The sequence below is a fragment of the Leptolyngbya sp. BC1307 genome (assembly GCF_002286735.1).
Classification (GTDB): Bacteria; Cyanobacteriota; Cyanobacteriia; order Phormidesmidales; family Phormidesmidaceae; genus Phormidesmis.
The window spans coordinates 1-56,629 of sequence record NZ_NRTA01000014.1 but is presented as its reverse complement, the minus strand read 5'-3'; the positions used below and the strand labels follow the sequence as shown (position 1 = coordinate 56,629).

General features: G+C 53.8%; 53 protein-coding genes, 1 tRNA gene and 1 pseudogene (1 of these 55 cut by a window edge). 30 read left to right on the top strand and 25 right to left on the bottom strand.

What is annotated here, in order from left to right:
- Together CKL79_RS10290 and CKL79_RS10285 are read right to left on the bottom strand one after the other, a co-directional pair.
- Window positions 1-748, bottom strand: partial view of an alpha/beta hydrolase gene (locus CKL79_RS10290; RefSeq protein ID WP_121969494.1) — the 5' portion only. It extends 218 nt beyond the left edge of the window; only the first 748 of its 966 coding nucleotides appear in the window; it begins with the start codon at window positions 746-748; its stop codon lies off the left edge, out of view.
- Window positions 749-811: 63 nt separating this feature from the next.
- Entirely contained in the window at window positions 812-1,768 is a 957-nt protein-coding gene (locus tag CKL79_RS10285; protein WP_121969493.1) for an RluA family pseudouridine synthase, read from the bottom strand.
- 93 nt (window positions 1,769-1,861) lie between these two features.
- Between CKL79_RS10285 and CKL79_RS10280 the strand changes: the two genes are divergently transcribed.
- From CKL79_RS10280 to CKL79_RS10270, 3 genes are all read left to right on the top strand, one after another.
- Complete coding sequence (locus CKL79_RS10280; protein ID WP_121969492.1) at window positions 1,862-3,136, top strand: esterase-like activity of phytase family protein; 1,275 nt, start codon at window positions 1,862-1,864, stop codon at window positions 3,134-3,136.
- 344 nt (window positions 3,137-3,480) lie between these two features.
- Window positions 3,481-4,632, top strand: a complete 1,152-nt coding sequence (locus tag CKL79_RS10275; protein WP_121969491.1) for an NAD-dependent epimerase/dehydratase family protein — start codon at window positions 3,481-3,483, stop codon at window positions 4,630-4,632.
- Window positions 4,633-4,918: 286 nt separating this feature from the next.
- Window positions 4,919-6,052, top strand: a complete 1,134-nt coding sequence (locus CKL79_RS10270; protein WP_121969490.1) for a glycosyltransferase family 1 protein — start codon at window positions 4,919-4,921, stop codon at window positions 6,050-6,052.
- An 80-nt stretch (window positions 6,053-6,132) separates the two neighbouring features.
- Here the strand turns inward: CKL79_RS10270 and CKL79_RS10265 are convergent, their stop codons facing one another.
- Window positions 6,133-7,548 (bottom strand): ATP-binding protein, encoded by a 1,416-nt coding sequence (locus tag CKL79_RS10265; protein WP_121969489.1) that lies wholly within the window; start codon window positions 7,546-7,548, stop codon window positions 6,133-6,135.
- Window positions 7,549-7,685: 137 nt separating this feature from the next.
- On the opposite strand from CKL79_RS10265, the gene CKL79_RS10260 reads away from it, so the two are divergent.
- Window positions 7,686-8,633 (top strand): cobalamin-binding protein, encoded by a 948-nt coding sequence (locus CKL79_RS10260; RefSeq protein WP_121969488.1) that lies wholly within the window; start codon window positions 7,686-7,688, stop codon window positions 8,631-8,633.
- Window positions 8,634-8,738: 105 nt separating this feature from the next.
- Here CKL79_RS10260 and CKL79_RS10255 read toward each other — a convergent pair whose 3' ends face one another.
- A complete protein-coding gene (locus tag CKL79_RS10255) occupies window positions 8,739-9,689 on the bottom strand; it encodes a DNA topoisomerase IB (RefSeq protein WP_240518786.1) in 951 nt (316 codons plus the stop codon).
- An 87-nt stretch (window positions 9,690-9,776) separates the two neighbouring features.
- Between CKL79_RS10255 and CKL79_RS10250 the strand changes: the two genes are divergently transcribed.
- Entirely contained in the window at window positions 9,777-9,965 is a 189-nt protein-coding gene (locus CKL79_RS10250; protein WP_121969487.1) for a hypothetical protein, read from the top strand.
- On the opposite strand, the gene CKL79_RS10245 is transcribed toward CKL79_RS10250, so the two are convergent.
- Window positions 9,962-10,837 (bottom strand): SDR family oxidoreductase, encoded by an 876-nt coding sequence (locus tag CKL79_RS10245; RefSeq protein WP_121969486.1) that lies wholly within the window; start codon window positions 10,835-10,837, stop codon window positions 9,962-9,964. The genes CKL79_RS10250 and CKL79_RS10245 overlap by 4 nt on opposite strands.
- 164 nt (window positions 10,838-11,001) lie before the next feature.
- Entirely contained in the window at window positions 11,002-11,193 is a 192-nt protein-coding gene (locus CKL79_RS10240) for a hypothetical protein (RefSeq protein ID WP_121969485.1), read from the bottom strand.
- Window positions 11,194-11,560: 367 nt separating this feature from the next.
- Here CKL79_RS10240 and CKL79_RS10235 point away from each other — a divergent pair, with 367 nt between their 5' ends.
- The gene (locus CKL79_RS10235; protein WP_121969484.1) at window positions 11,561-13,201 is read left to right on the top strand and encodes a metallophosphoesterase; all 1,641 of its coding nucleotides are present in this window, start codon (window positions 11,561-11,563) and stop codon (window positions 13,199-13,201) included.
- Between the two features lie 57 nt (window positions 13,202-13,258).
- Here CKL79_RS10235 and CKL79_RS10230 read toward each other — a convergent pair whose 3' ends face one another.
- The gene (locus CKL79_RS10230) at window positions 13,259-13,711 is read right to left on the bottom strand and encodes a tryptophan-rich sensory protein (RefSeq protein ID WP_121969483.1); all 453 of its coding nucleotides are present in this window, start codon (window positions 13,709-13,711) and stop codon (window positions 13,259-13,261) included.
- A gap of 109 nt (window positions 13,712-13,820) precedes the next feature.
- On the bottom strand, window positions 13,821-14,624 hold the full coding sequence (locus tag CKL79_RS10225) for a glucose 1-dehydrogenase (RefSeq protein WP_121969482.1): 804 nt from the start codon (window positions 14,622-14,624) through the stop codon (window positions 13,821-13,823).
- Window positions 14,625-14,968: 344 nt separating this feature from the next.
- Here CKL79_RS10225 and CKL79_RS10220 point away from each other — a divergent pair, with 344 nt between their 5' ends.
- From CKL79_RS10220 to CKL79_RS10205, 4 genes are all read left to right on the top strand, one after another.
- Window positions 14,969-15,295, top strand: coding sequence for a DUF6335 family protein (locus tag CKL79_RS10220; RefSeq protein ID WP_121969481.1), 327 nt, complete (start codon window positions 14,969-14,971; stop codon window positions 15,293-15,295).
- Window positions 15,296-15,398: 103 nt separating this feature from the next.
- Window positions 15,399-15,884, top strand: coding sequence for a rhodanese-like domain-containing protein (locus CKL79_RS10215; protein WP_121969480.1), 486 nt, complete (start codon window positions 15,399-15,401; stop codon window positions 15,882-15,884).
- Window positions 15,885-16,225: 341 nt separating this feature from the next.
- A complete protein-coding gene (gene groL, locus CKL79_RS10210) occupies window positions 16,226-17,896 on the top strand; it encodes a chaperonin GroEL (protein WP_121969479.1) in 1,671 nt (556 codons plus the stop codon).
- Between the two features lie 204 nt (window positions 17,897-18,100).
- A complete protein-coding gene (locus tag CKL79_RS10205) occupies window positions 18,101-18,595 on the top strand; it encodes a hypothetical protein (protein ID WP_240518785.1) in 495 nt (164 codons plus the stop codon).
- 53 nt (window positions 18,596-18,648) lie between these two features.
- On the opposite strand, the gene CKL79_RS10200 is transcribed toward CKL79_RS10205, so the two are convergent.
- A complete protein-coding gene (locus CKL79_RS10200; protein WP_121969478.1) occupies window positions 18,649-18,984 on the bottom strand; it encodes a hypothetical protein in 336 nt (111 codons plus the stop codon).
- Between the two features lie 135 nt (window positions 18,985-19,119).
- On the opposite strand from CKL79_RS10200, the gene CKL79_RS10195 reads away from it, so the two are divergent.
- Entirely contained in the window at window positions 19,120-20,046 is a 927-nt protein-coding gene (locus tag CKL79_RS10195) for a mechanosensitive ion channel family protein (RefSeq protein ID WP_121969477.1), read from the top strand.
- 189 nt (window positions 20,047-20,235) lie between these two features.
- Here the strand turns inward: CKL79_RS10195 and CKL79_RS10190 are convergent, their stop codons facing one another.
- Together CKL79_RS10190 and CKL79_RS10185 are read right to left on the bottom strand one after the other, a co-directional pair.
- On the bottom strand, window positions 20,236-21,027 hold the full coding sequence (locus CKL79_RS10190) for an SDR family oxidoreductase (RefSeq protein ID WP_121969476.1): 792 nt from the start codon (window positions 21,025-21,027) through the stop codon (window positions 20,236-20,238).
- A gap of 23 nt (window positions 21,028-21,050) precedes the next feature.
- Window positions 21,051-21,122, bottom strand: a tRNA-Thr gene (locus tag CKL79_RS10185).
- A gap of 224 nt (window positions 21,123-21,346) precedes the next feature.
- Between CKL79_RS10185 and CKL79_RS10180 the strand changes: the two genes are divergently transcribed.
- Together CKL79_RS10180 and CKL79_RS10175 are read left to right on the top strand one after the other, a co-directional pair.
- The gene (locus CKL79_RS10180) at window positions 21,347-21,628 is read left to right on the top strand and encodes a DUF3493 domain-containing protein (protein ID WP_121969534.1); all 282 of its coding nucleotides are present in this window, start codon (window positions 21,347-21,349) and stop codon (window positions 21,626-21,628) included.
- Window positions 21,629-21,645: 17 nt separating this feature from the next.
- A complete protein-coding gene (locus CKL79_RS10175) occupies window positions 21,646-22,239 on the top strand; it encodes a triacylglycerol lipase (protein WP_121969533.1) in 594 nt (197 codons plus the stop codon).
- Window positions 22,240-22,264: 25 nt separating this feature from the next.
- On the opposite strand, the gene CKL79_RS10170 is transcribed toward CKL79_RS10175, so the two are convergent.
- Window positions 22,265-22,693: a VOC family protein gene (locus tag CKL79_RS10170; RefSeq protein ID WP_121969475.1), complete on the bottom strand. Its 429-nt coding sequence runs from the start codon at window positions 22,691-22,693 to the stop codon at window positions 22,265-22,267.
- A gap of 371 nt (window positions 22,694-23,064) precedes the next feature.
- Here CKL79_RS10170 and CKL79_RS10165 point away from each other — a divergent pair, with 371 nt between their 5' ends.
- The gene (locus CKL79_RS10165) at window positions 23,065-23,310 is read left to right on the top strand and encodes an RNA-binding protein (RefSeq protein WP_121969474.1); all 246 of its coding nucleotides are present in this window, start codon (window positions 23,065-23,067) and stop codon (window positions 23,308-23,310) included.
- Between the two features lie 291 nt (window positions 23,311-23,601).
- Complete coding sequence (locus CKL79_RS10160) at window positions 23,602-24,930, top strand: hypothetical protein (RefSeq protein ID WP_121969473.1); 1,329 nt, start codon at window positions 23,602-23,604, stop codon at window positions 24,928-24,930.
- 94 nt (window positions 24,931-25,024) lie between these two features.
- Here CKL79_RS10160 and CKL79_RS10155 read toward each other — a convergent pair whose 3' ends face one another.
- Complete coding sequence (locus tag CKL79_RS10155) at window positions 25,025-25,756, bottom strand: hypothetical protein (protein ID WP_121969472.1); 732 nt, start codon at window positions 25,754-25,756, stop codon at window positions 25,025-25,027.
- 494 nt (window positions 25,757-26,250) lie between these two features.
- A complete protein-coding gene (locus tag CKL79_RS10145; RefSeq protein ID WP_121969470.1) occupies window positions 26,251-26,823 on the bottom strand; it encodes a hypothetical protein in 573 nt (190 codons plus the stop codon).
- A 124-nt stretch (window positions 26,824-26,947) separates the two neighbouring features.
- Between CKL79_RS10145 and purU the strand changes: the two are divergent.
- The 4 genes and pseudogenes from purU to CKL79_RS10125 all read left to right on the top strand — a co-directional run bounded on the left by purU (window position 26,948) and on the right by CKL79_RS10125 (window position 30,263).
- Window positions 26,948-27,807: pseudogene (purU, locus tag CKL79_RS10140) on the top strand (formyltetrahydrofolate deformylase).
- A gap of 220 nt (window positions 27,808-28,027) precedes the next feature.
- Complete coding sequence (locus CKL79_RS10135) at window positions 28,028-28,651, top strand: hypothetical protein (RefSeq protein WP_121969469.1); 624 nt, start codon at window positions 28,028-28,030, stop codon at window positions 28,649-28,651.
- 158 nt (window positions 28,652-28,809) lie between these two features.
- The gene (locus tag CKL79_RS10130; protein WP_121969468.1) at window positions 28,810-29,568 is read left to right on the top strand and encodes a TIGR00297 family protein; all 759 of its coding nucleotides are present in this window, start codon (window positions 28,810-28,812) and stop codon (window positions 29,566-29,568) included.
- 329 nt (window positions 29,569-29,897) lie between these two features.
- Window positions 29,898-30,263, top strand: a complete 366-nt coding sequence (locus CKL79_RS10125; RefSeq protein ID WP_121969467.1) for a thioredoxin domain-containing protein — start codon at window positions 29,898-29,900, stop codon at window positions 30,261-30,263.
- A 5-nt stretch (window positions 30,264-30,268) separates the two neighbouring features.
- Here the strand turns inward: CKL79_RS10125 and ribD are convergent, their stop codons facing one another.
- Window positions 30,269-31,375: a bifunctional diaminohydroxyphosphoribosylaminopyrimidine deaminase/5-amino-6-(5-phosphoribosylamino)uracil reductase RibD gene (gene ribD, locus CKL79_RS10120; protein WP_121969466.1), complete on the bottom strand. Its 1,107-nt coding sequence runs from the start codon at window positions 31,373-31,375 to the stop codon at window positions 30,269-30,271.
- 85 nt (window positions 31,376-31,460) lie between these two features.
- Here ribD and CKL79_RS10115 point away from each other — a divergent pair, with 85 nt between their 5' ends.
- The gene (locus tag CKL79_RS10115) at window positions 31,461-33,278 is read left to right on the top strand and encodes a mechanosensitive ion channel family protein (protein WP_121969465.1); all 1,818 of its coding nucleotides are present in this window, start codon (window positions 31,461-31,463) and stop codon (window positions 33,276-33,278) included.
- On the opposite strand, the gene CKL79_RS10110 is transcribed toward CKL79_RS10115, so the two are convergent.
- Both CKL79_RS10110 and bioF read right to left on the bottom strand, forming a co-directional pair.
- Window positions 33,272-33,487 (bottom strand): hypothetical protein, encoded by a 216-nt coding sequence (locus CKL79_RS10110; RefSeq protein ID WP_121969464.1) that lies wholly within the window; start codon window positions 33,485-33,487, stop codon window positions 33,272-33,274. The two genes, CKL79_RS10115 and CKL79_RS10110, sit on opposite strands and share 7 nt — an antisense overlap.
- 98 nt (window positions 33,488-33,585) lie before the next feature.
- On the bottom strand, window positions 33,586-34,785 hold the full coding sequence (gene bioF, locus CKL79_RS10105) for an 8-amino-7-oxononanoate synthase (protein WP_121969463.1): 1,200 nt from the start codon (window positions 34,783-34,785) through the stop codon (window positions 33,586-33,588).
- A gap of 160 nt (window positions 34,786-34,945) precedes the next feature.
- Between bioF and CKL79_RS24175 the strand changes: the two genes are divergently transcribed.
- Window positions 34,946-35,080 (top strand): hypothetical protein, encoded by a 135-nt coding sequence (locus CKL79_RS24175; protein WP_276299797.1) that lies wholly within the window; start codon window positions 34,946-34,948, stop codon window positions 35,078-35,080.
- A 186-nt stretch (window positions 35,081-35,266) separates the two neighbouring features.
- Here the strand turns inward: CKL79_RS24175 and CKL79_RS10100 are convergent, their stop codons facing one another.
- On the bottom strand, window positions 35,267-38,008 hold the full coding sequence (locus CKL79_RS10100; RefSeq protein ID WP_121969462.1) for a GAF domain-containing protein: 2,742 nt from the start codon (window positions 38,006-38,008) through the stop codon (window positions 35,267-35,269).
- Between the two features lie 231 nt (window positions 38,009-38,239).
- On the opposite strand from CKL79_RS10100, the gene CKL79_RS10095 reads away from it, so the two are divergent.
- Window positions 38,240-39,394 (top strand): quinone-dependent dihydroorotate dehydrogenase, encoded by a 1,155-nt coding sequence (locus CKL79_RS10095; RefSeq protein WP_121969461.1) that lies wholly within the window; start codon window positions 38,240-38,242, stop codon window positions 39,392-39,394.
- Between the two features lie 10 nt (window positions 39,395-39,404).
- Here CKL79_RS10095 and CKL79_RS10090 read toward each other — a convergent pair whose 3' ends face one another.
- The 5 genes from CKL79_RS10090 to CKL79_RS10070 all read right to left on the bottom strand — a co-directional run bounded on the left by CKL79_RS10090 (window position 39,405) and on the right by CKL79_RS10070 (window position 47,431).
- The gene (locus CKL79_RS10090) at window positions 39,405-41,786 is read right to left on the bottom strand and encodes a prolyl oligopeptidase family serine peptidase (protein WP_121969460.1); all 2,382 of its coding nucleotides are present in this window, start codon (window positions 41,784-41,786) and stop codon (window positions 39,405-39,407) included.
- Window positions 41,787-41,815: 29 nt separating this feature from the next.
- Window positions 41,816-44,815: an aminomethyl-transferring glycine dehydrogenase gene (gcvP, locus tag CKL79_RS10085; RefSeq protein WP_121969532.1), complete on the bottom strand. Its 3,000-nt coding sequence runs from the start codon at window positions 44,813-44,815 to the stop codon at window positions 41,816-41,818.
- 121 nt (window positions 44,816-44,936) lie between these two features.
- Entirely contained in the window at window positions 44,937-45,332 is a 396-nt protein-coding gene (gcvH, locus tag CKL79_RS10080; RefSeq protein ID WP_121969459.1) for a glycine cleavage system protein GcvH, read from the bottom strand.
- A gap of 166 nt (window positions 45,333-45,498) precedes the next feature.
- The gene (gene gcvT / locus CKL79_RS10075; RefSeq protein ID WP_121969458.1) at window positions 45,499-46,599 is read right to left on the bottom strand and encodes a glycine cleavage system aminomethyltransferase GcvT; all 1,101 of its coding nucleotides are present in this window, start codon (window positions 46,597-46,599) and stop codon (window positions 45,499-45,501) included.
- A gap of 229 nt (window positions 46,600-46,828) precedes the next feature.
- The gene (locus CKL79_RS10070) at window positions 46,829-47,431 is read right to left on the bottom strand and encodes a fasciclin domain-containing protein (RefSeq protein ID WP_121969457.1); all 603 of its coding nucleotides are present in this window, start codon (window positions 47,429-47,431) and stop codon (window positions 46,829-46,831) included.
- A 252-nt stretch (window positions 47,432-47,683) separates the two neighbouring features.
- Here CKL79_RS10070 and CKL79_RS10065 point away from each other — a divergent pair, with 252 nt between their 5' ends.
- The 6 genes from CKL79_RS10065 (at window position 47,684) to CKL79_RS23845 (ending at window position 53,747) form a co-directional block, all read left to right on the top strand.
- On the top strand, window positions 47,684-48,364 hold the full coding sequence (locus CKL79_RS10065; protein ID WP_121969456.1) for a response regulator transcription factor: 681 nt from the start codon (window positions 47,684-47,686) through the stop codon (window positions 48,362-48,364).
- Window positions 48,365-48,729: 365 nt separating this feature from the next.
- A complete protein-coding gene (locus CKL79_RS10060) occupies window positions 48,730-49,335 on the top strand; it encodes a Uma2 family endonuclease (RefSeq protein ID WP_170944026.1) in 606 nt (201 codons plus the stop codon).
- Between the two features lie 29 nt (window positions 49,336-49,364).
- Complete coding sequence (locus CKL79_RS10055; RefSeq protein ID WP_121969454.1) at window positions 49,365-50,810, top strand: ATP-binding protein; 1,446 nt, start codon at window positions 49,365-49,367, stop codon at window positions 50,808-50,810.
- A gap of 76 nt (window positions 50,811-50,886) precedes the next feature.
- On the top strand, window positions 50,887-52,374 hold the full coding sequence (locus CKL79_RS10050; RefSeq protein WP_121969453.1) for a carotenoid oxygenase family protein: 1,488 nt from the start codon (window positions 50,887-50,889) through the stop codon (window positions 52,372-52,374).
- A gap of 24 nt (window positions 52,375-52,398) precedes the next feature.
- Entirely contained in the window at window positions 52,399-53,160 is a 762-nt protein-coding gene (locus CKL79_RS23850) for a TAXI family TRAP transporter solute-binding subunit (RefSeq protein WP_240518780.1), read from the top strand.
- 11 nt (window positions 53,161-53,171) lie between these two features.
- Window positions 53,172-53,747: a TAXI family TRAP transporter solute-binding subunit gene (locus tag CKL79_RS23845; RefSeq protein ID WP_240518779.1), complete on the top strand. Its 576-nt coding sequence runs from the start codon at window positions 53,172-53,174 to the stop codon at window positions 53,745-53,747.
- A gap of 179 nt (window positions 53,748-53,926) precedes the next feature.
- Here the strand turns inward: CKL79_RS23845 and CKL79_RS10040 are convergent, their stop codons facing one another.
- Both CKL79_RS10040 and CKL79_RS10035 read right to left on the bottom strand, forming a co-directional pair.
- Window positions 53,927-54,568, bottom strand: coding sequence for a peroxiredoxin (locus CKL79_RS10040; RefSeq protein WP_121969452.1), 642 nt, complete (start codon window positions 54,566-54,568; stop codon window positions 53,927-53,929).
- A gap of 140 nt (window positions 54,569-54,708) precedes the next feature.
- Window positions 54,709-55,299, bottom strand: a complete 591-nt coding sequence (locus CKL79_RS10035; RefSeq protein WP_240518778.1) for an NUDIX hydrolase — start codon at window positions 55,297-55,299, stop codon at window positions 54,709-54,711.
- 73 nt (window positions 55,300-55,372) lie between these two features.
- On the opposite strand from CKL79_RS10035, the gene CKL79_RS10030 reads away from it, so the two are divergent.
- Both CKL79_RS10030 and CKL79_RS10025 read left to right on the top strand, forming a co-directional pair.
- Window positions 55,373-56,077: a response regulator transcription factor gene (locus tag CKL79_RS10030; protein WP_121969451.1), complete on the top strand. Its 705-nt coding sequence runs from the start codon at window positions 55,373-55,375 to the stop codon at window positions 56,075-56,077.
- A 67-nt stretch (window positions 56,078-56,144) separates the two neighbouring features.
- Window positions 56,145-56,417 (top strand): hypothetical protein, encoded by a 273-nt coding sequence (locus CKL79_RS10025; RefSeq protein WP_121969450.1) that lies wholly within the window; start codon window positions 56,145-56,147, stop codon window positions 56,415-56,417.
- Window positions 56,418-56,629 lie beyond the last annotated feature (212 nt).

The window sequence follows — 56,629 nt, the reverse complement described above, 5'->3', positions numbered from 1 at the left end:
TCAGTCCGTCGGGCAAATGCGCCCACAGCTCAGACTTATCAAAGCCCTGATAGTGAGCATCTGTCATGCCGGGCACCGCCTGTAGCTGACGAATCAGGCGATCGCAATAGCTCCCAATCGGACTGGGCACACACAGATGAGCCGAGCTTTGCCAAAACTGCTGAATCACGTTAGCTACTGCCGAATGCTGTTTGAGCCGGTGATGGCTGATGCCGCTGATCGCCACATAGCTAGCCCGGTGAAACTTAGTACATTCCAACGGCACAATGCCATCGCCGCCCCGGTAGAAATCTCCGGCAATCACCAGGGTTGGCACTTCAGCCGCAATCCGCTCAGCGAGCGATCGCCGATTTTGCCCCAGGTCTTTGGCGATGCCTACTCCCCAAGCAAACGGATCGACCATTCGGCTCAAGTCCGCTCCACCGACCGGCGAACCCACCAACACCAGAGACTCCACCAGCGGCCACCACTCCGGATGCCGGGCCAGCACTTCTAGCCAGATCAGCCCGCCCATCGAGTGACCAATCACGCGGATCGGCGTCTCAGGATGGTCAGCTTGGGTTTGCAGGGCGATCGCCTCTACCTGATCAATCAGTGGCGCAATCCGAATCCAGGTATTGACAAACCCTAAATTAGGCACGACTACCCGCGCATTAGGGCTAGCAATTTGCCGTGCCAGAGTGCCAATCCCCCGGTCGATATCAGCCCAACCGTGCTGAGCGTAGAGAATGTAGTCAGGCTGAGCCATAGGAAAAGCAATAAAAAGCCGTCAAAAAGCACCGAAAGCGGAAATGAACCAGTCTGTGCCACTCTACGCCAACAAAGCAGCCGATGAAAAGTGAGGATAGCCATTCCTTACAGCTGTCCATCTCAAGCCGTCCGGCAGCTCGGCGACAACGCACAGAGTTTTCCCCAGGCGAGGATGGGTAAATCGCACCCGATGGGCGTGCAGGCAATAGCCGCAGTCGCCCGGCATCACCGAGCCATTCAGATCAGGCACACCGCCCACCGGATAAAGCGGATCGCCCAACAGCGGATAGCCTGCCGCTGCCAGATGAATCCGAATCTGGTGAGGTCTGCCCGTCAAAATAGAGACTTCGACCAGCGTTGACTGCGGACCGCGCTGCAGTATCTGGCATTCACTGTGAGAGGCCAGCCCGGTAGGTGAGTGACCATAGATATAGCCAATTTGCGAATGGGGCAGTTTGCCAATTGGCGTGGTGCAGGTAAAGCGATCGCTCCTTTCAGCCAATTCTGCCGGGTCAGTCGGGCCAATCAGCGCCCGATAGATTTTACTGATCGTCCGTTCTCTAAACTGTCGCGATAGCCTTTCTCTCGCCAGCTCAGACCGGGCAAATAGCATCACTCCCGAGGTTCCTCGCCCTAACCGATGCACAGGAACGGGGGTATCGTCCGGGTAGTGCCGCCGCATTTGGTGGAGCAACGTATGCTCTAAATAGCCGCCGCCAGGGAGAACGGGCAAGCCAGAGGGTTTGGCGATCGCCCACAAATCTTCATCCTCATACAGCACCTCAAAATCTAGCGGCGCGTCTGGCTCTTGCCAGGGCAGACGATAGTAGGTGAGCGTTTGTCCGCGCCCTAACACTGCCTGAGCGGTTACTGGCAAGCCATCTCGTAAAATTTGCCCCTGCTCAATTCGCGCCTGCCATTGCTCGCGGGTAGAGTGCTGGTAGCGCTGAGTGTAATAGTCCAGCACAGTTTGTCCGCCGGTCCGCACTCGGTCGGCATACGTCCAGCCCTGATTCATCGCGGGTCTATCTGGCAAATTGGCGAGGCTGCTCCTCTTCACTTCAAATAACCTATCGTTAATCATATAGATATCTATAACTGTGACGGCTTCATGTCTTGCGATCGATTCCCCTGGCTCCGTAGGGCTAGCCAATGCCTTAAAACGCTAAGCCTCAAAACGCTAAGCCTCAAAACGCTGAGCCTCAAAACACTGGTAAGTAGCCTGCTGGCGATCGCCCTCCTCGGCGGCTGCGCACTACCGCAGGTAAGCGCCCAAGAACGTCTATTTCTCGATGTTTCTGTAGACCTAGTCGGCAGCACAATACTCCCTAAGCAAAGCTTTGAAGGTGAGCCAGTAGGCGGCATTTCGGCGATCGCCTACGACATACCGCGTGATCGCCTTTATGCCCTTTCAGATAGCCGCGATCGCCCCCGCTTTTACACCCTCACCCTAAAGAATCTGACCGATCCTAGACTCACAGTCGAATCGGTCACCTACCTCAAAGACGCTCAGGGCAACCCTTACGCCCCCGGTAGCCTCGATCCCGAAGGCATGGCCCTCACCCCCAGCAACACGCTCCTGATCGCCAGCGAAGGCTCTCCCAAACGGCAAATCGCCGCCGCCGTAGGCGAATACGACCTGGCTACTGGCCAGTTAAAAACAGCAATACCCATACCCGAGCGCTATCTCTCAGACAATCTGCTCAATCAGACCACCGCCACAGCCGGCTCAGAGAACGCCGCAGAAGAGGCGGTAGAAGACATGCTAGAGCAGACTCAGGGCGTTCAAGAAAACCTCAGCTTTGAAGCGCTGGCGATCAACGTTTCCTCTGGGACAGGTGGCATTTACGAACCCTACCGGCTGTTTGTCGCGACTGAAGGCCCGCTGCTGCAAGACCTGGACTTTGCCCCCGAAATCCCCTACAAAAATCGCCTGCTGCACTACACCCTTGACCAGTATCAGACGACGTTTATTTCTGAGCACCTTTACGAAATGGATCTGGCACCTTCGGGCGCTGTCCTACACGGCCTGTCTGAAATTGCCGTGCTCGACCAGGGCGGTCACTTCTTAGGACTGGAGCGCTCCTATGGCTTTCAAGGGTTTGCGCTAAAGCTCTATCAGCTGGCCTCTGGTGGCGCGACCGATATTAGTGCGATCGCCTCCCTCCGTAACGATAGCGGCATTGACCCCAGTGGCATTCAGCCCATCCGCAAACAGCTCGTGCTCGACTTTACCAGCCTGCCTACCCCCCTACAAAACTACGAAGCGATGACCTTTGGCCCCACTCTCCCAGGTGGCCACGAAAGTTTGCTTGTCATGAGTGACGATAATTTTATCGACGAGCAAGAGACCAGCCTGCTCGTCTTTCAGCTCAACCGCCCCTAGTGCCCTTCCACAGATCTTGCTAGCGACAGAGGCATTGGTTATAGATACGCGATCACTTTTTACCAGCCTTAAACGAGTCTTAAGCTGCTCTTATTCTGTCAGCAAGTTTTCGCCTGATTAAAGAATATTGTTTGCGACCCTGCCGCTCAACTGACTCTAATATCTCAGAAGCCTTTCAGGAAAACTCTTTGAGAGCATCGGCCCGAGCTGAGCTTTGGCTATTTTTCGCAGCATTGGGTTCCAGGCGACGCGCCCTTTGGCAAGAAACTGCGCACCCATGCCCCCAAACCTGATAAATTGGGCATCAGCAAAGGTCATTATTGAAGGTTTCATAAAGAAGCAGCATGCGAGTCTTAGTAATCGGTGGTGATGGATACTGTGGCTGGGCAACAGCCCTTTATCTCTCCAGCAAAGGTCATGATGTCGCGATCCTAGACAGCCTTGTTAGGCGGCTCTGGGACATGGAACTCCAGTCCGAAACGCTTACCCCCATTGCCCCTATTCAGTCCCGGCTACAGCGGTGGAAAGATCTGACCGGTAAAGACATCGAGCTCTTTATTGGCGATGTCAATAACTATCCGTTCCTAGAGAAGTCGATGCTCCAGTTTCGGCCAGACGCGGTCGTTCACTTCGGCGAACAGCGCTCTGCCCCCTTCTCCATGATTGACCGTGAACATGCGGTCATGACCCAGGCCAATAACGTACTGGGCAACCTCAACTTGCTCTACGTGCTGCGCGACCACTTCCCCGAGTGTCATCTGATCAAGCTCGGCACCATGGGCGAATACGGCACGCCCAATATCGACATCGAAGAAGGCTACATCACCATTGAGCACAACGGTCGCAAAGACACCCTGCCCTACCCCAAGAGCCCAGGGTCTTTCTACCATCTCAGTAAAGTCCACGACACGCACAATATTCACTTTGCCTGCAAAATCTGGGGATTGCGCGCCACCGATCTCAACCAGGGCATTGTCTACGGTGTGCTCACTGAAGAAACCGGTATGGATGAGCTGCTCATCAACCGGCTCGACTACGATGGCGTCTTTGGTACAGCGCTAAACCGGTTTTGCATTCAGGCCGCTGTCGGTCACCCGCTGACGGTTTACGGCACAGGTAGCCAGACCCGCGCCCTGCTAGATATTCGCGATACCGTGCGCTGCGTTGAGATTGCCTGCGAAAACCCAGCCGACGCCGGTCAGTTCCGCGTCTTTAACCAGTTTACTGAGATGTTTAGCATCAACGACCTGGCCCTGATGGTGAAGAAAGCCGGAACAACGCTGGGGCTAGATGTCGAAGTGAAAAATCTAGAAAATCCTCGGGTAGAGGCAGAAGAACACTACTTCAATGCCAAAAACACCAAGCTGATTGACCTCGGTCTAGATCCGCATTTTCTCTCAGATTCGCTGTTAGATTCGCTGCTGAATATGGCAATCAAGTACAAGCACCGCGTTGACCACAAGCAGATTTTGCCTACGGTTAGCTGGCGACGCTAGCCTGCTTGCAAGATAAGCGGCCTATCCGCCGATTGACGAAGGTCAGTTTGTTACTAAGAACCAAATGTTCTGGGTGCGACCTGGCCTTTTTGCCGAGCTAAGTTTTTGGGCAGGTCTCCATCTATAGTCTGATTTGAATAGGTGCTAGGTGCCCCTGTATCAAGTGTCCTAAGAGGGTTGCAAACGGCTGTTCTCTCAGGGTAAAAACCTGATATCCCCTGCTTATTTACAGCAGAGTGATCGGCCTACTGATTTCTTTCACTTCACTCCTGACCTTGCTGTACCTATGCGAATTGCCATTTTTACAGAGACCTTTCTCCCTAAAGTTGACGGCATTGTCACCCGTTTGAAGCACACCGTCGAACATTTGCAAAACTTCGGCAACGAGGTCTGCGTGTTTTGCCCCGAAGGTGGTCTGACCGAGTATAAAGGAGCCAGAGTGGAAGGGGTCTCAGGGTTTCCGCTGCCGCTTTATCCGGAGCTAAAACTGGCCTTCCCGCGCCCGTCTATCCGAGAGGCGATAGAGGCGTTCAAGCCTGAGCTAATTCATGTGGTCAACCCGGCTGTGCTGGGGCTAGCGGGCATTTACTACAGCAAGTCTCTAAATGTGCCGCTGGTGGCCTCTTATCACACGCATTTGCCTAAGTATCTGGAGCACTACAACCTTGGCATGTTAGAAGGGGTGCTGTGGGAGTTGCTGAAAGCCATGCACAACAAAGCGGCGATCAATCTGTGTACCTCAACGGCGATGCAGCAGGAACTCACTGAGCATGATATTGAGCGGGTAGAAGTATGGCAGCGCGGGGTAGATACCGATCTGTTTCGGCCTGATTTGCGCAGTGAAAAGATGCGATCGCACCTCACGCAAGGCCACCCTGACGCCCCTATTCTGATCTATATTGGTCGCCTCTCTGCCGAAAAAGAAATCGACCGGATCAAACCTGTTCTAGACTCTATTCCCGGCGCTCGTTTAGCGCTGGTGGGCGATGGCCCTAACCGCGAAGAGCTAGAGAGACACTTTGCCGGGACGCCCACCCATTTTGTGGGTTATCTGGGCGGCGAAGAACTGGGCGCAGCCTACGCCTCTGCCGATGCCTTTATCTTCCCGTCTCGCACCGAAACCTTAGGTCTGGTGTTGCTAGAGGCCATGGCTGCTGGTTGCCCGGTCATTGCCGCCAACGCCGGGGGCATTCCCGATATTGTCACCGATGGCATTAATGGCTTTATGTTTGACCCGGCAGATGAGCAAGGGGCCATTGCCGCCACTCAAAAGCTGTTGGGCATGAAAGCTGAGCGCGAACTGCTCAGGCAAAACGCCCGCGTCGAGGCTGAGCGCTGGGGCTGGGAGGCATCTACCCGGCAGCTAGAGCGGTTTTATATAGATGTGGTGAATGCAGGGGCAATGGCGATCGCCGCTTAGCCATACCCATTTGAGCAAAAACCTTGAGGGGTTGCTGCCAAAAATGATCTTTCCAGATGTAGGCGAGGGGACAAGAAAAGCTATTTTGTCTCATCTGAAGTCAGTGGCAACAGAATTTCGAATTCGGTACCGGTTGGCGTGCGATCGCCGGGTGGCAAGGTCTCTTCAGAAGCGTGAAAAGAGCGCATCCAAAATCTGCCGCCGTGTTTGGCCGTGATGATTTGGTAGCTCAGCGCCAGGCCAGTTTCTTTGCGAGAGCGGCTCTGCGTAGAGAAAGAGTCAGTCACTTGCGCTTTGGTCTCTGGTAGCAGGCCGGGGCCATTGTCAGTGATGATAATTGAAACCCAGCGGGCGTCGTCAGGGTTAGCCGTCGGTGTCTCCTGATCTGAAAGAACGCAGGTTGTGACCGTGATCTGGGGCGCTTCGGCGACAAGCTCAGAGGCAGTCGCGCCTTGAAGGGTTCGAAGATGGGTCTGAGAGAGCAGGGAATCGACAGCGTTGACCAGTAGGTTCATAAAGACCTGACTGAGCTGACCTGGAAAGCAGGATACTGGCGGCAGTTTGCCATAGCAGCACTCCAGTGTAATCGAGGTGATCAGGCGGCTTTTCAGCAGGCGTAAAGTGCTGTCTAGCAGCGTATTGAGGTCAGTCGGACGAGGGTGAACTTCATCAATATGGCAGAAGTTTTGCAGGCTGGTAGCGAGCTGTCGCAGTCTGGAGGCACCGCTGCGGGCACTGGCGATCGCCGCTGGCAGATCCTCGCGCAAATACTCAATTTCAACCTCATCTCGGAGCTGCGCGACTTCAGGCGGCGGATCGGGTAGAGCGGCTTCGTAAGCCATCAGCAGTTCGCGCTGCTGTTGAGCGTAGCCCGCAATGTAGCTCAAATTGCCCCAGATAAAGCTCACCGGGTCTAAGATTTCGTGAGCAACGCCATCGACCAGACGCCCCAGCGCCGCCATCTTCTCGCTCTGCAAAAGCTGCATCTGTAGCCGCTCGTAGCGAATCTGAGTTTCGATGCCGCGAATTTGCCAATGGGCTACGTTGAGAACGCGGGCATCCAGCAGGTGCGGGCCGTCAGCGTGTTGCACCAAAATAGGTGCGCTCTGCTGTTCTAACGGGCGTCTGAGAGCATGCCGTGCGCCTGTCAAGATGGCAGTATGGCCAGCGAGCGTCAGGGCTCTGCGGTCGGCCTGATTGAGCACCAGACGCAGCGAGCCCGATTGAAAACAAGCGGTATGTCCCATATACAGCAAGCATTCTGAAAACTGCTGTCGCGACATGACGCTGAGATGACCGACATCAGTGATGATGACCCCAGGCAGATCGGGAAATTGAGTGAAATGCTCTACAAGCGACTGAATGGCGCAGTCGGCAGTGACCGAGAAGGCATGTAGCGGCAGGTCACTGAGCGTAGAGTGGATGCTGAGTGATTGCTGAGTGCCCGCAACTAAGGCAGGCGTAGGCGAAGGGAGTTGGCGGGCGGTGGAGTGCATAGAGTAGCTGGCTACGATTCACTAGGGCTTGGGGGAGAGAAGGGAAAAGGGGAATTGGAAAAAGGGGAATTGGGGTTAGTGTGCCCCAGTCGGTTAGAGAGTCCGTATGAGGCGTTAGTTTTTATGAAGGTATCGCTATGAGTTCGAGTGATTTACGGATTGTGTCTTTGATTCCGAGTGCGACTGAGATAGTCGCGGCGCTGGGCTATGGCGAGTATTTGGTGGGGCGATCGCACGAATGTGATTTTCCTGAATCCGTTCGCGATCTGCCTATTTGCACTGAGCCCAAGTTTGACCCGGTAGGTACCAGTTCGGAAATTCACGAGCGGGTAAGTAACCTGTTGAGAGAGGCGCTGAGCGTGTATCGGGTAAAGACAGCAGTACTGGCCGATCTGAAGCCGACTCATATCATCACCCAGGCGCAGTGCGAAGTGTGCGCCGTCAGCCTGAGTGACGTTGAGCAGGCGGTGAAGCAGCTAGTTTCCTCAGCAGACTCGGCGGCTGATATACAGGTAATCTCTTTGCAGCCTGAGCGCCTAGCCGATGTATGGACTGATATGGAGAGAGTCGCAGCGGCTTTAGACGCTTCAGCGGTAGGGCAGTCTACTGCAAAGTCTGTGATTGAACGGCTGCAAGCACGATTGCAAACAGTAGAAACTAAATCGCACCCTACGATTGCCTGTATAGAGTGGACCGAACCGCTGATGGCGGCGGGTAACTGGGTACCAGAGTTGGTGACGCTGGCTGGCGGTAAGAGCTGTTTTGGCAAAGCGGGAGCGCACTCTGACTGGATGAGCTGGGCAGAGCTGACAGCGGCTGACCCAGATATCATCATTGTGATGCCCTGTGGCTATGACCTGGAGCAAACCCGACAGGCAACTGCGGAGATGGCGGCGCACGCAGAATGGCCGCAGCTCAAAGCCGCGCAAACCAGTCGCGTATATGTCACAGATGGCAATCAATACTTCAATCGACCGGGGCCTAGACTGGTGGAATCTGGCGAGATCTTAGCTGAAATTATTCAGGGGAAACCGGTTGCGAAAGACCGTCAGCCCGCAGGCTGGGAGCTTTTTAAGCAGCGCTAATTAGACAGCGCTAAATAGATTTGAGCAAAGTGAGGACAGCGCTTTCACGGGTGTCCAGCCAGTCGGCATGGACAGGGTCAGCCCGAGCCTGCTTCTGAGCTTCGATCAGCTGCTCAAGCAGGAGTCCTGCCAGGTAGTTTTCTGGAACGGTAGGGTGTACGTAGTATTTGCGGCAGGTGGCCGGTCGGTTGCCGAGCTGAGCGGGGCGGCTTTAATAGCGGCGACGACGTTGCGTTTGGCTTCGGTCTCTTGCGTCCATTCACCGAGCTGCTGAAGGGTATCGGTAGCAACGGTTGTTCCGGCCCAGGTGCGAAAATCTTTAGCGGTAAAATCTTCGCCAGTGACGCTTTTGAGATAGCTGTTGACATCGCCAGAATCGACCGTTTGGCGATCGCCTTCGTCATCATAATACTGAAACAGCTCATAGCCAGGAATATCGCGGCAGCGACGCACTACCTTAGCTAGCGTTGGGTCTTCAACTTTCACCTCATGCTCAACACCGCTTTTGCCCTTAAAGTGAAAGCTGACCTCTCCCTTGCCAAAATCGACGTGGCGATCGCGCAGCGTCGTCAGGCCATAAGACTTGTTTTGCTTGGCATATTCCACATTACCCACCCGGATTAGCGTGCGATCTAACAGCTGCACAATCGCGGCTGTCACCTTTTGGCGAGAGAGCTTCGGCAGCGCCAGATCAGCCTGAGTTTGCTCCCGCAGAGCGGGCAAGGCTAAGCCAAAGGGCACCATGCGATCAAACTTTTGCAGATTGCGAAACTTATTCCAATCAGGGTGATAGCGATACTGCTTGCGGACTTTGGCGTCGCGTCCGGTTGCCTGCAGGTGACCGTTCGGATCCTGGCAAATCCACACCTCTTCCCAGTTAGGCGGAATTGCTAGGGATTCAATTCGGTCGCGCTCTGAGGAGGGTGGGAGGCGATCGCCGCTTGGCAAAATGTAGCTAAAGCCCCTACCCCAGCGCTGACGGCGGATACCCGGCAGCCCGTCGTGAACGTACCGCAAACCAGCGGCAACAGCGGCTTTTTCCGGATTAACTGGCATACTTTACTGTTTGCTTTTGACGACACCGGGGGAAACTCACCTGGTATGGTAGAAGTTATTGTTTCTTCGCTCTGAGGAGTTGGAACCATGGTATTTATGCAGGCAGCCGGTGCAGACACACTCCCCTACTCTCTGGTTTTGACAGTTGTCGGCTTAGTGGGTTTTGCCGCTGCGGTAGGTATCGGTTCTGTGGCCTGGTACAACTCTAAGCGTCCGGTCGGCTGGGAAGACAAAGCTCGCCCCGATGTCGTGCCTGAAATTGATAAGGACAGTTAGCTAGAGAGCTGACCACCGGTCACATCAACGAGCGCGCCAGTCATAAAGCTGCTGTCTTCAGCCGCTAAGAAAACGTAGGCCGGGGCCAGCTCTTCAGGCTGTCCGGCACGGCCCATAGCGTTGTCCGTATCGTACTGATCGACCTTTTCAATCGGCATGGTAGCCGGAATATTAGGCGTCCAGACTGGCCCTGGAACGACGGCGTTAACCCGGATTTTCTGGTCAGCCAGGTTTTGCGCTAGAGATTTGGTCAGCGCGTGAATTGCGCCTTTGCTGGTGGCGTAGTCTACCAGCATGCCTTTGCCCATCTTGCCGACAATAGATCCGGTGTTGATAATGACATCGCCTTCCTTCAGGTGAGGCAGCGCTGCCTTGAACATATGAAAGTAGCCGAATACGTTGGTTTCGATGGTCTCGCGAAACTGCTTAATCGTCAGGTCGGCTAGATCCTTTTGCACCATTTGAAAGGCGGCGTTGTTCACCAAAATATTAAGCTGGCCAAATTTATCGATGGTTTTTGTGACAGCGGCTTCACACTCTTCGGGCTTGCGCACGTCCATTTTGATCGGCAGACACTGACCGCCGCGCTCTTCTACCATTGACTTGGTTTTATCGGCGTCTTTGTCGTTGACGTTGTACAAGATGGCGACGTTGGCACCTTCCATAGCGTAGGCGATCGCCACCGCGCGGCCAATACCAGAGTCGCCCCCAGTGATAATGGCTACTTTACCGGTCAGCTTACCAGCGGCCTTGTAGTTAGAGAGATCGCTATCAGGAGCAGGCGTCATATCTTCCTGGCTAGCTGGGTAGGGCAGCTTCTGACCGGGAATTTCGTCGGGAGTGGGGTGTCTTTCCGATTGAGTACTTGTCATGGTGAAGTGCAGTAGAGTTTAGCAGCGTTTGCAGATTTTGAAGCGATATCAAAACAAACTTCGAGTTGCAGTTTGAGGCCAGATAACTCGCCTTGAGACTAGCTATCTGGCCTTTCTTAAATCAGCCTTGTGTGACTACTTGTGTGACTATCAGGGCTGATGCTCTATCGAGCTTCGGTGCCTTGGTTGGGCGCACCCGCAACACCAGTGTCGTTGCCGGGCGCTTCTGCCTCAGCGCCGGGGCGGGTATCTGTATTAGATCCTTGCCCCGTTTTTCGAGTTTTGCCCTCTACGGTTGACTGCTTACCACTGGTCTCAAGCTCGACATCTTTGTTCTTTTTGTCTTCGGTTGCCATTGCTGGGCTCCTTTTACTTTAATTAAGCTATTAAGCGTGATCTGCATTCCGAAGCTAATAACAGCTTTGCTGGTACAGCCTAGCCTTGAGCACTCCTAAGTATATAGACGTCAAGAGAGTCAGTTAGCTTTAATGAAATGACTACCTCTTAGAGTAGTAAAGGTAGATGAATGAGAGACTCTACCAAGGGATACAAACTGCCTCACCGCTGAGCATGACGAAAGACTGATCATCGCCTGCACTATCTGACTAGAAAATTTGCTGACCTGAACTGAGCGCTGACGCGATCGCCCATTAAGATAGTGGAGAGATAACGTTTACTGTTAGGTGTGCGATCGCGCACTGCTGTATTGATAGCAAGGTATCTATGAGGTTTGTATCCGACTCGACCATCGCCACCAAGATCGCTCAAATGAATCAGCGAGTACGCTGGCAGCATCCCCTCATAGCAGAGCACAACATTGACCAGACACGGCTAGAAATTGCTACCCGTGATGAGGCCCATAGTGATGAAGCCCTTGAGCGCGATGGATTCTCTTTTTTAGTGATTGGCGACAGCGGCACCAGTCGGCATGTGCGCGATCAGCCCCAGCGCCGCATCACTGAGCGGTTGTTAAAGCACCTGCCAGCGTGCGAGTTTATCCTGCACACAGGCGATGTCGTGTATTTAGCCGGATCTAGCGAGCAGTACCCTGACAACTTCATCAAGCCCTACCGCGAATTTATCGTCGGCGGAGAAAAGCCCCACAAAGTCCGGTTTGATAAAATGACGTTTAAGCTGCCCTTTTTACCGACGCTGGGCAACCACGACTATTACGACCTGCCGCTGTTAACGGGGATACTGAGCCAAGTCTTTTCTCCTGTTCGGCGACTGTTGCGCCGCCGAATCAATCTAGATGTGGGCTGGCACGGCTCTTTTCAAGGAGAGGGATTTGCTAAAGCTTTTCTAGACTGTTTGCAGCCGCTTAGCAAAGAGCACCTAGCAGATCATCTGCAGCAGCGCTATACCGCCAAAACCGAGACAGGTCGCTGCTTGCGCTATGTGCCCGGAGAGTTTACCCGGTTGCCCAATCGCTACTATACGTTTCGCCGGGGGGGAATCGATTTTTTTGCCCTCGATAGCAATACTTTTAATGCGCCTCAGCCGCTGCCTAAAACTAACGAAGGCCGAGAGCAAAGAGAAAAGATCGAGGCTTATCGTAGCCAGCTAGAAGAGCAAATGCAGTCACTGCTAGCAGAGTCTGACGATCTCAATGTAGACATTCCTGAGCAAGCTGAGCGCGCTACTCACATCTATGGCAAAGCTGAGCAGATTGAAGAGCAGCTGTGGGATATTGACAAGCAGCTCACTATTTCTCAGACAGAAGATACCCTCGACACCGAACAGCTAGACTGGCTGCGAGACCGGCTGATTGCCTCCTGGCAAGACAAAAGCGCTAAGGGCCGGGTGCTCTATTTTCACCATCCGCCCTATGTGACAGAGAGCACTAAATGGTTTCAGGGCCAGACGATCGCCGTGAGGACTCATCTGCGTCAGGTGCTCGACGATGTACAGGCGGCGATCGCGCCCCTACCCAAGCCATCTGACCGGCCCCTGGTAGACCTGGTGCTGAGCGGCCATGCGCACTGTTTTGAATATTTGCGAACTGAAGATACCGGGCACGGCGATCGCCTGATTCCCTGGGTAGTCTGCGGCGGCAGCGGCTTTAGCCTCAGGCGGCAGCGCAAAGAAGGCGCAGTCTTAGAAGAACATGGTAAGCCCGTGGCAAAGTGTCACCTCTTTATCGGTCGCGCCGGACACGGCAGCAAAACCCGCAGGCCCTACTCAGCCCTGCGGGTTAATATCAAAATGGAAGGAGAAACGCCTCAATTTGCTCTGGTTCCCCTCGTCGCCGAGCGCTATCAGGGCGAATGGAGCACCTATGACCTCGGCCCAATCGCGCTGAGTCCGGACGCCGCCCCAGACGCCACCCCAGACGCCGCCACCGATCTCTCCCCTCAGGTTTAACCTGGCAGCGCTATAGAAACGGAGACGCTACGATGGGTCGCCCCTTGGCTGGAGTACTCAGGGGTTCAGCTGATCCATCCGCCAGGTCGTATAGGTACCAATTGGGCTCCACAGCAGGTAGGGAATTAGCAGTATCCCCGCCCACACTGAAATCTGAAAAGTGCCCAGCGCCAGCAGCAAACCAATCACAAATCCGAGTCCGCCGATAAAGGTGGCGGCTTTCAGGCTATGAGACCATAGCAAAACGGGGGTAAAGCTAGCAGTGACCACCTCTAGCAGCAGGTAGGCGGCCATCCATGACCAAGACTGCGTCTGCTCCCAAACGATATAGGCAGACCAGGCACCGCAGATAAAAACGGTCGTCCAGATTACCGGAATCAGCTTTTCAAACGTCAGCCAGTCAGGACGCTGCAGCCGCCTGAACCATTTGATATCTTTCGGTCTGATGATATTTGACAGCAGGGCAACGGCTAGGGTTACCCCACCGATCACCATCCATGATTTCAGCATAGGTCTGCCGAGGTAGTGGAAACTCTTCCAGTGTGGAGAATCGCGTCTTTTTGTCTATCTTCCCTGGAGTGTATATATCAGCGATGACCCGACAATTCGCTGAACTGAATCAGCCGGTCCAGGGCGTGCGGAAAGAAGGAAAGAGGGTCAGACCGCCATCGACAAAGAGGGTTTGGCCGGTGATATAGGCAGCGTCATCAGAGGCTAAAAAGGCGGCAACAGCGGCCATTTCCTCAGGCGTACCCGAGCGGCCCATAGGAATACGACTTTCAATATCTGCCTTTTTTTGCGGATCGTCTTTCCAGGGGTTAATCGGCGTCAGGGTCGCGCCGGGAGCGAATGAGTTGATGCGAATATTGTCGCGGGCGTACTCTAACGCCAAGGTGCGGGTCATGCCTCGCATTCCTGACTTGCTCATGGTGTAGCCCACATACTGCGGTCGCGGAATCAGCTCATGCACGCTGGAGTCGTTGATGATTACACCGGCTTGGCTATGGGAGAGGAAGTGAGCGATCGCCTGCCGCGCACACAAAAAAGCTCCCCGCATGTTGATATCGATCATCTTGTCAAACTTCTCTATCGGGATTTCGTGAGAAGCGCCCTGAATTTGCATCCCGGCGTTGTTGATCAAAATATCTAGCCCGCCAAACGTAGATATTACCTGCTCAAACATGGCAGTAACGTCTTCTTCTTTAGAGACATCAGCCTGCACTGTCATATCTTTGAGACCGCTAATACCCGCAGTCGCACTAGCCGCTCTCATTTGCTCAATCGTCTTAGCGGCTTCTTCTTCACCTTTGTAGTAGTTCACCGCCACATGAGCCCCTTCTGCCGCAAATCGCACGGCGATCGCCTGGCCAATGCCGCTACTGGCTCCAGTAACTAATACGTTTTTGTTCTTCAGCCCGCGCATACACATGTGATCCTTAAATTGAGAAAATGAAAAGTTGAGAAAATGAAAATGAGAAGAGGGTCTCTAGATTGAGAGAGTGCCTTATGCAGTATAAAGGGTCAGCCTCCCGCTTGAGCCTTAGTCAAGGCGTCAACTTCAGCTAGCGATCGCAAGGTTGCCTCTTAAGAGGGAGAACAGTTCTGTCTCTCTGTAGAGGCTATTTATCCAGTTATTTTTTAGTTTGTAAACAAATGCAAACACTGCTGTCGAAATTAATGGCAGAGGTGAATGCCTTTTGCTGCCGCCGTCCAACCAGACATCTAAATGTCTGGGCGAAGGCAGATTGTTTAAAGGATAGAGGCTCTATGGAAAATACAGACAGTCAAAACAAGCAGGCCGCGCTAGACAACAAAAGCGCCTACGCTGGCAATGTCTCGCCTGATCCTGAAATGGATACAGAAGAGCTGGGCACACAGGCTGGTCTGAATATTAAGCCAGAGGAGCCGCTATCGGTTGCTGAAGACCTGAAAAAGCGCGATCAGCGTCGCTATGAACTCGACGTAGATTCTAGAGCAAACGGATCGGTATCAGATCAAGCTGACACCGCCCCCATCGACATCACCCAGACTGAAACCGGTCAGATCGAAGCCATTCGAACGCAGTCGGTACAGTCAGGTCAAGCGGGTGGCTAAGGGATATTACCCCTGTGGCCGCAAAGCGCGCGACTGCCTCTAGAAACTTATCTAGAAGCAGCCAAACACTAACCAAAACACTAATTAGAAGGATACCAAATCTATGGAAACTAAAACATCAGGACAAGCGTTTGAAGAAGGCAAAGACGCCGCTGGCAATCTGTTAAATAAAGCAGATAGCAAAGAGAACAAGGTGCTGAATGCGGTTAGCAAAGCCCAAGATGTCATTGGGCAAGCAACGCCAGTTCCGACTGACTTTGACGCTGTCTCTTCACCGACTGATTTAAAGAACCGGTTAGAGTGGGGAGAGCCTGCGCTATCGATTTTAGATGTGCGCGATCGCGATGCCTTCAACCACGAGCGCATCATGGGTGCAATTACAATGCCCATGGCCGACCTCACCGAGCGTGCTGGAAGTTCCTTCGAGCCCGAGCGAGACCTATTTGTCTATGGCGCATCTGACGAAGAGACCGCTGCTGCCGTTACGCAGCTCAGCTCAGCTGGATTTCAAAAAGTTAGCGCCATTAAAGGTGGCTTGCCCGCTTGGAAGGCCATTGGCGGCCAGATAGAGGGCCGAGTCTCTCTCTAAGGCTTTGCTAAGACAGGATACTGAGATCAGGAATTAGGAGTCCTCTGCCGCTGACAGACTGCTATTACTGGCTAGATTTTAGCGATAGAGATCTCTCAGGACTAAATCTCAGAAACCTCAGTCAAAAAGGGCGTTGGTCACCACGGCTAGCGTCCTTTTTAGCGGCCTGACTTTATTGACTATTTATTGGGCTATCTGACAGAACCGTGGCCATCAGACCAAAAAGGATCGGTTATTGCGACTTTTACATCCGGCCTGCTGCGGATACATTGTGATTTAGATTAGCACTCTCAGCTATCGAGTGCTAAATTTTGAAATGGAAAACTCGTAACAACTGGCATATGGCGAAATTAGTATTATTTAATGAAAAGTCGCGTCAAGCACTTGAACGCGGCGTCAATGCCCTGGCGGATGCAGTCAAGATCACCATGGGACCCAAAGGCCGCAATGTCGTGCTTGAGAAGAAGTTTGGGGCTCCCCAAATCGTCAACGACGGCATCACAATTGCCAAAGAAATTGAATTAGAAGACCCGTACGAAAACACAGGGGCTCGCCTGATTCAAGAAGTCGCCTCTAAGACTAAAGATCTCGCTGGCGATGGCACAACGACCGCTACCGTTTTAGCCCAAGCCCTGATCCGAGAAGGCTTAAAAAACGTCGCTGCTGGCGCTAACCCCGTGAGTCTGCGTCGCGGCATCGAAAAAGCAGTCGCTCAGCTGGTGTCTGACATCGCTGCCGCCGCTAGGCCGGTAGAGGGCAACGAGATTGCTCAGGTGGCAGCCGTTTCCTCAGGTAACGACGAGATGGTGGGCGACATGGTGGCCCAAGCCATGGAAAAAGTGACCAAAGATGGCGTCATCACCGTTGAAGAATCCAAGTCTTTAGAAACTGAGCTAGACGTAGTCGAAGGCATGCAGATTGACCGGGGTTACATGTCGCCCTACTTCGTCACCGATCAAGAGCGCATGATCGTCGAGCTAGAAAACGCTCGGGTTTTGATCGTCGATAAAAAAATCAGCTCTGTGCAAGACTTAGTCCCCGTGCTAGAGCAAGTGACCCGTTCGGGTCAGCCCCTGCTGATTATTGCTGAAGACGTAGAAGGCGAAGCCCTCGCAACCCTGGTAGTCAACAAGGCGCGCGGTGTGCTCAACGCGGCTTCGATCAAGTCGCCGGGCTTTGGCGAGCGTCGCAAAGCGCTACTCGCAGATATTGCCGTGCTCACGGGCGGACAGGTGATCTCTGAAGATGTGGGTCTTAGCCTGGAGAGCGCGACTCTCGATATGCTAGGCGTCGCCAGTAAGATCAACATTACCAAAGACACCACGACGATTGTCTCTGAGAATGGTAACAAGGCCGACATCGACAAGCGCGTCGAGCAAATTCGCAAAGAGCTAGCGCTGACTGACTCTGACTACGACAAAGAGAAGCTTGCTGAGCGGCTAGCCAAGCTAGCAGGCGGCGTAGCGGTGATCAAAGTGGGCGCAGCCACAGAGACCGAGCTTAAAGATCGCAAACTGCGAATTGAAGATGCTCTCAGCGCGACCAAAGCGGCTGTAGAAGAAGGAATCGTGCCCGGCGGCGGCGCAACTTTACTGCACCTGGCACAAAACCTGGAGTCTTTAAAAGCCTCTCTCTCCGATGAGGAGAGAACTGGAGTAGACATTGTCATGCGAGCGCTCGAAGCGCCCCTACGGCAGATTGCTGATAACGCTGGCGTAGAAGGCTCAGTCGTCGTCGAGAAGGTTAAAGTGATGGACTTTAACCACGGCTACAACGCCATGACCAACCAGTACGAAGATCTGATGGCTAGCGGCATTGTTGACCCGGCAAAAGTAGTGCGCTCTGCATTGCAAGATGCGGCCTCAGTCGCTGGCATGGTCTTAACGACAGAAGTGCTGGTCGTTGAAAAGCCTGAACCCGAAGCACCGATGCCTGACGGTGGCATGGGCGGCATGGGTGGTATGGGTGGTATGGGTGGCATGGGCGGCATGGGCGGCATGGGCATGATGTAGTGCCTGCTGCTTGAGCAACGCTGTCTTTTTCCCGGCTAGCTAAGCCAATCGAGACAATATCGCCATAAATAAGGAGGGGTAGTTGATTCAGCTATCTCTCCTTTTTTATTGTGCAGCGATCGCCTGCGATCGGGCCTGAGCTGACAGGGATGGTGCTAATGTACTATTGAGATCTATGCCTGCAAGAACGCTCGGGAGAAGATCATGGCAAATAACCTGACGGCACCTCAGCTTTCTATGAACGAGCTGACCGGGCGAGTTTTGGATATGGCTCAGACGGGTGTTTACAGGGAGTCGCTATTCGAGACATTTCGGCCAGCAGCGACGAAGCGACAGGTGCGAGAGGCGATCGCACTTGCCAAACAGTTTGGCCTACAGTCCGACCCTACTTTGCGCGACGCTGAGCTAGGCACCTACTACCAGGTCGATCCGCTCAAAGTGCAATCTTTTCAAGCGGCCATTCAGCATTCAGTCGTACTGACAGCAGGAGACGATATGGCCCAACGCATTCAGCTAGCGACCCAGACGGTGAAGCTGATGCTGGTGGTTTCAGGTGGCGGCGCGATCGCGCTACTGCTGATCGGCGGCAGCTATCTGTTAGCGGGCAAGTCGGAGGCGGCTGCGATGTGGTGGACTAGCGCCCTCTGTACCGGTGGCATCTGGCTGTGGCAAAAAAGTGTAGCCAAACCCATGCTCTAACGCTCCTTTCCCCTTTTTTATCCTTTCCCCTTATTCCTTTCTCCCTTTCCCTTTTACAGAGACTTGATCCCCCAAAAGCTCACCCAAATCACAGCATGCCATTTCGGCACTTCCTCTTTTTCAGCAATGCGGCCAGCCTGGCGGTCTACTTTAAAGAGGGCATCAGCCGTACAGCAGTCTTCCAAAATGACGGTCGTCACCGAAAATAGAGACTGACCGTAGGGAATAACATCGCCGATTCGGGGCAGCAGCGGGGCGCGCATATACCAGTTCAGCGGATTGTTAGGAGCCTGCTGAACGCTCTCTGACTGCTGATCAGGAAAATAGAGTACCTTGCAGAGGTAGGGAAAGCGCTGCTCCAGTGCGGATGTGGTGTAGTTGCTTCTCATACCTATCATTGTGCTTTATAGAACACCTCTACGTAAATACGCTTGGGTTGAATATATAAAATCCACATTTTTTGACATTTAGCTTCATAGCTTTGTCACTATAAAGTGTCCTTTCCTGGTTATCTAGTCGCCTAAATGCTCTTACTTCAAGAGACGGTCAACCTTCCCATTTCGCCGATTGATGTCGATCTTCGCAACAATCTGATTGCTTCGGTGGTCGGCTTACTGCTAGTCAGCGCCCTACGGATGGGGGGGACGCGCCTGATCAACCAGCAAATTGACGATCCTCGGCTGCGGTATGCCTGGCGCAAATGGATTGGCTACCTTTGCTACGGCCTGTATGGGTTTGCGCTGGTGGTCATGTGGCTACCCGATATGCGGGGCCTATCTACCTTTTTAGGCCTGTTTTCGGCGGGCTTAGCCGTCGTTTTGCGAGACCCGCTGGTCAACTTGGTGGGGTGGTTATTTATTCTCTGGCGACAGCCGTTTCAGATGGGCGATCGCATTCAAGTTGGCAGTCATTCGGGCGACGTAATCGACATTGCCGTATTTCAGTTTACCATGATGGAAATTGGCAACTGGGTAGAGGCCGATCAGAGCACCGGACGAATTATTCATGTGCCCAATGGTCAGGTGTTTCAGCAGGCGATCGCCAACTACTCCCAGGGCTTCAAATACATTTGGAACGAAATCTCAGTCCTGGTGACCTTCGAGAGCAACTGGGAATCTGCCAAAAAAATTCTGCTGGTTCAAGTCAACACTCACGCCGAACATCTCAGCAGCATCGCCGAACAGCATCTGCGCCAGAGCGGGCACAAGTATATGATCTTCTATTCCAAGCTCACCCCCACGGTATACACCACTGTCAAAGAAAGCGGCATCTTGCTAACGATGCGCTACCTTTGCGAGCCGCGCCAGCGCCGGGGCACAGAGCAGGAGCTATGGGAAGGCGTCCTGCGCGAGTTTGCCAAAAATCGCGATATTTCTCTGGCCTATCCGACCCAGCGCTTCTTTACCACTGCAGTCGATACAGACGCCCCTGCCACACCCAGGTCGAAATAGCACTTGGCTGCATTTTTTAATTTTTGCCGTCTGCCAGCGCCGCCGACTTAAGATTAGGCAGCCTCAGCGTGACTAGCTCAGCTAGGAGGGGGTGGTCACCGATGAAAAACCGGTCCTCACTAGCGACCTCTACGGCTAGTGGCCAGCGGCCATGTAATGACAACGCCTTCTAAATCAAGCTAGTGCCGCTTAAGTAGAAATCGTAGACACTGAGCCGCCGTCAACCCGCCAGTTGGAGCCGACTACATAGCTGGCCTGCTCAGAGCACAAAAAGGCGATCACAGCAGCGACTTCGTCAGCGCGGCCTCGTCTGCCTACTTCGATGCCCGGGCGTTTTTCGGCCAAAAAGCTTTTGACGGCTTCGTCCATGCTGACGCCCTTTTCTTCAGAGCGCGATCGCATCATCGCATTCGTCATCGCTGTCTCAACAAAAGCCGGAGAGACCATATTGGTGAGCACTCCATCTTTGGCATACGCCTTAGAGAGGTTTTTAGTCAGATTGAGCGTACCTGCCTTACAAGAGCAGTAAGGCATATCTTCGGTGTAGGGCTGCACGGCATCTTCCGAACCTAGCAGCACTATTCGGCCCCATCCGGCTTCGCGCATTGCCGGAATAAAAGCCCGGCACACTCGCACGGTGCCCATCAGGTTGACATTGATAGTGTGCATCCAGCCTTCGTCATCAATCTCTAAAAAGTCGCCTACCGCGCCTGTGATGCCCGCTGCATGCACCACAATTTCAGCCGGTCCGAAGTGTTCTGTGATTTTGTCTCTGGCCGCTTCTACCTGCTCCAGGCTGGTAATATCGGCCTTAGCTGCAAACGGGTCACCAAAGGCTTTGAGATCATCGATCTCATCAAAAGAGCGGTTGAGGATCGCGACTTTAGCGCCTTCTTTAAGCAAAATTTCGGCAGTTGCTTTGCCAATACCCGAGTCACCACCAGTGACAACAGCAACTTTATCCTTCAGACCAAAATCCATAGAACCTGACTCCTTGACGTTAAAGCCGATGGTGGGATTCGAACCCACGGCCTGCTCATTACGAATGAGCTGCTCTACCCCTGAGCCACATCGGCAATTTGAGTTCGCATTATAGCAGTCAGCGCCTGTTGGCAGTTACTAAGCCCTGTAAAAAAACGCGCGGAAAATCTATAAAGCGGAGCAGCGAGTGCTTACCTTACGGGCGCGACATGGCACAATTGGTACTGAGACAACGCATCAGTTTAGGGCGGCTATGGCCAAAAAGAAACCATCAGGAAAAAGCCGAAAGCAAGGGCAACCGGGTAAGAAGAGCACCAACATGCCCCGCCAAACACCGCGCCAGACACCACCTAGTGGCATGAGCCAGGAGCGTTATGATCGCTTGCTCGCCGAAGCTGAAGCGCCTTACAAAGGTCTGCGCAAGTTTATCTACGCGGCTTTTGGGGCATCGGGTGCCATTGGGGGATTTGTCTTTTTCGCCAAGATTTTGGCCGGGCGTGACCTGGCTGACTCTCTGCCTAACTTTGCGCTGCAAATGGGCGTCGTTGCACTCATGGTATTTTTATTTCGCTGGGAAGACCGTCAGGAAAAGAGTGAGTGATAGCGATCGCAAAGTCTGTGGCTCATACGTCTGGCCGTAATCCGGTCGTATTAGTCCACGGTATCTGGAATACAGCGAGTATCTTTTCGATCCTGAAGGCTCACCTGGAAGATCAAGGCTGGTCAGTCTACGCTCTGAGTATGACGCCAAACAACGGCGACGCCCGGCTAGAGACGCTTGCTGAACAGGTGGGTCAGTTTGTAGATAAGTGCGTGGGGCCACAGCAGCCTATAGATTTGGTCGGGTTCAGCATGGGCGGGCTGGTAAGCCGCTACTATGTGCAGCGGCTGGGCGGGTTGGGCCGAGTGCAGCGGCTAGTGACGGTGTCGGCTCCTCACCGGGGCACGGCTTTAGGGTTGTTTAGCGATCGCCCAGGCGTCCGGCAAATGCGACCGGGTAGCGCGTTCTTAAAGTCGCTTAACCGAGATCTCCACCAGCTGGAGATGCTGCGGTTTGTCTCCCTATGGACGCCGTTTGATCTACTGATTTTGCCACCCTGGAGTTCTCAACTGAAGGTAGGGCAAGGGCGACGACTGTCAGTGCCCAGCCACAACCGAATGATCTGCGATCCGCAGGGGCTAAGAGAAATTGCGCGATCGCTCCACAGCTAACCAGATTTTGGGCGATCGCCACTCTCTAATGAGCATCGCCGACTTGAGAATACTGCAGCTCGCCAAAAACCGCGCTGGGGTAAACGTAGTACTTAAATTCCAGCAAATTATGAAACGGATCTTCTAAAAAGAAGGTGCGATGTTCTATGCGCTCTCCTTTAAAGCGGTGCTTCGGCTGCTGGTAGAAGGTGAGCCCGTTATCTTTGGCCCGCTGCAAAAAGTCTTCCCACGCTGCCTCAGTGGCAAAAGTCAGCCCAAAATGATGCGGATAAATGCCCCGCTGCGGCGTCAGCGGTTCTCTCACGATGTGAGCGACTAGCTGGTGACCCTGCAGATTCAAGATCAGCGAGCCTTTACCCTCACGACCGACTTCGCAGCCCAACCCTTCGACGTAAAAGCGTTTAGTGTCAGCAATGTTTTCAATTGGAAAAGACAGGTGAAAAATAGTACTCATACCGTTCAGTTCACTATCAAGGACAACAGCACTTTCTATTGTCTCTGGTTAGAGAAGCAATTTTGTAATGCGTGCTACAGCCAAAAAGGGCAATAGGCAGGTACATCTGACATAGGTAAACTGGTCTATAGGCATTCCTAGAATGAGTTTCAACGCTTTTTGAGCATTGCTTGAGCCGTACTACTGCGGCACCCTATGACTGTGCTACTGTGGCTGATAGCGGCTTTTTTGAGGAGCCAGCTTTGACGAAGTCAGCCCAGAAGAAGCAGCCCAGAAGAGACAGCCCGTTCAAAAAAAAGTTCACAGTAAAGATATATCCCATATCTAAAGTCTTGTAATCCATACTCTAGAGACAGTCTAGAGACGCTTTTATGTCAATTTACGTTGGAAACCTGTCTTTTGATGCCGCTCAAGATGACCTCCACCAGGTCTTTGCAGAGTACGGTTCGGTTAAGTCTGTCAAGCTCCCCACAGACCGCGAGACCGGTCGCGTGAGAGGATTTGCCTTTGTAGAAATGAGCAGTGAAGCAGAAGAATCGGCTGCGATTGAAGCATTGGACGGCGCTGAGTGGATGGGCCGCACGCTTAAGGTCAATAAGGCCAGGCCACGCACTTAAGGATCGTAGCGGACAGCTACGGCCAATGACTGCCACACACAGACTCGCCGAAGGTTCATTCTTCGGTGAGTTCATATTTTATATTTGGGTTCATATTTTATATTTGGGAAGGATAAAAGCGCAGTCTCTTTGTCGCTTAACGCTTGGATTGCTTAACCGCAGCACTCTCAAGCAGTCGGCAAACTGAAGAGGGCAAACTGAAGAGGGCAAACTGAAGAGGGCAAACTGAAGAGATAGACCGCTCAGCGTTTAATCGCTTCAGCTACGTACCCTTCCCAATTGCACCCCGCTTTGAAACTTACCGCCAAACAAAAAGAGCAGCTGAGCCGTCCGCGCCCGTTTTTATTTTTAGCTGTTCTCGGTGTGTTTGGCTTGCCCTGGGTGGTCTTATTCTGGAGCGGTGTGCAGGCCCGGCAGCAGCAAGCGCAAATGGCGGTAGAGGCAAATACCTTCTTTGCTCAGTTCCCAACCTATCAGCGCAATGCCGCCGCCCGGCAGTTTGATCAGATGGCGGCAGATCTAGGCTTTATTCCGAATGATCCCAGCAGTTTATTTTTTCGCGTCCGGCCAGAAGCTGAGCGGGCCTATCAGACGATTGAAGAGACGCTAAGCGAGTTTCTCCGGCAGCAAGCGGCTAAGGTGTCAGGACCGCTAGACTCGCCGCCCCCAGTTCTGAGCACCTATCTCAATGCCCATAGAGAAGCGATCGCTGCTGCCCAATCTCAAATTTTGGAGAGCGAAGCGCCCCGGTGGGAAATGGATTTTGAGCGGATGTCTGAGCTGAACTATCCGTTTCCTGGCTTTGTCAATGTTTTCAATCTGCAGAAGCTGCTGTTGCTCGCTGCTATTGACCATAGCCATCAAGGGCGGCAAGATGAGATGCTGACAGCGTTAGAAGCTTCATGGCGGCTGAACCAGGCGATCGCTCAGCGTCCCGACCTGGTCTCTCAGATGCTGGTGTCAGTCGTTTCTGAGCAGCAGGCAGGCGTTCTGCGACATTTGGAGAATGTGCCTGCTATCTGGCAAACCCGGCTAACTCAGCAGAGTCAGCGCCCATCGGTCATAGCCGGTCTGCAATTTGATGCCTGGTTGCAGTATCAAATCTCTCAGAGATCGCTGCTGCGCCTGATCCAGCGACCCGGCGCTATGACAGATCTAGAAAAACTGTTGGCAACGCTATCTTACTGGTTTTCACCTGCTTACGGGTTGGAGCTGACCGCCATCGATACTACTCGCACCGCTCATCGGGCGCTCGATCAGCTGACCCCTCTAGATATCTGTGCTACGCCACTGCCGATCGCCGAACTCATCTTGAGTCAGGAGAAAACAGCCTGGTGGAATTCAGCGACAGCGATATCGCCGGTAGTGGTGGCCCAGCGTTGGCGAGCAGCAGGCGATCGCGCCCTCACCCTAGAACTCACCCAAAAAGTCTTACAGGCTAAGCAGCTCTCTCAATCGGGGCAGTGGCCCAATCAGCTACCAAACCTGGCCTCTGAGGTTTGCCCAGAAGAAAGGTGGATTTACGAACGCACCGATGACAACACCATCACGCTGTCTCTGAGCGCTCAGCGAATGCCTGCGCCTGCAGTCCCTTTCAGCTATCAGTCTAGCGGTAAGTGACGGTGCAGTCGTTCTAGATATCATAAAAAAGCTCTGAGAACGGGGTGCGCTCAGAGCCTGATAAATGAAGGACATAGTCTGCTAGATAAGTCAGCTAGCCAACGCGCGCGATCGCCTTCTCAGAGACGCTGTAAGTGCCGCCTCGTCCCCGATACCACTCACCACTACGGGCACCCGCAGACAAAATATTAGAGACACGGTTGCGGGCTTTTAAGAAGTAATTCTCGGGCATGTCTTCTTTAAAGACTGCACTCATAACGTCGGCAATCTTAAAGACGTTACCGGGCTGAGCCTGCAACACGCCAACAACGACATCGGGCAGAGGCGCTTGGCGATAGGTCTCTTGCACGTAGCGGTGCCAGTTGGATGATCTACCGCTCTGCTTGGCTGTTGCCTTAGCATCTGGCTTAACTTCAGGCTTAGCTTCAGACGAATCAGCAGATACGGCGGCTTTTGCGTTGGCCGGGCGACCGCGCTTCGCTTTAGTCTTAGTGGCCTTAGCGTTAGTGGTCTTAGCTGTGGTCGCTTTTGTTTTTCTTTTAGTAACTGCTTTGGTTTTGGTCGTCTGGTTAGCGACGGGCTCTTCGGTGGGCTCTTCGGTGGGCTCTTCGGTGAGCTCTTCGATAGGCTCTTCGGCGGGCGCTGATTCGACAATTTCAGGAATGTCAGCGGTTGCAGGTGCTCTACCTGACTCAAACATCGCAATAACAGTACGAATGCCTTTGCGCTTTTCCTGCAGTTGCTTTAGCTGAGCTTCTAACGTACTCGCTTGTGCCGACAGCTCAGAATCCACTTCTAAGAGCTGGGGCAAAACAGATGTAGACATAGGTCATATTCTCCGTGATTGTGTTTAGGTTTTAGTATTGATGTTTTGGTGAAAGTGCCTTGCAGCAGAAGTTCCGGCAGTGTCTGCAGGAAAACCTTTACCTGAAATGCTTTTGGACGAAATATCTTTTTCGAGAATAACACTATTAAAACACTTTCTTCTTTTTAATCAAGTCTTTTTTCGACTTTTTTTTTGCGAATATCCGGGAGATTACAGAATAGTCCGGTCTAAATCAACGGCTGTATGCCCTGCTCACATAACATTCAGAGAGAGCAAGTGGCTGTATTTGAACATGACAACTTTCAGCTTTTAGCTATTGCACAAAAGCCGGCGACCCTTATGCCGTGGGCTTTTTCGCCAAAACAGATGCCAAAACAGATGTTGGGGCCTCCCAACAATTACCAGCCATCGCTCTGCTACTAATGGCATTGATCCATGACATTAGGCGATCGCCAGGACGCACCTAGCCTTGCACTCAGACATTTTTAGAGTCTCTATCGCGCCTGCTCTACCTTTTGCCAGCCATACTTAATCACTAAAAAGAGAGTGATCAGCGTGAACAGCCCAGCAGCTAGCCAAATCCGAACTGCTTGCAGGGGCCAGAGACTGATGAGCCCTAGCCCTAAGCCATTGGCTATCAAAACGGCTCGCCGATCAGAGATACCGTGCGGGGTAATAGGCGGAGACTGCCCTGGCCACAGCTGTATGCCCGCTAGCAGATTGAACCAGAGCTGACTGAAGATAATAGCGATTACTCCCCACTGAAGAGAAACCAGCGCCGCGTAAAATCCGACCGCTTCTAGAACAACAGTACTAACAGTGACTTTGGAGAAATGACGTAGACGAGAGTCCTCCTGTAATTCGGCAACCGCTGCAATATTATTGAGATCTACGATGGCCATATGCGCGAGTTCTGGGCAGAACAGTGCCAATGACAGTGACAGCAGCCGCTGCGCTCCGCTGATGTGACTTACTGTCAGACTTAATGCTGGGTCAGCCGCCTGAATGAGCAATCCCAACCCTGCTGGCAAAAACACTAGGAGAATGAGGATACGAAGCGCGCGCATAAGATAGAGAAAGAACGTTGCTAAACGGCATCATACCCGTTTAGCTGCCTCTATCTGGAAGAACGCCCTGAGCTTTATCTTTATCTCTGATAGCATCAGTCACTAGTGAGCCCTCCTATCGATTATGACCTCTTCCAGGCGTTACATTCTTACCCTCTCTTGCCCAGACCGCATTGGCATCGTCGCCGCAGTCAGCTCACTGATAGCCGATAGCCACGGCTGGATCAGTGAGGCTCAGCACCACTCAGAGCAGGAGGGCCAGCGTTTTTTATGCGGCAAGAGATCTTAGCGGACTCTCTCCCCTTCAAGCTTGGGGAGTTGCAGCAGCGATTTCGCCCGATAGCAGAGCAGTTTAAAATGGACTGGGCCATTCGAGACTCGGCGCAGAGAAAGCGCGTAGCGCTCTTAGTGTCTAAAAGTAGCCATTGCCTTGACGACCTGCTGTCGCGGTGGCGCAGCCATGAGTTAGCCATCGACATCGTCTGCGTTATCTCTAACCACGAGGCGTTTCGCGGATTAGTTGAGTGGCACGGCATTCCTTTTCATCATGTGCCTGTCAGCCGTGAGACCAAAGCGGCAGCCTGCGAAGAGATGATGGCTCACTTTGAAGCCGTAGGGGGAGAGGTGATGGTGCTTGCGCGCTATATGCAGATTTTGTCGGCAACCATGTGCGATCGCTACCCAGGCCGCATTATCAATATTCACCATTCTTTTCTACCGTCGTTTATCGGGGCCAAACCCTATCACCAAGCCCATACTCGCGGGGTAAAGCTCATTGGAGCCACCTGTCACTATGTGACTAAAGATCTAGACTGCGGTCCCATCATCGATCAAGACGTGCTGCGCGTCGATCACTCCGATTCACCCGGCGACCTAGCCCGCTACGGCAAGGACATTGAAAAAACAGTCTTGGCTAGAGGGCTCCGCTACCATATCGAAGACCGGGTCATGCTGCATAATCACAAGACAATTGTGTTTCGCTAGCCGTTTCGCTAACCACTGCTGCCCGCACAGTCTGCAAAAGCGGTCATTGATAGCAAACTCCAGGAATAGACGAAACTGATGACAAGATTTTTACACAATTGTTTGATCGCTTAGCAAAGGTCGCAGAAAACGCTACACTCACTTTGTACAAAGACAATCTCGCAGAGACTGTCACAATAAGCAACAAGGAAACCATTACTGCTATGAGGATTTTTAAAAAATGAGCGACCCTGTCCTTTCCCAGCTTGTTTCTGTTGAGACTGACCTCGCCCAGCAAGTCGAAACCTTAGAAACCAAACTTTCTCAGCTACAAGAGCAGCGGCAGGGCTTACGTACTGTGATCAACATGTTCCAAGCGTCAGATGGCGAAGAGGCTGTCGTTTCAGAACCTGCTCTCGTGGAGCCGATGGCTGAAGAACCCGCAGCTGAAGAACCCGCAGCTGAAGAACCTGTAGCTGAAAAGAGCGAACCTGCTGCCAAGAAAACGACTAAGACAGCAGCTAAGGCCAAATCAGGGCGGGAGCCAAAGGCTGACAAAACATCCACACCACGTAAGAAAAAGGACGGCAGAGCGGCGAACTGGCAAAAGTATGTTCAAGCTGAGTACCACGAAGCAGCTTTACCTGAAGCGGTGAGCAGTGTTTTGCGCTCTCAGCCCTCAGAGGTGTTTACGATCGCCGATGTGATGTCTTCTATCTTTAGTGAAGACATGCCACGCCCCTCCTTCCTCAAGGCTCGGAACCGCATCTCTAATATTTTGTCAGCGGGCGCTCGTGACGGCACCTGGTATCGGGGTCGCAACGGTCGCTACTCTCAGTCGGAGAGTGTCACTAAGGCAAAGTAACCGTCAGCCGTTTTGTCTGCGTCTATATATCCAATATCCATTAGCCAATATCTATTAGCCAATATCCATTAGATATATAAGATGTAGACTTCAAAAGTCGGCTCAACAGATCAGACCCGCCAACTGAGACCAGCTACAACTGTTAACAGCGCAAGCCTATGCTCATAGACAATCCCTGGCTGGTGGCGATCGCCCTCAATACCGTTTTGGTGGCGATCGCCTTCATACTACCCAAAAAGCTGCTCACCCCGGCAGGCTATGGCAATGCCTGGGTGTTGGGGGTGATCTTGTGGGGGGCTTTAGGCTGGCGGGCGTATGTTGTCACCCTGTTTTATTTTTTTGTGGGTTCAGCGGTGACTAAAGTCGGCATGGCCCAAAAAGAGGCCTACGGCATTGCTGAGGCGCGCGGAGGTGTGCGCGGGCCTGGCAACGTTTGGGGCTCGGCGCTGACGGGCGCGGTGTGCGCGGTGGGAGTCGTGGCCGTGCGGCTGTTTTACCCTAGCGGATTATCCCTATGGCAACCGCTGCTGGCGTTGGGGTTTGTCGCTTCTTTGAGCACTAAGCTATCGGATACGAGCGCGACTGAGATCGGTAAAGCTTACGGTCAGCGAACATTTTTGATTACGACGCTACAGCCCGTTCCACGCGGCACCGAAGGCGCGGTTAGCCTGGAAGGGACAGCAGCAGGAATAGTCGCTTCGCTGGCGCTAGCGGCGCTGGCTTGGGCAATCGGGCTAATTTCTCCACTGGGTGTAGGCATTTGTGCGATCGCAGCTTTTGGCGCAACCACAGTAGAGAGCCTGATCGGGGCAACTGTTGAAGAAAAATTTGGCTGGCTGACCCACGACCTGGTCAACATCATCAATACGACGGTCGGCGCGATTTTGGCAATCGGATTAGGCTGGCTGCTGGTTTAGTTTTCAGCCGCTTCGATTACTTTTTGACTATTTACAGATGTTAGGGACTGAGTATCCGGCTAAAATTACGCTGAGGCTGAGACAGAAAGCTCAGAAAGAAAAAGTTTTGTAAACGAAAAGCCGTGTGTTTTTGTTAGAAAACCCTATAAAATGTAATTAATCAGAGAGAAACTGGTCAAGTTATAGATAATGACTGACATACCAGACTGAATGAATCTGAATGCTGTTTAGTTACTCTATGCTGGCTTTAACTCTAGGCAGGTCATTGATCCGCCAATTTGACTGACCCTCTTAAAAACCATAGACGATTGCAGAGCAACGACCCTCCTATGATGAGTACGGTTACTGAGGAAAACTTTGATCAAGAAGTTCTGGCCTCTTCAGTCCCAGCGTTTGTTCATTTTTCTGCGCCCTGGTGTGGCATTTGCAAGCTCGTGACACCTGTTTTGACCAGCATTCAGGCTGAATGGCCCGGCCCAGTCAATCTGTTTTGTGTCAATGCCGATGAGAATTTTAAGCTGGCCAATCGCTACCAGCTCAGGAGCCTACCAACTCTCTTATATATAGAGAGGGGCGAGGTTTTGCAGCGGATTGAAGGGTTTCAAAGCCGTCAGGCTTTTCAGGCCAAGCTAAAAGATATTGCCTATCGGCAGCGGCTAGAAACTGCCTTTACCCCTCAGTCAGTTCAGCGGTAGCTACCCTATAGATAGCCCTGTAGCAAGAAGTCTTCGCCGACGGCTGTCATCTGCACCCGGTTCAGCAGTCGAGCCTCGTTCATGTGTCTCAGGCCCAGATCGCCTAGAGGAGACGGAGCCGTGGTGCCGCCAATCAGCTTGGGAGCAATAAAGGCCCAGACCTTTTGCACAGTTCCCGCTGCGATCGCCTCAGCCGCCAGCGTCCCCCCACATTCCCACAGCACGCTCAGCAACCCCCGCTGATAGAGGGCGGTCATGGCGACAGTTGGGGTCAGCGCTTCAAAGCTAACGACTTCAACGCCTTGCTCTTGCAGAGCCGCTAATACCGATGGGTCAGCGCCTGTTTGCGTCATCACCAGCGTCGGCGCTATGGCGGTATTCCACAGGTTTGCCGTTGTGGGCAGGTTGAGCTGGCGGCTCATGACGATCCGCAGTGGATTGCGATCGCCGACTCCGTGACTGGTTAGATTGGGGTTATCCTGGCGCACCGTATTGCCGCCGACAATGACCGCATCGCACTGGCTGCGCAGCCGATGGACCTGCTGGCGGGACTCAGGGCCGCTCACCCAAGCGCTGTGGCCAGTGGTCGTGGCAATTTTGCCATCTAGCGTCATGGCATATTTCAAAATGCCAAAGGGACGGTGGTGCGTCACCCGGTGAATAAATGCTTCGTTGAGCTGTCGGCAGCGATCGCCTTCTATGCCAACACTCACCTCAATACCCGCCGCCCGCAGTTTCTCAATGCCGCCGCTCGCTTTAGGGTTGGGGTCAGCCATGCCAATCACGACCCGGCGCACACCCGCGCGAATCACCGCTTCACTACAGGGCGGCGTTTGGCCATAGTGGTTGCAGGGCTCCAAATTGACATAGAGCGTCGCGCCGCTGGCCCGACTGCCCGCTGCTCGCAGCGCAAAAATCTCAGCGTGAGGCTCACCCGCCCGAGGATGATAGCCTTCGCCTACAATCTGACCGGCCTGAGCAATCACAGCGCCAACTAGCGGATTAGGCGCTGTGTGGCCAGCCGCCTGAGCAGCCAGTTCACAGCAGCGCACCATCATCGCAGCTTCTATGGGGTCATCGGCAGATGGAGAGTGGATCTTTGACTGGGTCATGGTTTAGCGTAGCCTTCTCTGCGAGTATGTATCCGTACGCTCGCTATACAAGTACAGTATCGATGATTCGCTGACGAGCAATTTTATGTCATTTCGTCTCTTGCCCCTAGGAAAGCTTAAATACTGGCTGGCGGCTCTCAGTGCGGCGCTGCTGTGGGCACTACCGGGGCTAGCTCAAATCCCCCCTAATAGTTTGGTTCCTGGCAACGCCTCATCACTCGATGCTACGCCCGCGCCCGCCAACTCATCTGAAGGGCTATCGGCGACTAGTCGGCTGCTGCCCGAGCAGTGGACGATCATGCCAGAGTCAATTGCGGCTGCCCCGATTTACTTAGATGGCAGAACGCTGTTTTGGGTGAGCGCACCGACTGTCGTCGGTCAGTGGCCCGCCGAAGAACGGGCGCAAGAAATTCAGCAGCGGCTATATACCCTGGCCCGGTCAGACAGTTCGCCAGAGGTCACAGTGGAAACTGACGAGCCCAGTAACTTGCCGGTCATCTTTATCAACGACCAGCCGCTGTTAACGGTTACGGCGCTTGATGCCCGGTTGAGTGGTCACGCTAATCCGGACAATCGCGCTGAGGCGCTTGCCGAAACGCTGCGGACTGCTTTTAGCCGCTATCAGCGAGAGCGTGAACCTGGTTTTTGGCAGCGGCAGGCTCGCATTGGAGTCATCATCGTCGTGATTGCCAGCCTTTTACAAATCGCCGTCAGGCGCATCGGCCGTAAGCTACAGCAGCGACAGGTGCGCCTGGCCAATGCCCAAACCCAGCTTGGTCAGGCTAGGAGCGGCAGTTACCCCATGGTAGAAGCCTCACCTATGAGCTTAAACACTGTTCTCGAACAGCTCAAGGCTCGATTGGATAATCATCAAAAGCGCAAAATCAACGAAGTTGAGCGCGGGCTGTTGGTTTTATTTCAACTTGGCCTGTGGATCAGCAGCCTGCTGTGGATACTGGCTCTATTTCCCTACAGCCGCTGGCTATCGACGCTTTTGCTTCAGTGGATGAAAATTCCAGCTAAGATTTTGCTGATTGTAGGGCTGGCTTCTCTGACGGTGCGAATAAGCAGCCTGGTGATCGATAAAGTTAGCCTGGCTCTGCAGGAAGGTACGCGGTGGGCACCGGATAAGTCGCAGCGGCTGAATTTGAGATTTTCAACCTTTTCTCAGGTAGCTAAGGGTCTAGTGGGGGCGATTATCTTCGGGGTGACGGTGCTGGTGGCGCTGGCGATCGCTGGCGTTCAAATTGGCCCAGTGCTCGCAGGTGCTGGCATCATCGGCGTGGGCATTTCGCTCGCCTCACAAAGCCTGATCAAAGACTTCATCAATGGCTTTTTGATCCTGGCTGAAGACCATTTCGGCATAGGCGATGTGATCACGGTACAGGAGCTAACAGGCGCAGTTGAGCATGTCAATTTGCGCATTACGCAGCTGCGTGACATCGAAGGCCGCCTGATCACTATTCCCAATAGCCAGATCAGCATCGTCCAAAATCTCTCAAAAGATTGGGCACAAGTCGATTTCTCCGTGAGCGTAGCGACCACCACCGATCTGAATAAGGCGCTGTCTCTGCTGAAAGAAACGGCCTCTGAGCTAGCTGAAGATGTCCAATGGCAGCCGCTGATTTTAGAACCGCCAGAAGTTCTGGGCGTCGATAAAGTCGATCATACCGGTATTAACCTGCGCCTGCTGCTCAAAACTCAGCCGCTCAAGCAGTGGCCCGTCGCTTTTGAGCTGCGGCAGCGCATTAAGCAGTCATTTGACCAGGCGGGCATTGCCATCGGGGTCCCGCAAGAACAGCTGGAACTTCGTTGGAAAAAGCGAGCCGATACCAATAGCGGGCAAACAGCTGCAGTTCAGCTACGCGCAGAAGAGGTCACTCAGTCCGACTCTGCTCACTGAATGCCATCTTCAGGAAAAACCCACTTAGGCCCCTCGCTGGCACGTTCTTGCTGTTTGCGACGCACTGCCTCGGCGGCCATCTCCAGTATGTCGTCTAGAGAAGTGTTTTCGATAAACGCCGACGCCTGCTGCCGCGATTCTTTGTGAGGGCACTGGTCACCTAGTACGCAGCCGTCTTTACAAGCTTCGGCACAGTTGATTTCTGTCATGATCTGATGGAATTAAAATGAAACGTCCTCTATTACCCATGTTAGAGGATGGCGATCGCCAGTATCTCTATCGGGTGTTAAATTGCGACAGCGATCGCTCAATCCACCTCAGCCAAACAGACCCTGAGCGCATCTATGAGCTGATCGATATGGGCGGGCGTATGCGTTGCCATCACGCTCATGCGCAGTCGGCTAATCGGCACGGTCGGCGGTCGCACGGCTGAGATAAAAATGCCCCGGTCTTTCAGTTGCTGCCCCAGCCTGAGAACGGTCGCTGCGTCTTTCACTTGCAAACAAATAATGGCGGAATCGGAGGGCAGTCGTTTTAGGGTGGCTTGCTGAGCAGGGGGCAAATCGCTCAAAAGCTGATCGAGCTGCTGAGTCAGGTAGCGGGCATTGGCGTGGAGCTGTGCTAAGCGATCAGGAGAGTGCTGGAGTAGGGCGATCGCTGCCAGTGCCGCCGCCGCATCTGCGGGTGAGAGTCCGGTCGTATAGATCCAGCTCGGCGCTCGGTTGCGCAAAAACTCAATCAGTTCACCACTGCCAGCAACATAGCCACCCAAGCTCGCAAAGGCTTTACTGAGCGTGCCCATTTGCACCATCGGCCAATGAGTGCAGCCAAAGTGCTCAGCGCAGCCTGCCCCGGTTTTACCCAAAACGCCAGCGCTATGGGCTTCGTCGATCATCACCATCGCCTCAAAGCGACCAGCCAACTCCAAAATCTCGGGCAGCAGGCACACATCCCCATCCATGCCGAAAACGCCGTCTGTCAAAATCAGGCACCGGCGATAAGCAGCGCGATGTTGAAGCAGAGCGTTAGCCAGTTCAGCGAGATCGCTGTGACGATAAGCAATGACGGTGGCTCCGCTCAGCGACGCGCCATTTTTCAGGCTGGCATGGTTATACGCATCGGCCAAAATCAGATCGCGGCTGTTGACTAGGGCGGTGATTGTGCCGATGTTTGCCAAATAGCCACTGCTAAAAACCAGGGCGGCTTCGGTGCCTTTGAGATGAGCGATCGCCTGCTCCAATTCAGCGTGCAAGGGTCGATGGCCACTTAGCAGACGAGAGCCAGTTGCGCCTGTGCCATAGGTTCGGGTGGCCGCGATCGCCCGTTCTGCCACATGCGGATCGCTCGCCAAGCCCAGATAGTCATTACTGGCAAAATTAACCAGGGCGCGGCCCGCCATCGTCACGACCGGCCCAGGTAGACCTTCGATAGTCTGAACGCTGCGATACCAGTCAGCATGGTGGAGGGTGCGCAGAGATTTCTTCACCCAGCTATAGGGATCGGGCATGGCATTATCAGGCAGCCAGAGTCAGGCAGCCAGAGTCAGGCAGTCATACAGCCAGCGTTAGCTTGCAGAAAGCTGTGCGAATTGGCTAACTGGCACTTTTTCTGCTGGCGCTGCTGCTCGAAGTGTTTATCGTGAGGGTCTTCGCTAGCTCAATCATAGTATGCAAAACAAATGGATTTCACTCTTAGCGGCAGGGGCGATCACCCTGGGCGGTCTGGCCTTATTCCACCGACAGTTGTTTTGGGGCTTTATGCTCGCTAGCTACTATTTTGCTGATAAAAGCGACCCTTACTAGCCTTGGGATGGCTGCGCCGACCCCACCTCCCAAGCCGAACTCGACGCCTGGATAGCGCATTCAAAAGCCACTGGCGAACCGCTCTGCGATCCGGACGTGGTTAATTTCCAGTTTCCAGAGTCTTCAGAAGCACCCATGTAGCTGAAAAGCGGACTCTGGCTATGGGAGAGCGCCCCTCAAAAGCGTTCAGGCTTTTTCGCCTAGCGGCAGCATGACCCGGCTTAGCGTGCGACCATCTTCCATTTGCGTGAGGGTAAATTCGCCGCCGAGCTGCTGCATTAGTGTCTGGCATACCCACAGGTGGCTGTGGTGCGGCTGTTGCAAAATAGAAGGTGAAAGCAGATCTGCCGGGCGTCCCTGGGCTAGCTCCTGCAAAACCTGCGGGGCGACGGTGCCCTCATCGGTAATCGAAACTTCTATCCACTGCTGGTTGACCGGGCGACACCAGATGTCGATACGATCGCCGAGCGGAGAGCGATCGCAGGCTTCGGCGATCAGCTCATACAGCACAAACTCCAGCTTGGTAATATCGCCGAAAATGTTTAAGTTGCTCTCGCAGTGAACCTTAGACCATAGCTGTCGCTCTTGTAGCAGCGGCTTGGCCCGAGTCATCGCTCGCTTTAGCAGGCTAATGATCGGCGTGCTCTGAGCATGAATCTTAATTGCCCAGCGCTCGCGATCAGCAATATGAGCTAGCCGCTCAGCCAAAGTGTTCATCTTTTGCAAGAGCAATTGCCGCCGGGCATCTGCCGCGCTGGGCTGTAGGCGTAGCTGCTGCAGGCAGTCTCTCAGGCCACGGTTGAGATCTTCGATCTGGTGTTGCTTGTACCAGTTGAGCTGGGTGAGCTGCTGCTGACGCTCTAGCATAGTAGCTGTCAGCTTGAGATGGCGACGGCACCAGGCCAGCTGGTTGACCACAATGGCGAGCAGCGTTGTCTGTTCTTCTGACCATTGGCGGCTGGCACCATCAGCCACCACAATCACTGCATTAGGTTCATGTTCAGGCGCAGTCCGCAGGGCCATAGCTAAGATTTGCGCCTGCGCCGGGCCTGAAATCCACTGCTGGTCATCGGTAGGGAGATCTTCTAGCCGCAGCGCCAGTAATCCTTCAGTAGAAACCGCCCAATTGAGCATCGCATCCGTTTCTACAGAGATATGCCGGTTGGTATCTAGCTGAAAGCTTTTGTTCTGCACCAGCACATGACTGGCTTTGGCAAATGCCTCCCCGTGCTCCCAGGTGATGATAGCGACGAGCGGTACATGCAAGAGCTGAGCAATGTGACGAGTCGCAGATTGGTCAAGGTGGTCAATATGAGAGAGCCGCTGCAGGCTGCGCATGCCCCACTGAAAGGTCTCGTGCAGCTGAGCTTGCTGATCGGTCTGTCGCTGCAATTGCCACTGGTGCAAGATTAGCCCGATCTGTCTGCTGAGGGTCTGCAGCAGCTCGCGCTCGGTTTGGCTCCAGCGCCGGTCTATTTTGTCGGTGACGATAATCAGCCCTTCAGGCAAGCGCCCCGGTGAGGTACTGCTCACCAGTAGCGACTCCACACCCATCGCCTGAAAGTGCGATCGCCAGACGGCAAACTTCAGGTCATTGCTTAAGCTCTCTATGCTGACAGGAGAATGCGCCCGCTTGAGCATTTTTTCATCGACGGTGTCTAGCGGCAGCCAGTGCTCTGCTCGCCCAACGTCATGACCCGTGCGATAGCACAGATCAAATCCGCCCCGATCCAGGTTAGCGCTAAGTACCAGCAGCTGATCAGTACCGATGCGAGCGGCCAGCTGCTCTACGCACAGCCCCAAAACATGCTGCCAGTCACGATCGCTGTGAATACTACGAGTCACACCAGCACTGAGCAAATGGTCAGATTTCACCTGGCTCAGAGCAGCATCCATTTCGGCGATCGGCATTGCCAGCCCAATTAGCCGAGCGACGCCCTGCACATATTCTTTTTCGACCTCGCTCCAAATCCGAGGATTTGCCCCTTCAACGCTGATAAACCCCTGTAGCTCGTTGTGGTAGACAATCGGCGCAGCCATTAGCGACTGGGCGCTGAGATGCTGCATCAGTCGGCTGGCCATACTCGCCTTTAATGAGCCCTCTATCTCCCCAAAGGCAACCATTTCTTCGGCGCAGAGACTCTGATACAGCGTCTGCACTTCGTTAACCGGTAAAGTGGCGTTGGGCTTGCCTTTGAGCTTGCCGACCCGGCACCAAAAATTGCGGCCTCGCAGCTCTAGCCAATAGATGCTGACGGGCGCACCGACAAACTTTTGAGTTTCTTCAGCGACCAGCTGCAGGCGGGCATCTAGCCCCGACAGATTGTCTAACGACCCCAGTAGGGCTAGCAGCGGTTTGGCGGGTTGCTTGGTCTGCTGCCGCTGCTGTTCGAGGGCATTTTGGTGAATGGCTTCGGCCAGAGCATTGTTAATCGCCAGCAGCGTGGAGTTTTCTAAAATGCCAGGGGTGGCTCCCCACTGCCGCGAGCACAGTACCATCAGCCCAAAGCAGAGGCCGCGTCGCTGAATCGGCAGCACGACAGTACCCTGCAATTCAAACAGGGTGGCAATCCGGGCCCAGGCACCGGCCCGAGATTCGGCGCGGATATCGGCAATCACCATCGGCCTTTGCCGCATGATGACCTGCTCTAGCACATCGCCGGGATGCAGCGATAGAGAGGTATGAGAAAAGCGCCGGGGGCCCTGGGTGAGCACTCCTCGGGTGGTGAGCTTATGGTTAAAGCGATCATACAGGCCCATCCACAGCAGGGAGTAGCCAAACTCTGCTTGGATGGCCTCTAGCGCGGTTTGAATCGACCTTTCGAGCGTTTCAGCCTCCCAGATAGCGGGCAATACCTGGCTGAGATCTTGCTTACTCAAGCGATGAGATGACTGCGGGTCAACGCTGTGAACTGTAGACTTAACCATGAAAAACAGAGCCGTTGCGGGCTTCAGCCGGTAGGGAATAGATCGCGGGGGTCAAAAGGTAGCTCAGTCACGGTGAAGACTAAGCCCGTAGAAGCACAGAGCACTGATGCAAACAGGTAGATTTCTTGATACCCGTATAGTTCCCTTTGCGATCGCCTGACCTAACGCTATCTGGGCGATTTTTGCTATGGTGACTTTGCCCCTGCAGGGCGCTATTTTTGGGAGTTTCTTTTGCAACAGCTCTACCGATTGGGCCTGCGACCGCTATTATTTAACGCTTTAAAGGCAGATCCCGAAACTGTCCATCGTCAAACGATTGACGCACTGGCCTGGCTCGCGACTAAGCCGGATCGAGGGCCAATCTTTCATCAGCCGACCCGGCTGGCAGCGCAAGCCGCGATCGCTGGTTTGTGTGAGGTGCGATCGCCTCGTCTCCGCCAATCTCTCTGGGGTCTCTCTTTTGACAATCCGCTCGGGCTAGCTGCCGGATTTGACAAAGATGGGACAGCGGCTCGGGCCTGGCCTTTGTTGGGGTTCGGATTTGCAGAACTCGGCACAGTCACTTATCATCCCCAACCGGGCAATCCACAGCCCAGGCTGTTTCGTCTGCCTGCCGACCAAGCCGCGCTCAATCGGATGGGCTTTAACAACCAGGGCGCAGCCGCCCTCTCTAAACGGCTAGCCAAGCTCTGGCCTGAGGGCAGCTATCCCATCCCTATCGGCATTAACCTGGGTAAATCAAAGCAGACACCACTAGCCGAAGCTGCCACCGACTATCGCCAGAGCTTTGATTTGCTGAAAACACAAGGAAGCTACTTTGTGGTGAATGTATCTTCGCCGAATACGCCGGGACTGCGATCGCTGCAGGCCAAAGAACAGCTCCTGCCTATCTTAGAAACGCTGCAAACGGCCAACACCGAAAGCAAACCGCTGCTAGTAAAAATCTCGCCCGATCTCGCCACCGAAGATATTCATGAGATTATCGAATTGGCCCAAGTCTGTAAGCTGGCGGGTATTATCGCCACCAATACAACCATCAGCCGAGAGGGCCTAAAGACTCAAGCAATTGCAGCGACCGGCAAAGCAGTCACCATCGAGGCAGGCGGTATTAGCGGTGCACCAGTCGCCCAGCGCTCTACAGAAGTCATTCGCCTAATTTATCAACAGACTCGGGGGACACTGCCAATTATTGGCGTGGGCGGCATCTTTGACGCTGACGATGCCTGGGACAAGATCACGGCAGGCGCTTCTCTACTGCAAACCTATACCGGCTGGGTATATCAAGGTCCAACCATGGTTACAGAGATCTTGAGCGGCTTGCTGGACAAACTCGACGATCACAATTTGACTCACCTTTCTCAGGCTGTCGGACTAGCGCATGTTTGAGCTATAGCCTTTATGAATCTATGGGTTCACCTTCTCTTTTGAGATAGGTATCTAGCCAGCGCACCATTTCCCAAAGAACGTGACCGACCGCTTCGCGAGAGCGGTAGCCGTGTTCTTCGTAGGGCAAGCTCACCCAGCGCGCCGTGCCGCCGAGTCCTTTCATCGCTTCGTACAGTCGCTCGGTTTGAATAGGGTAGGTGCCCGCATTGTTATCGGCAGCGCCGTGGATGAGCAGCAGCGGCTGATTGATTTGGTCGGCAGCGAAAAAGGGAGACATCTGGCTGTAGGTATCGGTAGCATCCCAAAAGTGACGCTGTTCGCCTTGGAAGCCGAAAGGGGTCAGACTGCGGTTGTAAGCGCCGCTGCGAGCAATACCCGCCGCAAACAAATTGGTATGAGCTAGCAGATTTGCGGTGGTAAACGCGCCGTAGGAATGTCCGCCAATGGCCAAGCGACCAGGCTCACTGACGCCTCGCTCAACTAAATAATCGACAGCAGCGGTGGCACTGTCGATCAGCTGTTCTAAATAGGTGTCATTAGGTTCGATCTCGCCCTCGCCGACAATCGGCATCGTCGGCCCAGAGAGCAGCGCATAGCCTTGCGTGAGTAAAAACATCACTGAAGCTCGGCTGGGTCTACCAAAGGTATTTTCTGAGCGAGTGACCTGGCTGGCAGTCTGACGGCTTTTGTGTTCTTCTGGGTAAACCCACAAAAGAGTGGGCAGCGGGCCGTCGCGCTCCAGGTCATAACCAGGCGGTAGGTAGAGAGTGGCGGAAAGCTCTAAGCCATCGGTGCGGCGGTAGCGCACGATCTCTTTGTGAATGTCTTCGTACCAGGGCAGCGGATCTTGGAAATGAGTCAGGGCAACTGTCTGAGACTGGTCACGGTCGTGCAGCCAGTAGTTGCCAGGGGCGGTTTTACTCTCCTGACGGATGATGAACTGGTTGGCGGCTGGGTCGAGGACTTTTCTCACTCTAGAGAAGGTGTTGGGGGGCGATCGCCACAGTTTTTCTGTTTCACCGCTGGCCAGATTGAACCTGTCTAAGAAAGGACGAACCCCTTCTGCAGAAGCACCACGACCGTTAAAGTAAATATCGCCTTGATCTGAGAGCAGCAGCGTTTGCCAACCATATTCGCCGGGTGTCGTTACAGGCTCACCGGGATTGCTATAGGCATCTTGAAAGTTGCGCTCTGATAATAAAAGAGGGGTCGCTTGCCGGTCGTCGGGCGCGAGTCGCCAGGTGCGAACCTGACGGCTGCTGTAAAAGGCTTCGTAGGCTAGCGCTGTTGTGCCATTGCCCCAGACCAGACTGTTAAATCGTAAGGTTGATTTCCACAGCAGCGCGGGCGCATCGGTGAAGGGAGCAGAGAGGGTATAAACACTGTCACGATACTCACTTTCCTGCCGAGCATCGCCGCCGTCTAAGGCTTCTATCCAATACAGGGTGGCAGGTTTGTCGGCACGCCAGCCAGTTGCTCGCCGTCCGTCTCGAACAGAATCGAAATTGATGGAGATCTCTTCGGCCAGGGGCAAGTCGGCCACGGTATAGACAGGCTTGCCCTGCAAATTAAAAATCTTGGTGCAGGCAGGAAAGCGAGAAAGCGGTACCTGATAGGAGAAGGGGCGGTGGGTGGTGGTTGCCATTAACCACTGACCGTCGGGAGAAGGCGAGAAGCTTTTGAACAGGTCAGGTTCTGTGATCGGGGTTTGCTCGCCAGTCAGGGTGAGATGGACGAGCTGCGAAGTCAGATAGTACTCCAGCAGATTTTCGTCATGAGGATTGGTCAGCAGGTTGGTATAGGTGCGGGCAGGCGCAGTGCGGCCTAGATTTTCTTCTATAATCGGCCCGACCGGTAAGCTAGGCGGATTGGGTGGTGGGCCTACCTCTATGCGGACTTTGCAGATCAGGCTGTTGTCGGGTAGCCAGCGGACGACGCTGCCACAGGTGGCATTGAGAATGAGGCCGGTCAGGGCGCGGGCTTGTGCTGTTTTAAGGTCGAGCACCCACAGACTGATGCCGCTGTCCTCATTCTCTATTTTTGTATGCGTAAAGCAAAGATACTGGCCGCACCGCGACCAGCTTAAATTGCGAATGCGCGCATCAGGGGGGAGCTGGATAGGGCGGGCGGTTTTTTCCTCTTGGCGGCGAATGGCCAGGCTACGGTAGTAGTTTGGTTTGGCTGGCCCCCAGGTTTTTGGGTTGATTTGGAAACCGGCGATCGCCACTTTTGGCGCGGCCAATTCTTCTATCGGCGGCAGCTCTGCCTGGCCCAGTTCAACAATCCACTCAGCCTTGGGGGAAAAGGCAACGGTGGGGAGCTGTGGGGCGTTGAGCATCGAGGCGATGGGCTCAGGGGGGGTTTGCCAGGTGTCCTGAGCGGGAAGAGTCATAGGGGAAAGGGGGAAAGGGGAAGGGGGAATTAGTCGGCGTATTCGTCCATTGAGGGACAGGTGCAGACTAGGTTGCGATCGCCAAACGCCTGATCGATGCGGTTGACGGCAGGCCAGAATTTGCGATCGCGAGTCCACTGCGTCGGAAAGACCGCCTGCGCGCGTGAGTAAGACCGCTGCCAATCATCTACGAGATCGGCGGTGGTGTGAGGGGCGTAGTGCAGAGGACTTTCTTCTGAGGCAATCTCGCCAGACTCAATCTGTTGAATCTCAGCGCGAATGGCGATCATGGCATCGCAAAACCTGTCTAGTTCGCCCAAAGCTTCGCTCTCAGTCGGCTCAACCATGATGGTACCGGCTACTGGCCAGGACATGGTGGGCGGGTGAAAGCCGTAGTCAATCAGACGCTTGGCAATATCATCGACATTCACCTGAGCGGTTTTTTTGAAGCCTCGCAAATCGACAATGCACTCGTGGGCGACCAGCCCGCTGGCCCCTTTGTACAAAATATCGTAATGGCCTTCCAGCCGCTTAGCGATGTAGTTGGCGCTGAGAATGGCAATCTCGCTGGCCTGCTTGAGTCCTTCGGCTCCCATCATCTGAATGTACATCCAGGAAATTGGCAAGATGCTGGCACTGCCCCAGGGCGCGGCAGCAACGGCACCAATAGCTTCCTCGCCGCCCGTCGGAATCAAGTTGTGACCGGGCAAAAACCGGACTAAGTGAGCGGCAACGCCAATCGGGCCAACGCCGGGGCCGCCGCCACCGTGAGGAATGCAAAAAGTCTTATGGAGATTGAGATGACAGACATCTGCGCCAATATCGCCCGGACTACACAGGCCCACCTGGGCGTTCATATTCGCGCCATCCATATACACCTGACCGCCGTGGCTGTGAATAATCTTGCAAACGCTTTTGATACTCTCTTCAAACACGCCGTGGGTAGAGGGGTAGGTCACCATCAGCGCAGCCAGACTGTCCTGGTGTTTTTCTGCTTTAGCGGCCAGATCTTCGACATCAATATTGCCGTCGTCATCGCATTTGACGGCGACTACTGTCATCCCGGCCATGACTGCGCTGGCCGGATTGGTGCCGTGGGCAGATTGGGGAATCAGGCAGATATTGCGATCGCCCTCTCCCCGAGACGCATGATACTGACGAATGACCAACAGCCCTGCATATTCTCCCTGTGAGCCCGCATTAGGCTGAAGCGAAATGCCTGCAAAGCCCGTAATTTCTGCTAGCTGCGCTTCTAGCTGGGTGAAGAGAACCTGATAGCCTTGGGTCTGGGAGAGCGGGGCGAAGGGATGAATCTGTCCAAACGCTGGCCAGGTAATCGGCACCATTTCAGCGGTGGCATTGAGCTTCATGGTGCAAGATCCCAGGGGAATCATCGCATTGGCTAGTGAGAGATCTTTGCTTTGCAGACTGTACAGATAGCGCAGCAGTTCAGTTTCGCTGTGATACCGGTTGAATACGGAGTTAGTCAGGTAGGGCGAAGTGCGTCGCAGTGGCTCAGGCAGCGGCTCTCTTCGCAGAGAATCCAGCTCAGGCGCAGATTTGTCACCCGCAAAAATTGCCAGCAGTTCAGCCAACTGCGCTGGCCCAGTCGTTTCATCCAAGGAGACGCCCAAAGTCTGGGGTTGACCTGACCGAACCGGATCAAGGCGCAGATTGACCTGACGCTCGGCGGCGCGGGCGATAATATCGGCAGTTTGCTCGCCAGTGACGACTGTGAGCGTATCGAATACGGGTTCGGTGCCCAGCGGGTAGCCCAGCCGCCGCAAGCCGTCTGCCAGCGCGTTGGTGAGCTGATGAGTGCGTGTGGCAATTCCTCTAAGCCCGGCGGGGCCGTGGTAGACCGCGTAAGTACCGGCGATAATGGCAAGCAGCACTTGAGCCGTACAGATATTGCTGGTGGCTGAGTCGCGACGAATATGCTGTTCGCGGGTTTGCAAGGCTAGTCTCAATGCGGGTGCGCCTTTGGCGTCTTTAGAAACGCCCACCAGACGGCCCGGCAGTTTGCGTGCGTAGGCTTGCTTGGTGGCAAAGTAGGCGGCGTGAGGCCCGCCATAGCCTAGCGGCACACCAAATCGCTGCGTGTTGCCGACTGCAATATCTGCGCCAAATTCGCCGGGGGGCTTGAGCAGGGTAAGGCTGAGCAGGTCAGCGGCGACGGTCACGGTCGCGCCTGTCTCGTGAGCTTGCTCAATGAAGTCTGTATAGTCGTAGATCGCGCCGTCAGTGGCAGGGTATTGCAGCAGGGCACCGAAGAAGGGGCCGTCGGCTAGCGCTTTGGGCTCTCTATGGTTACCGATGACAACTTCTATATTTAGCGGGTGCGATCGCGTCTTAATCACCTCAATCGTCTGTGGATGACAACTCGCAGACACCCAGTAACGCTTAGCCGCTTTGGCATTCTTGTCTTTACACAGGCCATAGCTCATGCTCATGGCCTCTGCTGCCGCTGTCCCTTCATCTAGCAAAGAAGCATTGGCAATTTCCAACCCGGTCAAGTCGCTGACCATCGTCTGATAGTTGAGCAGCGCTTCGAGCCGTCCCTGAGAGATTTCTGGCTGATAGGGCGTGTATTGGGTATACCAGCCGGGGTTTTCTAAAATGTTGCGCTGGATGACGGGCGGCGTCACGCAGCCGTGGTACCCCAGACCAATGTAGCTGCGATAGACCTGGTTGAGCGCTGCGATATCAGCGATCTTGTTTAGCGCCTCGCTCTCAGTCAGCCCTGCGGGGAGCTTTAGGGGCTCGCTCAGCCGAATGCCAGCGGGCACAGCAGCGGCAATCAAATCATCCACGCTATCGAAGCCGAGGACAGCCAGCATTTGATCAATATCGGACGCAGTCGGGCCGAGGTGCCGCTGGACGAAGCGATCCGCAGGAAGGTGATCTGTCCAGATCGAGCGATCTGCTGTTGCCGAGATGCTGCTGACGGCATCAACCACAGTACTGGCTACAGTTTGAGCGGTTGACGTAAAAACCTCAGGAGACGGAGCGGTCTGATCGTAGGGCATGGTAGCGGGGATAAAAAGTGCGAGCTGACGGGCCGCGCCTGATAGGTAGGCTACGCCCACAGTCCTCTTAGTATTGTGTAACAAAAAACGGTTCACTGCTGTTCGTGACAGTGAATTCTTACTAGCTCCCCTCCACCTGCTCCTGATATTCTTCTGCCGACAGCGTATCGTCCAAATCTGAAAGATCATCTGCCCGTATTTTGATCAGCCAAGCATCGCCAAACGGATCATCTGCAATCTGCTCAGGCGACTCAATCAGCGCCTCATTGCGCTCTAGCACCTCACCATCGACCGGCGACTTCAGGTCTTCGACGGCCTTCACCGACTCAATCGTGCCAAAGTTTTCGCCCTTTTCCACCGTATCGCCAATAGCGGGCAGCTCTAAAAATACGACATCCCCCATCTGGTCCACAGCAAACGCGGTGATGCCCACCGTTACCGTTTTGTCTTCCTCGTCCACCCGCGCATATTCGTGAGTGTCCAGATATTGCAAATTGTCAGGATATTCAAACGCCATGATGTTTCCTCAAGGTGACCATAATCAGGTCAGTCAGGTCGTACTCCAGTGATTGGATGCTGCCAGTATTGCACCGCTGGTCTCAGGATAAACAGGTATCAGCCAAAATTATTTCATAGTGTCGCAGCAGTTTGCGGGTGAAGCAACTCACCGCGCGTCCTTTACTCTATTTACCTGCCTTGTAAAACGGACGCTTCACCACCGTTGCCGGAAAAGTTTTACTGCGAATGGCCACCTCTAACACCTGGCCGGGCTTTGCCAAAGACGGTGGTACGTAGCCTAAGGCCACCGGAAAGCCCAGCGTGGGCGAAAGCGTACCGCTGGTAACAACACCGACCGGTTTGCCCTGGCTGAGAATAGGGTAGTCATGACGAGCAATATTGCGGCCCTCTAGAACGAGGCCAACTAATCGGCGCTCTAAGCCTTCTGCCTTTTGCCGCTCCAACACAGCGCGACCGATGAAGTCAGCGGTTTTATCCCAATGCACCAGCCAGCCCAATCCTGCTTCTAGTGGCGTAGTCGTATCGGTGATGTCTTGTCCGTACAGCGCCATTGATGCCTCTAGCCTCAGCGTATCGCGTGCGCCCAACCCGCAAGGAACCACGCCCAAATCCATCAGCCCTTGCCACACGTCTGCCGCGACTGCCGCTGGCACCATCACCTCGAACCCGTCTTCTCCGGTGTAGCCGGTTCTGGCAAAAAAGGCGGGTTGACCCAATAGCTCGCCGGTCAAGTGACCGTAGCGAGGGACAGACTGGAGATCTTCATGAGGGCAAAGCTGCTGAAGTCGGGCGGTGGCAGCTGGCCCCTGGACGGCAATCAGCGCTTGCTCAAGCAAAAGATCTTGGAGCTGCACAGTGGCGGGCAGATGCTTTTGCAGCCAGATTTTATCGTTCTCGGTTGTCCCTGCATTTACAATCAGAGTAATTTTTTGCTGACCGCCAGTTTGCCCCTGATGATAGACAATCAGATCGTCAATGATACCCCCCTGCTCATTGAGAAAAACCGTGTATTGGGCTCTGCCGGGGGTTAGCCGGGCCAAGTCAGAAGGGACGATTTGCTGCAGGGCACCCAAGACATCTGCCCCAGTGAGCACAAACTTGCCCATATGAGAAATATCAAAAGCTCCGGCTGACTGACGAACTGCCTGGTGCTCCTGCAAAATACCGCTGAACTGTACGGGCATTTCCCAGCCAGAGAAACCAGTCATTTTGGCTTTTTGCTGGAGGCAGATCGGGTGCAGAGGAGTACGTAGCAGGGTCGTCATAGCGGCCTATAGAGAGGATGTTTTTGAAAAGAGGCAAAGGTGAAGTTTTGATGTCTATTTGCTGCCTACTATTAAACCGTCTATTGAACAGGCTCATGTACTTTTGAGCCATGAAGAACGATTTAAGACGATTTAAACATAGCTAAAGGCCGCCAGAGAAGCTTTTCTCCGGCGGCCTTTTCGTCAGTCAGTTCTGCAGGCCAACGCGATAGTCTGCAATGGCCCGCATCTAGAGACTAGCGAGATCAAGATCAGGCGGTAGCAGCACAGTATCGATCACATGAATGACGCCGTTATCAGCGATGACATCAGGTTCGATAACGGTTGCCGTGTCATTCACCATGACGCCATCTGCATCGGCAGCAATGTTTAAATCTGCCCCTTCGACAGTGCTCACTGCGCCGCTTTCAATATCAGACGAGGGGACAGCGCCTTGAATGACGTGATAAGAGAGAATTTGGGTCAGCACTTCCTGATTTTCAGGTAGGAGTAGTTTCTCGATGGTGCCTTCGGGTAGTGCGGCGAATGCTTCATCGGTAGGCGCAAATAAGGTGTAGGGGCCTTCTGATCTGAGCGTTTCTTCCAAACCAGCAGCCTGAACAGCAGCCACCAGGGTCTCGAATGAGCCGTTGGCAGCAGCAACGTCTACGATGGTTTCGCCAGTAGCGGCTGTGTCAGTCGCCGCATCGCCTTCGGGCATTTCGATAGGATCTACAACGGCAGTATCCTCTGCCGGATCACCGGCGCAAGAGACGGCGACTGGAAGGATCAATAGCGCAGCGGCAACGCCGGCAAACTGCTTGAGAGATTTGGTGGAGATCGAAAAACGCATAGTTGTCTTCTAAGTTAGCAAGTGGAGTTTTTGGATAGCTCTGTCCTGAACCTGTCTAATTGGGCAGGTAGCCATCCGTTCTCCTCATTAGAAGCAGGGAAAGTTAACAATCCCCCTGCTTTTTGATTACATCTTTGTAATATTTCTCATAAAGCGACTCGGCATTTGAGGTGCAGGCCGTCTAATAATGAGCAGCCGCTAATATTTATTCATAAAGCGCCGTATTTTTTAGAGTCTGAGGATTAGACACCTATGCACGTTCTATTTGTAGAAGATGAGCCTAAGATTGCCAGCTTTGTGCAGGTGGGATTAAAAGAGCATGGGTTTGTAGTGGACTATTGCGATCATGGCGACATGGCCTACGAAAAAGCTATCGAAAACGAATACGACGTAATTTTGCTCGACATCATGATGCCGGGAAAAGACGGGCTGTTCATTTTGAAGCATCTGCGGCAGGCCGGTCGCAACACACCGGTCATTTTGCTAACGGCGCGCAATGAGCTAGACGATCGCCTGCATGGGCTGAATTTGGGAGCCGATGACTATATTGCTAAGCCTTTTTTCGTAGAGGAGCTGGTGGCGCGTATGTATGCGGTGGTGCGCCGCAGCGCGGGCGAAGGGCAAAACCTGGTGACGGTAGGCCCCTTCAAGCTGGACCGGATTACGCGCACGGTAATGTGTGATCAGCAGTCAGTAGAGCTAACGACCCGCGAGTTTAATTTGCTGGAATATTTGATGCGATCGCCCGGCAGAGTCTTCACCCGCACCCAAATGCTAGAGCACGTCTGGGGCTATGACTTCAACCCCAGCACCAACGTCGTAGACGTGTGCATTCAGCGGCTGCGCAAAAAAATTGATATGGAAGGTCAAAACCGCTGGATTGAAAGCGTGCGGGGGGTAGGGTATCGGTTCAGGCAGGCGGACTCGCTGTGAAGTTTGGGTGGGACTTATTGTCACAACCATCACTGCTAGAGAAGCTATTTTTTGGGACTGTGACTGTAATTTTGAGCAGATTTACTGTCCTAGCTGTACTGACGAAATCCCAGTCCAAGGGTGGCACTCGCAGATGGACAAAGATTTTGTCGGTAGTGGCCATAAGCTAACTGTCTATTCGACGGTGAGTCCTACGAAGATTAGAGAGTCCGTATCAGGAATGCAGCTATTCGACGCCATGCATAGGGGATGCGTAGGGGATGCCCGAAGCTTTAATCCAATAGAGAAAGCGACGACGAGCGATCGCTCCTCAAAACCGCTTTGCTATACTTCATCCAGTAGTGCTAAGGGGCTCGATCCCAGTTGTGACCTATACATCCGTCCGCTACAGCACATACCGAGAATATCTAGCATCTGACCTGGGCTCGGATGGAAGTTTTCGCCTGCTGAGCAACGGAGAGGTCGTAGAATTGCCGCCAGAAGATGAAGAAAACATCAGAGTGGCGACTGAACTACTCTTTGTTTTAGGCCAGTTCGTGACACCCAGAACACTCGTGAGAACCGCCTCAACTGAAATCCAGGTTCATCCTGTCGGTGACGGTAGGGTCAATCGTCAACCAGACGTAGTGGTGTTGCGGCCAGCGCATATCGGCCTGATGGCCGCTTTGAAGAAGAGCGCAGTGCTTTTGGAGATGCCAGCGCCCGCTTTTGTGGCCGAAGTCGTGAGCCCGGGGAGTAAACGCAGTGATAACTATCGCCGTGACTACGAATGGAAACGACAGCAGTACCAGGACTTAGAAATTCCTGAATATTGGATTATTGCTCGCCATCGTCAGCAGGTAACGGTGCTGATTTTAGAGGGTGGCGTTTACATAGAAAGTTCGTATCAAGCTAATGAAAGCGTTTGTTCAGAGGTATTTCCTCGATTGAGACTAACCGCTGCGCAGATGCTGTCAGCAGGAGATGTTTAGAGCGCAAAAAGATAGAGGAAAGAATTGAGGTGAAGCTGAGGTCTTTTCGCTTACGGATTGCGCTGATGGCGGTGGCACTGGCAGGTGGGGCGCTGGTGGGCTTTGGGCTGGTGGCCTGGCGGCTGATTTATGTGGCGAAGGTAAACAGCCTAGATGCCAAGCTCGATAGTCAACTGCAGCGGATGGCAGCGCGGCGATCGCCCCTCTGGTGGCAAAATTTTACCCAAGAGCTGCCGCGCGAACTAGAAACCCAAATTGACACTCCGATCACCCTATTGGCAGTAGATGAGAAAGGCAGAACGCTGCACTATTCGGTCAGTGAAGCTCGGCTCGGCAATGTCGCACTAGAGATTGACCTGATGCTAACAGCCGTAGGCAGCGAACTGGCTGACAAAGAGGAAAAAAGTCCAGAGCCCGCGAGCCCCACACCAAGTAGCAGCCCCACCCAAGTCTCGACTCGCAGCACAGCCACAGGCAGCTGGCGCATCGGGATAATTAACTCGGAAGCGGGGAAGGCAGCGATCGCCGTCAGTCTGCAAACCATCGATCAAGACATGGCGGTGATTCGCAACATCTTTTTGGTAGCGATTCCTAGCACGTTAATGATGATTGCAGTAGGGGCCTGGGTGCTGTCGGGCAGTGCGCTCAGACCAGTGCGTAAGCTCACTAACGTCATTCAGCAGGTGACGGCGACCGGGCTCGATCAACAGGTGCCCGTGGGCAGTGCCGATGTCGAATTTGTTGAACTCATTGAAGTCTTTAACCAAATGCTGACGCGATTGGAGCGCAGCTTCAGGCAGTCTTCTCGCTTTAGCGGCGATGCGGCTCACGAACTCAAAACGCCGCTGGCAATTTTGCGCGGCGAGCTAGAGCTAGCCATGCAGCAAGCTGAACCCGGCTCGGCCTTGCAGCAAAGTTTGGGCCAGCTGCTAGACGAAGTGGCCAGGCTGAGCGTGATTGTGCGTAAGCTGTTGCTGCTCTCTTTAGCCGATGCAGGGCAGATTAGTATGCGGCGAGAGATAGTGGATGTTGAGGAGATTTTAACGCTGCTGATAGAAGATATTGAGCTGCTAGACCCGGCCCTGCCGGTAGAAGTCAAGCTGGATGGAGAGCTGAAAATACGGGGCGATCGCGATCTGCTCACTCAGGTCTTACAAAACCTGATCGACAACGCCATTAAGTACAACTTACCGGAGGGCAAGGCCATGCGATGGCTGTCCATTGTCGGGCGACAGCAGGGAAACAGCGTGCAGGTGACCGTAGCGAATGCCTCCAGAGATATTCCGGTAGAGGAGCGCGATCGCCTGTTTGATCGCTTTTATCGGGGCGATCTCTCTCGCAACCGTAAGCGAGAAGGATTTGGTCTGGGGCTCAGCCTTGCCCGAGAAATTGCCCGCGCTCACAAGGGTGAGCTGCGCCTGAATAGCACGCCCAAAGGGCAAACCGCTTTTACCCTCAGTCTGCCGATTCAGTAGCCGGATCACTGCGTTTGCAAACAGCTAAAGAAATCGCCGTCTGCTACCTTTAAAAGCATAATCTCCCGTTGTTTTTATGACCGCGACCACCGCTTCTCCTTCGCCTGCAAGCCAACGCACTAGCCAACGCACTACCGGCGCGACGCCCGCTCCTCAGCCCTGGCACAAGAGCCTGGCTCAGCCCGCTTCAGAATTTGCCACCACCCCACTACAGATCATCTCTGGCCGCATTCCTGCCGGGCTACGCGGCACGCTCTACCAAAATGGCACCGGTCGTCTGCAGCGTGGCGGTCAGCCCGTGGGTCACTGGTTTGATGGCGACGGGGCCATTCTGCGAGTGAATCTGACCGATACAGGCGCAACCGGCACCTATCGCTATGTGCAGACCGAGGGCTATCAGGCAGAAAGCAAGGCCGATAAATTTCTCTATGGCAACTATGGGATGCGCTATCCTGGCCCGCTGTGGGAACACATCTGGGGATTGATCAACAGTACCAGCATCAAAAATTCGGCCAATACCTCTGTGCTGGCGCTGCCGAATAAGCTGCTGGCGCTGTGGGAAGCGGGTAATCCTCACAGCCTGGATCTAGAGACGCTGGAGACCTTTGGGCGGGAGTCTTTAGGCTGGCTCAAAAAAGGTCAGCCTTTTTCAGCGCATCCCCTACGCGATCCGCTCAGCGGCGAAATTTATAGCATTGGGGTAACCCCGCAGTGCAATTTGGCTATTTATCGCTGCGATCGCGCCTGCAATCTCATCCGCCAAACCACCATTCCGCTAAAAGATGTGCCGCTGGTGCATAGCTTCGTGATGGCGGGGTCTTATTTGGTCTTTCTCGTTTCACCGGTCACCGTAGAGATGCTGCCGCTGCTGCTGAATCGCCGTAGCTATGCAGACTCTATGCGGTGGAGGAGCGATCGCGGTACGCGCGTGATCGTTGTTGACCGTGAAAGTTTGGAAATCGTCTCTGAAGAACGGGCCGAGCCCTGGTTTCAGTGGCACTTTGGCAACGGCTGTCTGGAAGAGGATGGCACTGTAAGAATGGATTTTGCCCGATTTGACGATTTCCCTCAGATCAACGAGGCGCTACGAGAAGTTCCGTCAGGGCAGATAAAAACGACGGCTTACGGCAGTCTGTGGCAGCTACGGCTAAACCCTCAAACCGGTCACATTCTCAGCAATGAGCGAGTGCTAGATCGTGACTGCGAGTTTCCGCAAGTGCCTGCTGCTCAAGTCGGTCAGCCCTGGCAGCAGACCTATGTGCTAATGCACCGGCTAGGGGTGAGCACTGGGCAAGACTGGTTTGGGGCAATTGGCCGATTTGACTACAGTACGGGCCGCTTGACCGAGGCTGATTTGGGCGCAGGCTACTACGGAACAGAGCCGCTGCACGTCGCTGACCGGCTAAATCCTGAAGAAGGCTGGCTGCTGACCGTGGTGTACAGTGCCGCTGATGATCGAAGCGAACTGTGGATTTTTGCGGCGGAGCTGGGTGAACCCGTATGTCGGTTGGCGCTGCCAGGCGTAGTGCCACTTGGGTTTCACGGGACTTGGCAAATAGCTTAAAGGCGGTCAGGAAGGAGCGGGGCTATGCGCGATAGACAAGCGAAATCGTCAGCTATTCCCGGCAGCGCTCAGGGGGGAAGAGCGCTACGGATTGTTTTACTGAGCGTCAGTGTGATTGCGGCAGGCGTATGTGCGGCGCTGTTGCTGCGATCGCGCCAGCAAATCTCCGTCGTGCGGCTAGCGACCGGTGAGGAGACGGGTGAATACTATGCGTTTGGGGAAGCGATCGCTCAGGTCACGCAAAAGCACGCACCCAACCTTCGCATAGAGGTACTGGTCTCTCCCGGCTCTACCCAAAATATGGACAGTGTGCAGGCCCACACATCAGACATGGCGTTAGTGCAAAGCGACACGCCCGTGCAGCCAGCAGTTCAGGCCGTCGCCCAGCTCTACCCCGAGATATTTCACCTGATTGCCAATAGAGATGCCAACATCACCAGCATGGCCGACCTCAAAGGCAAGCGCGTCGCCCTGATGCCCGTTGGCAGCGGCTCTTACCAACTATTTTGGCCGCTAGCCGGCCACTATGACCTATCAGCCCAAGACCTGACCGCTCAGCCCCTAGCTCCCGCCGACGCCTATGCCGCCCTGCCTCAGGGAGAGGGCGATGCCCTGTTTCGCATTATCGGCCTGGGCAACCCAGCTATTGGCGAACTGCTCAAAACCGGCCAATTCGATCTGGTTCCCATTGAGCAAATTGGCGCACTAAAGCTGACTCAGCCCTATTTGGAGCCTACCGTCATTCCCCAGGGCAGTTACGATGGCGGCGCGCCCATATACCGTTAGAAGATCTACCGGTGGTCGCGGTCAGTGCGTTGCTGGTCGCTCACGAAGAGGCGGCTCCCGAGATCGTTAAAACCATCACTCAGATGCTATACGAGCATCGCAACGAGCTGATCGCAATCAATCCTCGGGCAGCGAGTATTCAATCACCTCAGGCCAGTCAAAATCTAGGCTTCCCGCTGCATCCGGGAGCCCGGTCTTACTACACACAAGACAATCCTCCTTTCTTTGTAGAATATGCCGAGACGATGGGGTTCTTGCTGTCTGTGAGCATTCTGACAGCTTCGGGGATCTGGCAGTTTCGCCTATGGCTGATTGGCCATCAAAAAAATCGAGCCGACAGCTATAATCTAGAGATTTTGTCACTCATAGCAGCGGTTGAGCAAGCTACCACCATCGGTGAACTCCAGACTCTACGGCAGCAGCTATTTTCTATTTTGCGGCGAGTTGTTATTGACCTGGACGTTGACAAAATCTCTCCTGAATCTTTCCAGTCATTTACGTTCCCCTGGGAGGTCGCCATGACCACCCTGTACCACCAGGAGATGACTATTCATCGGGAAGCGCGCGCAGCAATGGAAGAAGGGTAGAGGCAAACTACTGTCGTGCCCTTTGGCTCAGGCTAGCTGATTTCAGCCTGGTTGCCAATGGCCTAATGGCTTCAAACAACAAACGTGGCGCGCTGAGGTGAGTACTCATAGCGCGCCACGTCTTTTAATAGCCTTAGTCCTGTCAATCTGAGGGGACTACGCTTTCCTTTTTATTTGGCCTACTTATTCGGCTGAGGCGTCATCCGCAGATAAGGCTTAATTTCTGTCACGCCTTTAGGAAACTTCTTCTTGGCATCTTCAGTAGAGATAGAAGGCACCACGACGCAATCGTCACCATCTTTCCAGTTGCCGGGGGTCGCAACACTCTCATACGCCGTCAGCTGGAGAGAATCGATCACCCGCAAAATCTCATCGAAGTTACGGCCAGTGCTAGCTGGGTAGGTAAGCGTGAGCTTCAGCTTTTTGTCAGGGTCGATCACAAATACAGAACGCACGGTCAGCGTATTGCCGGTGCTGGAGTTGGGGTGCAGCATGCCATACAGGGTGGCGACTTTCTTGTCGTCATCAGCCAGGATGGGGTAGTTGATGTTGGTGCTTTGCGTTTCGTTGATGTCGTTGATCCAGCCTTTGTGAGACTCGACGCCATCGACGCTGAGCGCCATAGTCTTGACGTTGCGCTTTTTAAATTCGTCCTGGAGCTGACCGACCAAACCCAATTCGGTGGTGCAAACAGGGGTGTAGTCAGCCGGGTGAGAGAAAAGGACTACCCAGCTATCGCCTGCCCACTCGTAAAAGTTGATGTCGCCCATTGAGGAATTTTGCGTAAAATCGGGAACCTGATCGCCTAGTTGAAGTGCCATATGTTGAGTTACCTAAGTTGATGAGCTTGTGTGGTTTACTGACTGCCTGACCTGAGGGCGGCAGAAAACTTCTCAGTAAATTTTGCCATAATCCCCGGTATTCCGGTCGGAGTTTAGTAGATTTATTTATAATAGCGTGCTTAAAACCGGAACGATAGCCCCAGCGCTAGTGCGGTAATAGTGCCCGCTACGCAAATTTCGCCTGAGGCAATCAGGGCCGGAATCGCCGCTATGGGTTTGAGCACAACTTCAATCTCCTCGGTGGCGTCTAGCTGCTGCGGGCCAGCTAACCTGACGGGCTGAGCTTTAAATAGATGGATGCGGTTATTTTGCTTGACGGGGTTGTTATAAAAGGTGGCGATCGCCTCCCATTCCTCCCCCACATACCCCGTTTCTTCCGCTAGCTCGCGCTGAGCGACGGCCAGCGGTTCTTCCTTGGGGTTGAAGGTGCCCGCTGGCAACTCCAGTAAAATCTCACCCACACCGTGGCGATACTGCCGCACGAAAACGACCTGCCCGTCGGCTGTAATCGGCAGCACCGTGGCGATATCGGGCCGCAGGCTGACGAAATAGTCATCGACGACTTGGCCATCAGGCAGGGCCACCGTATCTTGCCTGAGTCGATACCAACGGTGATCGAAGACTAGCTTAGAGCTGAAGGTTGTCCACTTTTTTATCGATGACTGCATCGATGACTGGGGCAATGACTGAGAGGCTTTTTGGCTGGGCATAGCGTTGGCGGCGGTTAGCATAGCGGTATGATCTACACACAACCCATATCACAGAGCCCATATTAAAGACACCATGGCAGATACTCCCAACAGTAAAGTTTTGCTCGTAGACGATGAACCCGGCCTGAGAGAGTCGGTGCAGGCTTACCTCGAAGACAGCAATTTTGAAGTGCGCGTAGCCGGCAACGCGGCTGAAGGCTGGGATCTCTTGCAGCAAGAAACGCCTCAGGTGCTAATTTCAGACATCATGATGCCGCAGGTAGACGGCTATCAATTCCTCAAACAGGTGCGAGAAGATGCGCGGTTTCAGGCACTGCCGGTCGTGTTTCTCACAGCGCGCGGCATGACGAGCGATCGCATTCAAGGCTACCAGGCCGGAGCCGACGCCTACCTCGCCAAACCCTTCGACCCCGAAGAACTCGTCGCCATTCTCACCAGCCTGATCGAGCGGCGCGCTGCCCAAGCCCCTGACCCTTCCGAAACACCAGACATCGCAACGATGGCCCGGCAAATTGAAGAAATCAAAGCCTTGCTGACTCAGCGCGGCAGCATGATCAAGCAAAACAACAGCGGCATCCGCATCGACTTCACCCCGCGCGAGCAGGATGTGCTCAACTTAGTCGCCGAAGGGCTGATGAACAAGGAAATTGCCAGCCGCTTGGGGACCACCGTACGCAACGTAGAAAAATACGTCAGCCGTCTGTTTGGCAAAACCGGTACCAACAGCCGAACTGAGCTGGTACGTTATGCGCTGGAGAATGGATTAGTCACAACTTGACGCTGCGGACTGATGCACTGATTGCTGGGCTAAGATGTTCTCATCTGTCAAGCGCGCAGCTAACGTTATGACTACTCTGCTTGATGCGTTGAAATCAGCGCAATTCGTCACAGACGCCCAAGGACAGCAAATAGCTATTCAGATCAAGCCTGCTGTGTGGAAGGCGCTGGTCACCTGGCTAGAGATAACGAATGGTGGCCCCGCTCTCGAAGAAATCGTTCAATCACCCGCCGTCAGTGGCGGAGATGCCTTGCTAGTGGCATCAGCCGCTAAACTCTCTGAGCCCTCTCTGGCAACGGTTTGGGACAACTCAGAGGACGATATTTATAATGACCTATAGTTTTGGCGATGTGCTTTTGGTTCCTTTTCCCTTCACGGATCAGAGCACGGTCAAAAAACGTCCCGCAATTGTCATCAGCAGCACGCTTTACAACCGGCAACATATCGACCTCATAAGACCTCTTGCAGAAATGATTATGTGATAGACTAACGCGCCTCGCTGAGACTACCAAGCGGCTATCGTGCGTTCATGATTGTAGAGGGCCGCAATCA

Coding starts and splice junctions, on each gene's coding strand:
- CKL79_RS10285 (WP_121969493.1), bottom strand. CDS start 1,768: ATGAATCAGGGCTGGACGTATGCCGACCGAGTGCGGACCGGCGGACAA.
- CKL79_RS10280 (WP_121969492.1), top strand. CDS start 1,862: ATGTCTTGCGATCGATTCCCCTGGCTCCGTAGGGCTAGCCAATGCCTT.
- CKL79_RS10275 (WP_121969491.1), top strand. CDS start 3,481: ATGCGAGTCTTAGTAATCGGTGGTGATGGATACTGTGGCTGGGCAACA.
- CKL79_RS10270 (WP_121969490.1), top strand. CDS start 4,919: ATGCGAATTGCCATTTTTACAGAGACCTTTCTCCCTAAAGTTGACGGC.
- CKL79_RS10265 (WP_121969489.1), bottom strand. CDS start 7,548: ATGCACTCCACCGCCCGCCAACTCCCTTCGCCTACGCCTGCCTTAGTT.
- CKL79_RS10260 (WP_121969488.1), top strand. CDS start 7,686: ATGAGTTCGAGTGATTTACGGATTGTGTCTTTGATTCCGAGTGCGACT.
- CKL79_RS10255 (WP_240518786.1), bottom strand. CDS start 9,689: ATGCCAGTTAATCCGGAAAAAGCCGCTGTTGCCGCTGGTTTGCGGTAC.
- CKL79_RS10250 (WP_121969487.1), top strand. CDS start 9,777: ATGGTATTTATGCAGGCAGCCGGTGCAGACACACTCCCCTACTCTCTG.
- CKL79_RS10245 (WP_121969486.1), bottom strand. CDS start 10,837: ATGACAAGTACTCAATCGGAAAGACACCCCACTCCCGACGAAATTCCC.
- CKL79_RS10240 (WP_121969485.1), bottom strand. CDS start 11,193: ATGGCAACCGAAGACAAAAAGAACAAAGATGTCGAGCTTGAGACCAGT.
- CKL79_RS10235 (WP_121969484.1), top strand. CDS start 11,561: ATGAGGTTTGTATCCGACTCGACCATCGCCACCAAGATCGCTCAAATG.
- CKL79_RS10230 (WP_121969483.1), bottom strand. CDS start 13,711: ATGCTGAAATCATGGATGGTGATCGGTGGGGTAACCCTAGCCGTTGCC.
- CKL79_RS10225 (WP_121969482.1), bottom strand. CDS start 14,624: ATGCGCGGGCTGAAGAACAAAAACGTATTAGTTACTGGAGCCAGTAGC.
- CKL79_RS10220 (WP_121969481.1), top strand. CDS start 14,969: ATGGAAAATACAGACAGTCAAAACAAGCAGGCCGCGCTAGACAACAAA.
- CKL79_RS10215 (WP_121969480.1), top strand. CDS start 15,399: ATGGAAACTAAAACATCAGGACAAGCGTTTGAAGAAGGCAAAGACGCC.
- groL (WP_121969479.1), top strand. CDS start 16,226: ATGGCGAAATTAGTATTATTTAATGAAAAGTCGCGTCAAGCACTTGAA.
- CKL79_RS10205 (WP_240518785.1), top strand. CDS start 18,101: ATGGCAAATAACCTGACGGCACCTCAGCTTTCTATGAACGAGCTGACC.
- CKL79_RS10200 (WP_121969478.1), bottom strand. CDS start 18,984: ATGAGAAGCAACTACACCACATCCGCACTGGAGCAGCGCTTTCCCTAC.
- CKL79_RS10195 (WP_121969477.1), top strand. CDS start 19,120: ATGCTCTTACTTCAAGAGACGGTCAACCTTCCCATTTCGCCGATTGAT.
- CKL79_RS10190 (WP_121969476.1), bottom strand. CDS start 21,027: ATGGATTTTGGTCTGAAGGATAAAGTTGCTGTTGTCACTGGTGGTGAC.
- CKL79_RS10180 (WP_121969534.1), top strand. CDS start 21,347: ATGCCCCGCCAAACACCGCGCCAGACACCACCTAGTGGCATGAGCCAG.
- CKL79_RS10170 (WP_121969475.1), bottom strand. CDS start 22,693: ATGAGTACTATTTTTCACCTGTCTTTTCCAATTGAAAACATTGCTGAC.
- CKL79_RS10165 (WP_121969474.1), top strand. CDS start 23,065: ATGTCAATTTACGTTGGAAACCTGTCTTTTGATGCCGCTCAAGATGAC.
- CKL79_RS10155 (WP_121969472.1), bottom strand. CDS start 25,756: ATGTCTACATCTGTTTTGCCCCAGCTCTTAGAAGTGGATTCTGAGCTG.
- CKL79_RS10145 (WP_121969470.1), bottom strand. CDS start 26,823: ATGCGCGCGCTTCGTATCCTCATTCTCCTAGTGTTTTTGCCAGCAGGG.
- CKL79_RS10135 (WP_121969469.1), top strand. CDS start 28,028: ATGAGCGACCCTGTCCTTTCCCAGCTTGTTTCTGTTGAGACTGACCTC.
- CKL79_RS10130 (WP_121969468.1), top strand. CDS start 28,810: ATGCTCATAGACAATCCCTGGCTGGTGGCGATCGCCCTCAATACCGTT.
- CKL79_RS10125 (WP_121969467.1), top strand. CDS start 29,898: ATGATGAGTACGGTTACTGAGGAAAACTTTGATCAAGAAGTTCTGGCC.
- ribD (WP_121969466.1), bottom strand. CDS start 31,375: ATGACCCAGTCAAAGATCCACTCTCCATCTGCCGATGACCCCATAGAA.
- CKL79_RS10115 (WP_121969465.1), top strand. CDS start 31,461: ATGTCATTTCGTCTCTTGCCCCTAGGAAAGCTTAAATACTGGCTGGCG.
- CKL79_RS10110 (WP_121969464.1), bottom strand. CDS start 33,487: ATGACAGAAATCAACTGTGCCGAAGCTTGTAAAGACGGCTGCGTACTA.
- bioF (WP_121969463.1), bottom strand. CDS start 34,785: ATGCCCGATCCCTATAGCTGGGTGAAGAAATCTCTGCGCACCCTCCAC.
- CKL79_RS24175 (WP_276299797.1), top strand. CDS start 34,946: ATGCAAAACAAATGGATTTCACTCTTAGCGGCAGGGGCGATCACCCTG.
- CKL79_RS10100 (WP_121969462.1), bottom strand. CDS start 38,008: ATGGTTAAGTCTACAGTTCACAGCGTTGACCCGCAGTCATCTCATCGC.
- CKL79_RS10090 (WP_121969460.1), bottom strand. CDS start 41,786: ATGACTCTTCCCGCTCAGGACACCTGGCAAACCCCCCCTGAGCCCATC.
- gcvP (WP_121969532.1), bottom strand. CDS start 44,815: ATGCCCTACGATCAGACCGCTCCGTCTCCTGAGGTTTTTACGTCAACC.
- gcvH (WP_121969459.1), bottom strand. CDS start 45,332: ATGGCGTTTGAATATCCTGACAATTTGCAATATCTGGACACTCACGAA.
- gcvT (WP_121969458.1), bottom strand. CDS start 46,599: ATGACGACCCTGCTACGTACTCCTCTGCACCCGATCTGCCTCCAGCAA.
- CKL79_RS10070 (WP_121969457.1), bottom strand. CDS start 47,431: ATGCGTTTTTCGATCTCCACCAAATCTCTCAAGCAGTTTGCCGGCGTT.
- CKL79_RS10065 (WP_121969456.1), top strand. CDS start 47,684: ATGCACGTTCTATTTGTAGAAGATGAGCCTAAGATTGCCAGCTTTGTG.
- CKL79_RS10050 (WP_121969453.1), top strand. CDS start 50,887: ATGACCGCGACCACCGCTTCTCCTTCGCCTGCAAGCCAACGCACTAGC.
- CKL79_RS23850 (WP_240518780.1), top strand. CDS start 52,399: ATGCGCGATAGACAAGCGAAATCGTCAGCTATTCCCGGCAGCGCTCAG.
- CKL79_RS10040 (WP_121969452.1), bottom strand. CDS start 54,568: ATGGCACTTCAACTAGGCGATCAGGTTCCCGATTTTACGCAAAATTCC.
- CKL79_RS10035 (WP_240518778.1), bottom strand. CDS start 55,299: ATGCCCAGCCAAAAAGCCTCTCAGTCATTGCCCCAGTCATCGATGCAG.
- CKL79_RS10030 (WP_121969451.1), top strand. CDS start 55,373: ATGGCAGATACTCCCAACAGTAAAGTTTTGCTCGTAGACGATGAACCC.
- CKL79_RS10025 (WP_121969450.1), top strand. CDS start 56,145: ATGACTACTCTGCTTGATGCGTTGAAATCAGCGCAATTCGTCACAGAC.